The organism is Pseudophaeobacter sp. EL27 (assembly GCF_900313025.1).
Taxonomy (GTDB): domain Bacteria; phylum Pseudomonadota; class Alphaproteobacteria; order Rhodobacterales; family Rhodobacteraceae; genus Pseudophaeobacter.
In genome coordinates, this window is sequence record NZ_OMPQ01000008.1 from 227,599 (window position 1) to 283,697 (window position 56,099).

59 protein-coding genes, 1 tRNA gene and 4 pseudogenes (2 of these 64 only partly in view) are annotated in these 56,099 nt (G+C 54.8%); 32 read left to right on the plus strand and 32 right to left on the minus strand.

Annotation, left to right across the window (positions count from 1 at the left end):
- The 7 genes from ED661_RS22395 to ED661_RS05630 all read right to left on the minus strand — a co-directional run.
- Positions 1-66 carry the 5' portion of a DNA cytosine methyltransferase gene (locus ED661_RS22395; protein WP_122072948.1) on the minus strand. 1,032 nt of this gene lie to the left of the window's left edge, so only the first 66 of its 1,098 coding nucleotides appear in the window; the start codon lies at positions 64-66; its stop codon lies off the left edge, out of view.
- Between the two features lie 169 nt (positions 67-235).
- On the minus strand, positions 236-565 hold the full coding sequence (locus ED661_RS05610; protein WP_122072949.1) for a hypothetical protein: 330 nt from the start codon (positions 563-565) through the stop codon (positions 236-238).
- Between the two features lie 11 nt (positions 566-576).
- Positions 577-717, minus strand: coding sequence for a hypothetical protein (locus ED661_RS21855; protein ID WP_162930045.1), 141 nt, complete (start codon positions 715-717; stop codon positions 577-579).
- The gene (locus ED661_RS05615; RefSeq protein ID WP_122072950.1) at positions 710-1,015 is read right to left on the minus strand and encodes a hypothetical protein; all 306 of its coding nucleotides are present in this window, start codon (positions 1,013-1,015) and stop codon (positions 710-712) included. The genes ED661_RS21855 and ED661_RS05615 overlap by 8 nt, the downstream gene beginning before the upstream one ends.
- The gene (locus ED661_RS05620; protein ID WP_122072951.1) at positions 1,012-1,350 is read right to left on the minus strand and encodes a hypothetical protein; all 339 of its coding nucleotides are present in this window, start codon (positions 1,348-1,350) and stop codon (positions 1,012-1,014) included. Before ED661_RS05620 ends, ED661_RS05615 begins: the two co-directional genes overlap by 4 nt.
- Positions 1,347-1,916, minus strand: a complete 570-nt coding sequence (locus tag ED661_RS05625; RefSeq protein WP_254054775.1) for a hypothetical protein — start codon at positions 1,914-1,916, stop codon at positions 1,347-1,349. Before ED661_RS05625 ends, ED661_RS05620 begins: the two co-directional genes overlap by 4 nt.
- Positions 1,917-2,446: 530 nt before the next feature.
- Positions 2,447-3,205 carry a DUF6602 domain-containing protein gene (locus ED661_RS05630; RefSeq protein ID WP_162930046.1) on the minus strand — a complete coding sequence of 253 codons (759 nt, stop codon included), beginning with the start codon at positions 3,203-3,205 and terminating at the stop codon, positions 2,447-2,449.
- Between the two features lie 602 nt (positions 3,206-3,807).
- Between ED661_RS05630 and ED661_RS05635 the strand changes: the two genes are divergently transcribed.
- The gene (locus ED661_RS05635; RefSeq protein ID WP_122072953.1) at positions 3,808-4,269 is read left to right on the plus strand and encodes a hypothetical protein; all 462 of its coding nucleotides are present in this window, start codon (positions 3,808-3,810) and stop codon (positions 4,267-4,269) included.
- Between the two features lie 484 nt (positions 4,270-4,753).
- The gene (locus ED661_RS05640) at positions 4,754-5,224 is read left to right on the plus strand and encodes a hypothetical protein (protein ID WP_162930047.1); all 471 of its coding nucleotides are present in this window, start codon (positions 4,754-4,756) and stop codon (positions 5,222-5,224) included.
- Positions 5,225-5,848: 624 nt separating this feature from the next.
- On the opposite strand, the gene ED661_RS05645 is transcribed toward ED661_RS05640, so the two are convergent.
- Both ED661_RS05645 and ED661_RS05650 read right to left on the minus strand, forming a co-directional pair.
- Positions 5,849-8,155, minus strand: coding sequence for a tetratricopeptide repeat protein (locus ED661_RS05645; RefSeq protein ID WP_216822436.1), 2,307 nt, complete (start codon positions 8,153-8,155; stop codon positions 5,849-5,851).
- 547 nt (positions 8,156-8,702) lie between these two features.
- Entirely contained in the window at positions 8,703-9,134 is a 432-nt protein-coding gene (locus ED661_RS05650; RefSeq protein WP_122072955.1) for a helix-turn-helix domain-containing protein, read from the minus strand.
- A gap of 288 nt (positions 9,135-9,422) precedes the next feature.
- On the opposite strand from ED661_RS05650, the gene ED661_RS05660 reads away from it, so the two are divergent.
- The 10 genes and pseudogenes from ED661_RS05660 (at position 9,423) to ED661_RS05700 (ending at position 14,160) form a co-directional block, all read left to right on the plus strand.
- The gene (locus ED661_RS05660) at positions 9,423-9,848 is read left to right on the plus strand and encodes a hypothetical protein (protein WP_122072957.1); all 426 of its coding nucleotides are present in this window, start codon (positions 9,423-9,425) and stop codon (positions 9,846-9,848) included.
- On the plus strand, positions 9,845-10,435 hold the full coding sequence (locus ED661_RS05665) for a hypothetical protein (protein WP_122072958.1): 591 nt from the start codon (positions 9,845-9,847) through the stop codon (positions 10,433-10,435). The genes ED661_RS05660 and ED661_RS05665 overlap by 4 nt, the downstream gene beginning before the upstream one ends.
- Positions 10,432-10,626: pseudogene (locus ED661_RS22400) on the plus strand (helix-turn-helix domain-containing protein); the annotation flags it as partial. The gene ED661_RS05665 and the pseudogene ED661_RS22400, both read left to right, overlap by 4 nt.
- Positions 10,627-10,974: 348 nt before the next feature.
- On the plus strand, positions 10,975-11,346 hold the full coding sequence (locus ED661_RS22170) for a hypothetical protein (RefSeq protein ID WP_254054776.1): 372 nt from the start codon (positions 10,975-10,977) through the stop codon (positions 11,344-11,346).
- On the plus strand, positions 11,343-11,639 hold the full coding sequence (locus ED661_RS05675) for a hypothetical protein (RefSeq protein ID WP_122072960.1): 297 nt from the start codon (positions 11,343-11,345) through the stop codon (positions 11,637-11,639). Before ED661_RS22170 ends, ED661_RS05675 begins: the two co-directional genes overlap by 4 nt.
- Positions 11,636-12,184 carry a MazG-like family protein gene (locus tag ED661_RS22080; RefSeq protein WP_216822437.1) on the plus strand — a complete coding sequence of 183 codons (549 nt, stop codon included), beginning with the start codon at positions 11,636-11,638 and terminating at the stop codon, positions 12,182-12,184. Before ED661_RS05675 ends, ED661_RS22080 begins: the two co-directional genes overlap by 4 nt.
- Before the next feature lie 62 nt (positions 12,185-12,246).
- A complete protein-coding gene (locus ED661_RS05685; protein WP_122072961.1) occupies positions 12,247-12,525 on the plus strand; it encodes a DUF2312 domain-containing protein in 279 nt (92 codons plus the stop codon).
- Positions 12,525-12,944, plus strand: a complete 420-nt coding sequence (locus ED661_RS05690) for a DUF1064 domain-containing protein (protein WP_122072962.1) — start codon at positions 12,525-12,527, stop codon at positions 12,942-12,944. Before ED661_RS05685 ends, ED661_RS05690 begins: the two co-directional genes overlap by 1 nt.
- A gap of 5 nt (positions 12,945-12,949) precedes the next feature.
- On the plus strand, positions 12,950-13,519 hold the full coding sequence (locus tag ED661_RS05695; protein WP_122072963.1) for a hypothetical protein: 570 nt from the start codon (positions 12,950-12,952) through the stop codon (positions 13,517-13,519).
- An 8-nt stretch (positions 13,520-13,527) separates the two neighbouring features.
- Positions 13,528-14,160: a transcription termination/antitermination NusG family protein gene (locus ED661_RS05700; RefSeq protein ID WP_122072964.1), complete on the plus strand. Its 633-nt coding sequence runs from the start codon at positions 13,528-13,530 to the stop codon at positions 14,158-14,160.
- Between the two features lie 108 nt (positions 14,161-14,268).
- On the opposite strand, the gene ED661_RS05705 is transcribed toward ED661_RS05700, so the two are convergent.
- From ED661_RS05705 to ED661_RS05720, 4 genes are all read right to left on the minus strand, one after another.
- The gene (locus ED661_RS05705) at positions 14,269-15,258 is read right to left on the minus strand and encodes a serine protease (RefSeq protein ID WP_122072965.1); all 990 of its coding nucleotides are present in this window, start codon (positions 15,256-15,258) and stop codon (positions 14,269-14,271) included.
- Between the two features lie 115 nt (positions 15,259-15,373).
- Positions 15,374-15,979: a hypothetical protein gene (locus ED661_RS05710; protein WP_122072966.1), complete on the minus strand. Its 606-nt coding sequence runs from the start codon at positions 15,977-15,979 to the stop codon at positions 15,374-15,376.
- A 4-nt stretch (positions 15,980-15,983) separates the two neighbouring features.
- Positions 15,984-16,394 carry a hypothetical protein gene (locus ED661_RS05715; RefSeq protein WP_122072967.1) on the minus strand — a complete coding sequence of 137 codons (411 nt, stop codon included), beginning with the start codon at positions 16,392-16,394 and terminating at the stop codon, positions 15,984-15,986.
- A 4-nt stretch (positions 16,395-16,398) separates the two neighbouring features.
- On the minus strand, positions 16,399-17,547 hold the full coding sequence (locus ED661_RS05720; protein WP_162930049.1) for a hypothetical protein: 1,149 nt from the start codon (positions 17,545-17,547) through the stop codon (positions 16,399-16,401).
- A 340-nt stretch (positions 17,548-17,887) separates the two neighbouring features.
- On the opposite strand from ED661_RS05720, the gene ED661_RS05725 reads away from it, so the two are divergent.
- The 4 genes from ED661_RS05725 to ED661_RS05740 all read left to right on the plus strand — a co-directional run bounded on the left by ED661_RS05725 (position 17,888) and on the right by ED661_RS05740 (position 21,573).
- A complete protein-coding gene (locus ED661_RS05725; RefSeq protein WP_122072969.1) occupies positions 17,888-18,241 on the plus strand; it encodes an HNH endonuclease in 354 nt (117 codons plus the stop codon).
- Between the two features lie 142 nt (positions 18,242-18,383).
- On the plus strand, positions 18,384-18,782 hold the full coding sequence (locus ED661_RS05730) for a hypothetical protein (RefSeq protein WP_122072970.1): 399 nt from the start codon (positions 18,384-18,386) through the stop codon (positions 18,780-18,782).
- Positions 18,760-20,406, plus strand: coding sequence for a terminase large subunit (locus tag ED661_RS05735; protein WP_122072971.1), 1,647 nt, complete (start codon positions 18,760-18,762; stop codon positions 20,404-20,406). Before ED661_RS05730 ends, ED661_RS05735 begins: the two co-directional genes overlap by 23 nt.
- A gap of 40 nt (positions 20,407-20,446) precedes the next feature.
- A protein-coding gene (locus ED661_RS05740; protein WP_122072972.1) for an IS3 family transposase occupies positions 20,447-21,573 on the plus strand; the annotation gives its coding sequence in 2 pieces (ribosomal slippage) (positions 20,447-20,711 and positions 20,711-21,573; 1,128 coding nt in all).
- Positions 21,574-22,007: 434 nt separating this feature from the next.
- Here ED661_RS05740 and ED661_RS05745 read toward each other — a convergent pair.
- From ED661_RS05745 to ED661_RS05760, 4 genes are all read right to left on the minus strand, one after another.
- A complete protein-coding gene (locus tag ED661_RS05745; RefSeq protein ID WP_122072973.1) occupies positions 22,008-22,709 on the minus strand; it encodes an SDR family NAD(P)-dependent oxidoreductase in 702 nt (233 codons plus the stop codon).
- A 2-nt stretch (positions 22,710-22,711) separates the two neighbouring features.
- Complete coding sequence (locus ED661_RS05750; RefSeq protein WP_122072974.1) at positions 22,712-22,975, minus strand: hypothetical protein; 264 nt, start codon at positions 22,973-22,975, stop codon at positions 22,712-22,714.
- Between the two features lie 328 nt (positions 22,976-23,303).
- Positions 23,304-24,005, minus strand: a complete 702-nt coding sequence (locus ED661_RS05755) for a recombinase family protein (RefSeq protein ID WP_254054777.1) — start codon at positions 24,003-24,005, stop codon at positions 23,304-23,306.
- Between the two features lie 362 nt (positions 24,006-24,367).
- Positions 24,368-24,868 (minus strand): antirestriction protein ArdA, encoded by a 501-nt coding sequence (locus ED661_RS05760; RefSeq protein WP_122072975.1) that lies wholly within the window; start codon positions 24,866-24,868, stop codon positions 24,368-24,370.
- Between the two features lie 373 nt (positions 24,869-25,241).
- Here ED661_RS05760 and ED661_RS05765 point away from each other — a divergent pair, with 373 nt between their 5' ends.
- The 3 genes from ED661_RS05765 to ED661_RS05775 are packed head-to-tail and all read left to right on the plus strand — an operon-like array spanning position 25,242 to position 26,394.
- Positions 25,242-25,568 carry a hypothetical protein gene (locus ED661_RS05765; RefSeq protein ID WP_162930050.1) on the plus strand — a complete coding sequence of 109 codons (327 nt, stop codon included), beginning with the start codon at positions 25,242-25,244 and terminating at the stop codon, positions 25,566-25,568.
- A 14-nt stretch (positions 25,569-25,582) separates the two neighbouring features.
- Positions 25,583-26,191, plus strand: a complete 609-nt coding sequence (locus ED661_RS21860; RefSeq protein WP_162930051.1) for a hypothetical protein — start codon at positions 25,583-25,585, stop codon at positions 26,189-26,191.
- The gene (locus tag ED661_RS05775) at positions 26,188-26,394 is read left to right on the plus strand and encodes a hypothetical protein (protein WP_122072978.1); all 207 of its coding nucleotides are present in this window, start codon (positions 26,188-26,190) and stop codon (positions 26,392-26,394) included. Before ED661_RS21860 ends, ED661_RS05775 begins: the two co-directional genes overlap by 4 nt.
- Before the next feature lie 483 nt (positions 26,395-26,877).
- Here ED661_RS05775 and ED661_RS05785 read toward each other — a convergent pair whose 3' ends face one another.
- Positions 26,878-27,723: a TRAP transporter large permease subunit gene (locus ED661_RS05785; protein WP_254054778.1), complete on the minus strand. Its 846-nt coding sequence runs from the start codon at positions 27,721-27,723 to the stop codon at positions 26,878-26,880.
- 198 nt (positions 27,724-27,921) lie between these two features.
- Between ED661_RS05785 and ED661_RS05790 the strand changes: the two genes are divergently transcribed.
- Positions 27,922-29,184 carry a glycosyltransferase family 2 protein gene (locus ED661_RS05790; RefSeq protein ID WP_122072979.1) on the plus strand — a complete coding sequence of 421 codons (1,263 nt, stop codon included), beginning with the start codon at positions 27,922-27,924 and terminating at the stop codon, positions 29,182-29,184.
- Here ED661_RS05790 and ED661_RS05795 read toward each other — a convergent pair whose 3' ends face one another.
- The 8 genes and pseudogenes from ED661_RS05795 to ED661_RS05835 form a co-directional block, all read right to left on the minus strand.
- A complete protein-coding gene (locus ED661_RS05795) occupies positions 29,185-29,955 on the minus strand; it encodes a cephalosporin hydroxylase family protein (RefSeq protein ID WP_122072980.1) in 771 nt (256 codons plus the stop codon).
- Positions 29,948-31,015 carry a class I SAM-dependent methyltransferase gene (locus ED661_RS05800; RefSeq protein WP_122072981.1) on the minus strand — a complete coding sequence of 356 codons (1,068 nt, stop codon included), beginning with the start codon at positions 31,013-31,015 and terminating at the stop codon, positions 29,948-29,950. The genes ED661_RS05795 and ED661_RS05800 overlap by 8 nt, the downstream gene beginning before the upstream one ends.
- Positions 31,012-31,845, minus strand: a complete 834-nt coding sequence (locus ED661_RS05805; RefSeq protein WP_122072982.1) for an NAD(P)-dependent oxidoreductase — start codon at positions 31,843-31,845, stop codon at positions 31,012-31,014. Before ED661_RS05805 ends, ED661_RS05800 begins: the two co-directional genes overlap by 4 nt.
- A complete protein-coding gene (locus ED661_RS05810) occupies positions 31,842-33,062 on the minus strand; it encodes a class I SAM-dependent methyltransferase (RefSeq protein WP_122072983.1) in 1,221 nt (406 codons plus the stop codon). Before ED661_RS05810 ends, ED661_RS05805 begins: the two co-directional genes overlap by 4 nt.
- A complete protein-coding gene (rfbC, locus tag ED661_RS05815; RefSeq protein WP_122072984.1) occupies positions 33,059-33,601 on the minus strand; it encodes a dTDP-4-dehydrorhamnose 3,5-epimerase in 543 nt (180 codons plus the stop codon). The genes ED661_RS05810 and rfbC overlap by 4 nt, the downstream gene beginning before the upstream one ends.
- A complete protein-coding gene (gene rfbG, locus ED661_RS05820) occupies positions 33,598-34,647 on the minus strand; it encodes a CDP-glucose 4,6-dehydratase (RefSeq protein ID WP_122072985.1) in 1,050 nt (349 codons plus the stop codon). Before rfbG ends, rfbC begins: the two co-directional genes overlap by 4 nt.
- Positions 34,644-35,411, minus strand: coding sequence for a glucose-1-phosphate cytidylyltransferase (gene rfbF, locus ED661_RS05825; protein ID WP_122072986.1), 768 nt, complete (start codon positions 35,409-35,411; stop codon positions 34,644-34,646). Before rfbF ends, rfbG begins: the two co-directional genes overlap by 4 nt.
- A gap of 548 nt (positions 35,412-35,959) precedes the next feature.
- Positions 35,960-36,412, minus strand: a pseudogene (locus ED661_RS05835) (IS5 family transposase); the annotation flags it as partial.
- A 505-nt stretch (positions 36,413-36,917) separates the two neighbouring features.
- Here ED661_RS05835 and ED661_RS05840 point away from each other — a divergent pair.
- The 4 genes from ED661_RS05840 to ED661_RS05855 all read left to right on the plus strand — a co-directional run bounded on the left by ED661_RS05840 (position 36,918) and on the right by ED661_RS05855 (position 40,546).
- Positions 36,918-37,391 carry an Lrp/AsnC family transcriptional regulator gene (locus ED661_RS05840; protein ID WP_122072988.1) on the plus strand — a complete coding sequence of 158 codons (474 nt, stop codon included), beginning with the start codon at positions 36,918-36,920 and terminating at the stop codon, positions 37,389-37,391.
- Complete coding sequence (locus tag ED661_RS05845) at positions 37,384-38,007, plus strand: LysE family translocator (RefSeq protein ID WP_122073350.1); 624 nt, start codon at positions 37,384-37,386, stop codon at positions 38,005-38,007. The genes ED661_RS05840 and ED661_RS05845 overlap by 8 nt, the downstream gene beginning before the upstream one ends.
- Positions 38,007-39,593: an FAD/NAD(P)-binding protein gene (locus tag ED661_RS05850; protein WP_162930052.1), complete on the plus strand. Its 1,587-nt coding sequence runs from the start codon at positions 38,007-38,009 to the stop codon at positions 39,591-39,593. Before ED661_RS05845 ends, ED661_RS05850 begins: the two co-directional genes overlap by 1 nt.
- A gap of 113 nt (positions 39,594-39,706) precedes the next feature.
- Positions 39,707-40,546 (plus strand): PhzF family phenazine biosynthesis protein, encoded by an 840-nt coding sequence (locus ED661_RS05855; protein WP_162930053.1) that lies wholly within the window; start codon positions 39,707-39,709, stop codon positions 40,544-40,546.
- 291 nt (positions 40,547-40,837) lie between these two features.
- Here the strand turns inward: ED661_RS05855 and ED661_RS05860 are convergent.
- Positions 40,838-41,290: pseudogene (locus ED661_RS05860) on the minus strand (IS5 family transposase); the annotation flags it as partial.
- A gap of 72 nt (positions 41,291-41,362) precedes the next feature.
- Here ED661_RS05860 and ED661_RS22085 point away from each other — a divergent pair.
- Positions 41,363-41,566, plus strand: coding sequence for a calcium-binding protein (locus tag ED661_RS22085; protein ID WP_216822439.1), 204 nt, complete (start codon positions 41,363-41,365; stop codon positions 41,564-41,566).
- Between the two features lie 177 nt (positions 41,567-41,743).
- Here the strand turns inward: ED661_RS22085 and ED661_RS05870 are convergent, their stop codons facing one another.
- From ED661_RS05870 to ED661_RS05885, 4 genes are all read right to left on the minus strand, one after another.
- Entirely contained in the window at positions 41,744-44,665 is a 2,922-nt protein-coding gene (locus tag ED661_RS05870) for a DUF2339 domain-containing protein (protein WP_122072991.1), read from the minus strand.
- A 297-nt stretch (positions 44,666-44,962) separates the two neighbouring features.
- The gene (locus tag ED661_RS05875; protein WP_122072992.1) at positions 44,963-45,334 is read right to left on the minus strand and encodes a VOC family protein; all 372 of its coding nucleotides are present in this window, start codon (positions 45,332-45,334) and stop codon (positions 44,963-44,965) included.
- Positions 45,335-45,529: 195 nt separating this feature from the next.
- Positions 45,530-47,896, minus strand: a complete 2,367-nt coding sequence (locus tag ED661_RS05880) for a bifunctional diguanylate cyclase/phosphodiesterase (RefSeq protein ID WP_162930054.1) — start codon at positions 47,894-47,896, stop codon at positions 45,530-45,532.
- A gap of 351 nt (positions 47,897-48,247) precedes the next feature.
- On the minus strand, positions 48,248-48,670 hold the full coding sequence (locus ED661_RS05885; RefSeq protein ID WP_122072994.1) for a response regulator: 423 nt from the start codon (positions 48,668-48,670) through the stop codon (positions 48,248-48,250).
- A 926-nt stretch (positions 48,671-49,596) separates the two neighbouring features.
- On the opposite strand from ED661_RS05885, the pseudogene ED661_RS22325 reads away from it, so the two are divergent.
- Positions 49,597-50,256: pseudogene (locus ED661_RS22325) on the plus strand (tyrosine-type recombinase/integrase).
- Between the two features lie 83 nt (positions 50,257-50,339).
- Here ED661_RS22325 and ED661_RS05895 read toward each other — a convergent pair.
- A tRNA-Ser gene (locus tag ED661_RS05895) sits at positions 50,340-50,429 on the minus strand.
- 277 nt (positions 50,430-50,706) lie between these two features.
- Here ED661_RS05895 and ED661_RS05900 point away from each other — a divergent pair.
- The 6 genes from ED661_RS05900 to ED661_RS05925 form a co-directional block, all read left to right on the plus strand.
- The gene (locus ED661_RS05900) at positions 50,707-51,588 is read left to right on the plus strand and encodes an SPOR domain-containing protein (RefSeq protein WP_122072995.1); all 882 of its coding nucleotides are present in this window, start codon (positions 50,707-50,709) and stop codon (positions 51,586-51,588) included.
- Between the two features lie 87 nt (positions 51,589-51,675).
- Positions 51,676-52,824 carry a D-alanyl-D-alanine carboxypeptidase family protein gene (locus tag ED661_RS05905; RefSeq protein ID WP_254054792.1) on the plus strand — a complete coding sequence of 383 codons (1,149 nt, stop codon included), beginning with the start codon at positions 51,676-51,678 and terminating at the stop codon, positions 52,822-52,824.
- An 8-nt stretch (positions 52,825-52,832) separates the two neighbouring features.
- Positions 52,833-53,489: a dTMP kinase gene (gene tmk, locus ED661_RS05910; RefSeq protein WP_122073352.1), complete on the plus strand. Its 657-nt coding sequence runs from the start codon at positions 52,833-52,835 to the stop codon at positions 53,487-53,489.
- Complete coding sequence (locus ED661_RS05915) at positions 53,486-54,622, plus strand: DNA polymerase III subunit delta' (RefSeq protein ID WP_122072996.1); 1,137 nt, start codon at positions 53,486-53,488, stop codon at positions 54,620-54,622. The genes tmk and ED661_RS05915 overlap by 4 nt, the downstream gene beginning before the upstream one ends.
- Positions 54,623-54,671: 49 nt before the next feature.
- Complete coding sequence (locus ED661_RS05920; protein WP_122072997.1) at positions 54,672-55,481, plus strand: TatD family hydrolase; 810 nt, start codon at positions 54,672-54,674, stop codon at positions 55,479-55,481.
- A protein-coding gene (locus tag ED661_RS05925; RefSeq protein WP_122072998.1) for an MBL fold metallo-hydrolase crosses the window boundary here: on the plus strand, positions 55,481-56,099 show its 5' portion. 179 nt of this gene lie beyond the right edge of the window; the window shows 619 of its 798 coding nt (coding positions 1-619); its start codon is at positions 55,481-55,483; the stop codon falls past the right edge of the window. The genes ED661_RS05920 and ED661_RS05925 overlap by 1 nt, the downstream gene beginning before the upstream one ends.

Here is a 56,099-nt window from a genome sequence, read left to right on the forward strand (position 1 = left end):
GGCTCTGATTAGTTCTCGCAGCCATGCGGCGGCGCCCTTGTCGAGCTCATTGTAGTAGGCGGCCATTTGGAATCTTTCAGAGGTGCGCGTTTCTGTTTTTGGGTTAAGGTTTTGGATACAAATGCACGCTAAGGTGTTGTCAGGCACTCGGGTCGTCCGCCCATTAGGGTGCCGCAAAGCTTGTTGTCACAGGCATAGAGATCGGGTGTGCGTGCTGCGCCCGATCTTTTACGTTTCAGCCTTTTCCAATTTCATTCTCCATCAGTTTGGTAGGGGCGAGGCCCTGGCCGCTGTAAGGGCACTCTGGGTGGCCATCTGTTCCCTGCAGCGGAACGTTGGCCTTTGCCGCGTGCGCCCATGCCAGGATCGCAGCATCGCAACTGCCTCCGGTGCGCAGGATGCCAAACAGATCGGCCTGCCAGTAGTTTTCCTCTGGATAGCCCTGAACTGGTTCAGGAGCTCGCAGTGTCCCGCCAAGGGAGCGAAACAGAACAACTCTGCCATAGGTCCATTTGTGGCCCAGCAAGTCTTGAGATGCACTGTAGATGCGGACTGTCTCGGTCATGGCCTGCGCTTTCATAAGAGCGAGATGAAAAGGGTGGCGATGGCTACAGTGGTGGCCATTGCAATGATCACCCAAGGCATGATGGGGCGCGCTGGGCGCAATAGGTCGCCATTGCGCAGGCCAGCAAAGCGGGGCAGGTCGGGTTTACGCATTAGAACATCCCTCCACTGAGCAGCAAACCTGTGCGGGTACGACCATCGGGAGCCGGGCAAACAGTGCCTGGGCGTCGGTGCGCTCCTGTGGTTCCGAGTGATCGGTATCCAATACAATCCGGCAGGCGCGCGCTATCTGGAGGTCTGTGTGGTTTGAGACCTGCGCCAGGACAGCGCGCGCCGCGGTTAATCCCCCATCACCTTTGCCGTGAGTGGTGGAAAAGACCCCAGCAGCACTTGGGCCGCTGGGGAAGGTGCCCGCATCAATGCGGGACCGGGGGAAATAGGATGTGGTCATTGGACGGCCTGTCCAAGTCCAAGCTTTTCAGCATAACTGCGCAGTTTGTCTGTGAACTCGGTCACAAGTTCCGTTTCACCGTCCTTGTCATCAGAAGCATCGATACGACGACGCAGGTTGCCGAGCTTGCGAACAAGGGTGACCGGGAACTTGGCCTTTTCAGCATCGGCCGCGATTGCGTTCTGCAAGGATGTCGGCTTGGAAACGGCGCCGGGATCTGCTGCGTCGGCATATTGGGTGACGAATTTCAGCAGCTCGCGCTTGTTCCAAATCCAGGCCTTGCGCTTCACTTCCAGATCTTCCGGAGTTTCAACCAGGTGGCTCGACAGGCTCATGCTGCTACTCCCTGGCGAACCAACCGATTGCGAGCAGGGAGCTCGGCTAAGGCGGCCATGTGCCAGCTGTCTGTTGCAGCTGTTGGGCTATCGCCGCGGCCAAGGACGCCAAACATCTCGATCTCGTAGAAATGTGAGGTGACGCGCTGGGCGGGCAGGGTAGGATCTACCCACGAGCCCGCGCCCAGCTTGGCTGTGGCCATAGTGATAGCGTGGAACTTGTCACGCGCACCAAAGTGGAAGGCCTGCAGGAAGGTGACCAGAGGGTCGGTGCCTCCCATGGCGCCAAGGTAGCGCAGAACCTGGCCACACCAGAGGCGCAGGGCTGTGCCCAGATCCTTGTCGATGGCGTCTACACCATAGAGGTGGATATGAGCGGCGTCCTGACTGTGAGCGATTGTCGCGTCAAAGCAGGATCTGGCTAGGTCAGCAGCTTGGGTGGGGGTAGTGAGCTCCAGCCACTCAAGGATACCAGCTGCGGCCCGGGCTGCGAGGATCACATCTGTAGTTCGCATACCTGTGTCGGAGACAGTCAATTCTGTGCGTATCTTGGCAAAGGCATTCATCGCTACTTCTCCTCATAATCTCCCCGCGATCAGCAACCTGTCAGCGCGTCGGCTGGTTCGGTCATGCGCCTCTTCGACGGGGTGCCCGGTGTGGGCTGATGAGAATGAGGATAAAGTGGACAAATATCCACGTCAATCGAAATATGGATAAATATCCACTTTCGGTCAATCCTAACGAAAAGAAAGGGCAGTTTTGAGCCTGGTAGCGCTCCTTGTGCACAAAGAAACCCCCGCCGGAGAGGGGAGCTTGCGTAGGTAACGCTGGAATGACTTCTCTCAGCCCAAACCAGACATCGACAATTCAAGTCAGCTCGACAATGCCACAGTTTCAAGAATTAAAAATCTGCTTTCTAAACCATTCATTGCTCACTCTTTGCGACCAGATCGCAACGGCTTCAAGCCACATTGTGACGGCTTTGCAAACTTCATGACATTTTTCGAGTTTTTGAAGCTCCCCATTCGAATACCTTCGTTCGAAATGAGCCCAGCTTGACCAGCATCACTCTTTAAGTAAACTAAAACGCGTTATCCTAAACCGGCTGGTACTTTAGAAGCGGCGTTCGTGGCTTAGCATAGTCCCATGCTTGGAGAACCTTCATATAGTAATCAAACACAATGAGAAGAGGCGCGGCACCTTTAAAAATCCCGTCATGGCTTGAGATATAAAGATCATCTCCGTCTTTCTGTGCCAGCCATCCGTTGTTCCTGACGAGTGTAAAATCTAGTTCCAAGCACGTAATGGTGTCTGGCAGCTCACCTCCATTGTCTGCATGCTCCTTCAGTTTTTTTAGCAGGTGCTTTTCGGTGCAACTTTTAAACGAAATAATTGAATTTGGAATATCCTGTATCCACAATTCCTTACCGCTATTTGTCTCTGCGCTCCAAGGCCAAGGATATAAGTCTCCTTTTGAAATCGACAATCTCTTTACTTTATTAGTGGATTGCAGAGCTTCCTTAAGATGTTTTGTGTTCAAATCGGACTTCACTTCGAAAGTCGCGGCAACTCCATGGGCTAGGCTGATCGCGTACCGTTCTCCCAAGCTGAGGCGTGGCGCATTGTTTGGCACAATGAGAATGTCTATTTGTCCAGATCGCACATCCTTTGGGTCAACGATTTCGCCTGTGTTGTAGTCGAACCCCTTGGGCAAATTACCTTCAAAGAACTCAGTAATTACAAGTTCTCGCACGGACCCAATCAAAGTTGAATTTCGCCCAGAGTGTGCCAGTCCAGATTTCGATAGTAGGTTTTGTCTGAGGGCCTTAAAATGATTATTCAAAAAATCTGGCATTGCTGCATCCGAGCTACAAGTTCGTCGTGTAGTTAAATACACCTCTCCTTCACTCGGTCAAGTTTTCTCATAGAAAGTAGGCCAAACTTTGGTCTTAAAAGTGGTTTCCTACCATACCCTTGCATCATTGTGCTCAACAAAGGCCCACCGAAAGTCTACGGCATGGTCTTTGCAAAGTTCGGTATCTGCGCATAGCTGCCGTCAACGCCGAGCCAAGGCGGGCCGCTTGGTCAGTGATCAACTCTAGAAGTGCCGGAAGGTCGGCTCTCAGCCTAAACACGACCTTCACACCAAATGCCGCAAAGCGCATCCTGCGAGTTCGAAGTGTTTGCCCGCTTTTCCGCTAGCCGCCATTCAGCGAGTGGTCGGGGCCTCGGCTGGTGCTGTGCTCTAGGCGAACGGCAGCGAAGCGCAGATAGCCACGTTTTCAAAGTTTGGAGCAATTCACGTCTTTACGAAGTACGATTGAGCTTCGAAGACAAAAAAGTTGACAACTTAACTAGATAAATCAAGAAGATCCAACAGCTGCAGTAAGCCTTTTGGGGTGCGCGCACTGCAGCATTTGCCTAGACTATATGTAGCACAGTAGGATCCAATGAAATATGCCTTTCTCCTCTTCTAAAAAGACCTGCTTCGTAGATATGGACGATGTGATGTGTGACTTTCTGGGAGCATACCAGAAAGCGATTGAGCACAATCCCGCCATGACCTTCCCACAAGCTGAGCATGGGTTCTTTCGGCGTTTGCCTGAGGTCGAAGGAGCTGTTGATGCGGTGAAAACGCTAGCTCAAACATTTGATCTATGGATCCTCAGCGCACCTTCTGTGTTCAACCCAATGTCCTATACCGAAAAACGGGTCTGGGTTGAAGAACATCTCGGGTTTGATTTCTGTGAGCGGTTAATTTTGTCCTGCAATAAGGGCTTCATGAAGGGTGATTTTCTCGTGGATGACCGAGTTAGAGGGCATGGACAAGAGTTATTTGAAGGTGAGATCGTGCAGTTTGGAAGCGCTAGCTTTCCGAGCTGGGACGAAGTTTTGCGCTATTTGCTACCCAGAGCATAGTTTGCAGAAGGTGCAGAATTTCACGTTTCAAATCATAAGCGTCCAACAAGTGCAGCAAGCCTCTTAGGCAGCTCCACTTGTAGGCAGCCCCACTTGCGTGGTCCAAGTTAAAACTTAGCCGTTCGTATGACGCAGTTGCTGTGAAGGGCGGCTTCGAGCCAACAGCCGCCCTCGGTACCTGGCATGGATACTGCATACGCATTGGCCAGTTCGCAGCCCAAAGCAGACATGGCCTATCGACGAATTGGTTGGCAATAAGTTGTACATGATGGACGCGGCGAAAGCGAAGTTCTAAAATCGGGGATTGATCGTCTGTATTGCTCGATGCTAACACATTGTGCGCGGGACATTACATCTTGCATATTTGATGTTCGCAACGATTCAACACGAAGATTTCTACCAGATAGCGAGCCCTCGTAACTAAGTTTGGGGGCTTGGGTTAGCTAACACCCATTCAATAAGCGAATTTACAAAGGTGCGCGCCTTGAACTTTGATCCTGATCGACACAAAAAATCTCGTTGGAGGAATTTCGAGTTCTTTGACGGATCGGTGCTCGGCATGTTAGTCGGTGTCGTGTTCGCGTTGTTATTGGTGTGGGCTCTAGATTCAGACCTCACTCAAGAAATAGAAAACAAGATTTTTGATATCGTTGCATTTTTGGTGGCAATTTTTGCGGCATTTGTCGCTTTGGGGGGCGTACTAATGCAACTGCGCGCACAGTCAGATTTGGAAGAGAAAAGGCGCAAAGATGAGCTTGAGGGGGAAGCAGCGGCGCTATCCTTTACTCTAGTTCATGTGATGAAAATGTCCCAAAAGGGAATTCAAGAGCTAGTTGGAAAAGATTTTCTCGACCTGAATTTATGGGTTTCAGTCGAAATGGAAGTCTCTGAGACGCAGCTCTCCAGCATCAAATCAGCAATACGTTTGACACACGGAAAGGAACGACATGGTTGAAATTAATATTGCAGTTGTTGCAGCCAGCGCTCGAAATGCAGATGTCCAATTTGTTTCAAGAATATCTTTCGCTCGCAGGCATATCTCCGACGAACCTAGATCGGACGAAAATTGCACAAATTGAGAGGTGGGTATCCATTTACTGCCTGTCTGCAAGCTTGTTAGATTTCTCACGCGGCCGTTCCTTGAAAATAAACCTACCAATCCAAAGTGATGCGATTGATAATTGCTTCACGAAATCAGGCGTTAACGCGTCTGAATTTGTAGGACTCACGGGAGTTAAACTAGTTCACCCAGTCAGAGAGATGAATTCGCATGGCTGAGAGCTAACAGTAGATAGGTCTACTAGAAAGTACCTGCTTCCACTCATTTACAGCTTTTGATCAGGCAAATGGAACTAACTGTTCCCGGACTTTGCAAAGCTCGATATCTGCGCATAGCCGCCGTTGCCCATGCGCAGCGATTGTCACGCGAACCTTCAAGAACCGTAGATGACTGCTCTCAGCCCAAAACAGCCGTTGGAACGCGCTGCTGCAAGGAGCAACTGTTAAGCTCACAATCCTGTTGCTGCGCTTCGCACGAATGTCGGGTTTGACGGTTCAAAGAAAGGCAATCGCATTTGGCTTAGTCAGGCGAGGTGAGGCGAGCAAGGAGTGCCTCTGCCTGGGGGATCTGATTGGCTAAGGCTTTTGCCGATGCCGGGTGCCCGCACTCACGCAGAACCGTTTCAGCATCGGCTAGCTTATCGAGCACGAGGACGACGAGGGTAGAATCCTTGGTTCGATCTGCCAGGATAAGCAGGGCCAAGGCTTCGTTGCCAACGGTATTGGCCCAGTCGAGGGGCGCCTGGTCGCGGGTAAATTCCTTTAGCGCAGTGCGGTAGGCGGTGACGGCTTCCTCCAGCCGCGTGGTGCCTCTCTCCCGCCCCCCGAGGGTCTGCAACGCATTACCGAGGTTCATCTGGGCCTTCGCCCAGTCAGCGGGCACCCGGTCGCGGGTCCTTTCCTCCAGCGCAGCGCGACAGGCGGTGACGGCCTCCTCCAGCCGCGCGGTGCCGCTCTCCTGCAACCCGAGGATCTGGAGCGCATTACCGAGGTTCATCTGAGCCTTCGCCCAGTGGAGGGGCACCCGGTCCCGGGTAAATTCCTTGAGCGCGGCGCGCAAGGCGGTGACGGCCTCCTCCAACCGCGCGGTGTCGCGCTCCCGCTCCCCGAGGGTCTGAAGCACAGCCCCGAGGTTCATCTGGGCGGTCGCCCAGTCGAGGGGCGCCTGGTCCCGGGTAAGTTCCTTGAGCGCAGCGCGCAAGGCGGTGACGGCCTCCTCCAGCCGCGCGGTGCCGCTCTCCCGCGCCCCGAGGATCTGGAGCACAGCCCCAAGGTTCAACTGGGTCACCGCCCAGACGAGGGGCTCCCGGTCGCGGGTCTTTTTCTCCAGCGCAGCACGGTAAGCGGCGACGGCCTCCTCCAGTCGCACGGTGCCGCTCTCCCGCGCCCCGAGGGTCTGTAGCGCATTCCCTAAGTTGATTTGGGCGGTCGCCCAGTCGAGGGGCGCCCGGTCGCGGGTAAGTTCCTTGAGCGCAGCGCGGAAGGCGGTGACGGCCTCCTCCAGCCGCGTTGTTCCGCTCTCCCGCCCCCCGAGGGTCTGCAACGCAACCCCGAGATTCATCTGGGCGGTCGCCCAGTGGAGGGGCGCCCGGTCGCGGGTAAGTTCCTTGAGCGCAGCGCGCAAGGCGGTGACGGCCTCCTCCAACCGCGCGGTGCCGCTCTCCCGCGCCCCGAGGGTCTGCAGCGCAACTCCCAGGTTGCCTAGGCACACGCCTTTCTTGTCTTGATCTTCGCGAAAGCGGGTGACCATATGTTGCATAAGCGCAATCGCCACTTCGACATCGAAGTTCAGGCCTTTCTGAGCACCCCGCGTGTACCATTCGTTGTAAACGTCACAATGATTCCTATAAGAGTCTTCCGGCTCCGATGACTCCATCGGCAGTTTCTTCAGCTCATAAGTAACGGCTGCCTGAACATCGCGTGTCAGAACCGCCTGAGAGATGCCTTTGTCATACAGTCGAATCAGACCGGCTTGTGCGCGCAGCTCCTCCTCCGCCAGCAAAGCGGCGGCGGTTTCGATCTGACCTGACTCGTTCAGGGCATCGACCTGAACGATGATAGCGTTGACAGCGTCATCGGTATTGGTAGGAAGTTTCCCCCTCTCCCGTTCTTCAGCTGCGATCTCCAGAGCGTGTTCAAGACCGCGGAGCGCAGCGGCGAAATCCTGCTGACTACCTTCAGCATAACGGAAAGCGAGGGCGACGACAAAACTCTCATTATCCAACAGTGTCTGCGCCGTGGCGGACAATTGTGGTCGATGGTCTGCCAGTTGGCGGATCAGATTTGCGACCAACCCTTTTAGGTCGTCAATGTCGGTGGCGAGACGTTCTTCCAACGCATCAAACCGGGTATCGAACTGATTTTCTAGGTGCGATAGGCTTTCCTGGGTGAAGAGTTTGTGTACGTCATCTTCCAAGCGCAGAACCTCCCAGGCCCCCTCAACAATAGCGAAAAGAGCTTCTGGGACGCGGTCATCGGCGGGAATCGTTTTGGGGTCAAAAAGCGTATCGTAAAGGGTTTGCGGGAAAGCGCCGCGTGTGCGGGAGTCTTTTAAAGAGGCAGGGTTCACCTCGAGATGGATCTTGTAGTCCTTGAGATAGTTCAGCGCCACCTCTGCCTGCCGGTCGGTGATGCCGAGGGAAGCAAGCCTGGCCATGCCAGCTTCTCGCGCGGCTTTGCGTTTTGCGTGACGACAACTGCGCCAAACGTCAAAGAGTGCGACGCCGATGAGAGCGACTGAAGAAAGTGGCGCTGCGACAGTAGAGAACCCGAGACCTAGGATGCAGATCCCGACGCCGTGTTCAGCCAGAACTTGTTGGTTAGACATTTTGTTCTCCTCAAGTCGGGAGAAAACGAAACAGCTTAAGTAGAGTCAACCAAAACTAAGCGGAACAGGGCGTGGCTGTTTTTTTACAGCTTCACTAGCGGTTTTCAGCGTGGATTTTGGCCAACAACCGAGACCACAACCCTACGATTGCCATGTATCAAAGCAACGTCTGAAGTACGCTAACGAACGTACGCATTTGCCACTGAACCTTAAGGCGAGGTCGTACTTTGCAAAGGTAGCTATCTGCGCAGAGTTGCCTTTGAGCTGTTGCCGTTTTCCTCTGAAAGCCCAGTCTGTCCAGACAAAAGTTGGCGCTCTCTATGCGGTAGCTTGAAATTTACTGGGTGTCGATAGGGTTGTATCTTGCCACTTGATTTGTTCTCTGTTTGTCCCTATCAGGGGGCTGCAACGTGCAGAATGAGACTCGGTCCCTGACCTCGCAGTCTCTGCACTCCCCATGCCGCCATAGGCGGTTCGCTTAGCCACAGAAAATTGGTGGCGTGGCCATTATTTGCAAACCATGGGGGACGTATGGGTAGAGAAGAGGTTATTGGGTTTCTTCGTCAGGCACTGGAGACGAGTGATTTCGAGCGTCGATCTGAGCTTTTGCAGCGTTTAGCAGGAACTGACGCTCTGTCGGTTCTAGCTGCATCAAGAGAGAGGCTATCTCAGCGTCTTTCTGAGTAGAGGAGTCCTCAAGGAACTCATCTAGGGACTGCCCGAAGTAGTTCGCAATTTTCAGAGCATCATCCACATTGGTGGATCTGCTCTTCCCTTGCTTCACTTTATGGATCTGATCCTTGGAAACACCCGTCGCTCTTGCCAGTTCTGCGACTGACACTCCGCTTGAGGCTATCCCTTCGATCAGCGCGTCTCTGAATGATTTGGCCATAGTCATTTTATTATGGATAACTGTCCATTTTGCTAGGGGATAAAAGTCCATTGACATGGGTGGATAAATGTCCACATGTTGATGCATGACTTACCCCGACATCATATCCGAACTTGAAGACTACTGCGGTGCTACGGGCCTCAAACCGTCTACCGTTTGCGTTCGAGCGCTTGAGAACTCTCGCTTCTATGAGAGGGAAAAGCGCCGCGCAGAAATGTTGGCTGAAAAAGCTCGACTGATCAGAGCATACATGACTGCCAACCCAGTTGAGAGTGGCGGACCCGGCCAGCAGTAGCCCCCTTCCTATGCAAATATCCTCCTCCATGTATCCACCATGGGGCAGGGCCAGAGAAACACCAAGGAAATGGCCTTTCCATGTATGAGAGCTACGAAACACCGGCCCTTCGCCAAACCTTTGCCAGCCTCGTCAAGAAAGCGGGGGGAGGCGCAGCTGTGGTGATGGTCATCAAAGAGATGACCGGGCGCTGCATGTCAGAGGGAACCCTGACCAAGATCAAAAGCGGCGATATGCGCTTTGATTGGGAACTGGGCTTCATCCTGGAAGATGTGGTTGGGGAATACCCTATCCGGGCTCACCTGGACGCCCGGCGCCAGGAAGCCTGCGGCAAGAGTGATTTGCAGATCATAGCCGAGGCGGCGCTGCGTGAGATTGGCGAAGTGCCTGCTGCCGTCCTGCATGGGGTCACCACTGGCAACTTTGATCCGCTTCTCAAAGAAGGTCCTGAAGGCATGGCGGCACTGCAGGATCTGCTGAACCGCGTGAAGATGGTGCAGAGATGAGCCACAAAGCTTCAAAGCCCATTGATAGGCTCACTGCGCAAAAATCCAAAGTCCGTTTCGCATTCGGAGCAAGCAAGGTGATAACTTCCCAAGCCTTTATACTTGGGTTGAAGAATTATGTGCTTACCGCGATCTGCACAATTGGGGCATATGCTGTGCGCTGGCTCGTCCCCGCAGTGTTCCTCGCGGAGCGAGTACACGAGGCTTCCGGTGTCCCGCTCGTGAAGCGCGTAGCGCGCAAGTTTATCATCACGTGCTTTCTGCTGATTGATTTCCAGAAGCAGCTCACTCAGCTGAACCTTGAGCTTAGCATTCGCCAGTGCCGCATCGCCTATTTGCGAAGCAAGCTCGGCAACGGCGGCATCCAGATCACTGTCTGTAGCCGCCTCAGATTTCTCGAAAAGACTCTTGATGGATCGGGCAAGGGACACCCCTCGTTCCGTCGAGGAAAACGCCTGGCCAGCGACTTTTGTCAGCTCGCTCAAAGTCTGGAGGTCAAGATCGCCCATGGAGCACCTATGAAACATCGCGGAACTCCCCCGAAGGTTGCAGTGGATGGTGTTGCTGTCAATGAGGGAAAGCCATGAGCCACAAAGCAACTCACTGGCTGGCGGACCTTGACCCGACCCGGTTGAACAACGCCGAGTTTCGGATCCTGTTTGTGCTGTGCGACTGTCACAACCCATCTCAGGGGTGCTTCCCTAAGCAGGAGTACCTGATGACCAAAACCGGGCGCGGTAGCAGCTCAGTCAACGCGGCTCTGAATGGCCTGGAGGAAAAGGGGCTAATTCGCCGTGATCGGCGTAAAAGCGCAAAGACCGGCCGACGGGAAGCTACCCACTACATCTTGGGGTTCGAAATGGAGCGCCCACAAAAGCCAACTCCAAATAGTGGAGATGGAAAGCGGAAGACAAAAGTGGAACAAACCGCAAGTCCAACTCCAAATAGTGGAGATGGGTCCATCTCCGGTTTTCAGGCCGATCCATCTCCGGTTTTCGGGCCATTCCATCTCCTGAAAACCGGAGTTGGCCATATAAAGGAAGAACCAGTAAAGGAACCTGTAAAGGAACCTTGCGCTGCTGACGCCGCGCATCAGGATTTTGATTTTGGATCTTTCTTTGATCGGGTGTGGCGAGCCTCACCGCGTCCCGACAGCTGGCCAGAGACCGAAGCGGCCGTGCAGGCCCTGATCGAGGCTGGTGAGCGCCCGGAGGATATCATCGCAGCAACCGAGGCGTACGGCGCCAGGGTGGCTGGCTATGACGCTCAGCGGGTCCACTATAGCCAGAACTTCTTTGCTCAGGGGGCCTGGAAGCGCCATGTGCCCAAGGTCACCCCAAAGCCGAGCCAGGACGCAGTGCTGCAGGCCAGAGCGCAAAACATCCGTGAGGGCAAACCCTTCGTCTGCCGGTCCATCACGATCCACGCGGCTGGTGAGTGCATCACGGCAGGGCTGGTGAGCATTGATGACTGCCACGCCGCGGGGATCCGGGTATGAGCTCGCCGCACTCCAGCCCCGATCTGCACGGCACCCGCTTTGGCCAGGTTGTGGTTACCGTCGATCTTGCGCTGGGTGACTGCGTGGTGATTGCACCGCAGAGGGCAGGGGTCACCACCGCGCCGCGCAAGATGCGCCTCAACTCCCTGGATGAGATGCGGGGCGCCTATGCAGTCCAACACCGCCTCGCCAGGAACGCCGCTGTCAAACACCCCCATGCCGCCGAAATCGCCAGCGCCTTGAAATTCGCCGGTGAACAGATCGCAGACCACGAAAGGAAGAAACGCACATGAGCATTGATTTTCATAAGCTGCGCGCCGCCAATATCGCCCGTCAGGCCGAGTGGGCGGGCAATGAGCAGGCAGACCTTGCCTTTCGGGCGGTGGAGGTGGCTGACGAGGCAGGAGAGCTGCTGGGGGCCATCAAGAAGGTTGCCCGGGCCCAGCGCGGTATTGCTGGCTCCACGCTCTCCCTGCAGGACGTAGCAGACGAGATGGGCGATACCGTGATCTCACTGGATCTGCTGGGGATAGAGTTGGGCTTTGAGCTGGGGGCGCCCGTAAGCAATCCTATGAGCTCGCTGCCGCTTCTGTCTCAGGCCCTGATGCTGGATTCAGTCGTGGGGGACTTGTCTGCCTCGGTAGTAGAGCTGCTGGCTGTCCGGAGCATGGTGAAGCCTCAGGACAAGGAAGAAGCCCAGCGGGTCTATGAGAACCTGCATAGGGCAATCTTCTGGGTCATGTGCCTGGCGGCCGCGCTGGGCATTGGGCTCGAGACTGCTGTCACGGCGAAGTTCAACAAGACCTCTGTGAAGTACGAGATGGCCACGCGCCTCTGATCTCTCTTTCTGCCCCTTCACTGTGAGGGGGTAGCGACGGACATCAGAAAAGGATCACCCCCATGACAGCTCCAGAGACAACATCAGACGAAGCCACCAACGACAGCTACAAGGTCACTGCAGGCGAGCTGCGCCAGTTCGTCGAGCGCATTGAGCGGCTGGACCAGGAAAAGGCAGATATCGCGGAGCAGCAGAAAGAGGTTTTCGCCGAGCTCAAAGGCCGCGGGTATGACGTGAAGGTGGTGCGCTCCATTGTAAGGCTCCGCAAGAGGGACAAAGACGACATCGCTGAAGAAGAGGCGGTGCTGGAGATGTACAAAGAAGCGCTGGGCATGGTGTGATGACAGAGCGCCTGACAGCTGAGCAGTACAGGGATGCCCATGCCCCCAGAGGGAAGGGCAAAGAAGATCGTCGCCGTGTGCGTGGCGCTCAGCGCACCACAACCGCTGACGGCATCACCCATGACAGCAAGACAGAAGCGGATCGCTGGGAAGAGCTGAAGCTACTCCAGAGGGCAGGAGAGATCTGTGGGCTGCGTCGTCAGGTCGATATCGTGCTCCAGGGGCGTGACGGTCCTATCATGACAGACGGGGGAGAGCAGGAGCGTGTTTACCGCGCGGACTTTGTCTACGTCGATAACGCGCTGGGCATCACAGTCGTGGAAGACCGCAAGGGGCATGAGACCGATGTGTTCAGGCTCAAGCAGGCAATCCTTGCAGCACAGGGGCAAGAGCTCCTGATTACCAGAGCAAAGGGGTAGGGAGCATGGGAAGGCGCTCTAACTTCAAACGCATTGGTAAAGATGCCTATGACACTATCGACCAGCGCGCCTTTCCGCCTCTCCTGCGGCAGCTGAAGCGTCCTGTGCGGTACTGGGAGCCCTGTGCTGGTGAAGGGCGTCTTGTACGCGCGCTGGGCGCCGAGGGGCATGCCTGTGCCGTGGCTACCGACATCAGGCCGCGGGAAGAGGGGATCTATCGTCTGGATGCATTGCAGGCGACTGCTGAGGATGTGGACACCACCGGCGCGGAAATGATCATCACCAACCCGGTTTGGTCGCGCCCCTTGATGCATGCCATGATCGACCACTTTTCCCGGATCCGGCCAACGTGGCTGCTGTTCGATGCTGCCTGGATGTACACGGTCCAGGAGAAAGTAGCGCGCAAGCACGGCGTGAAGACCACTCCGGAGCTGCTGAACTACTGCCACAAGATCGTGAGTGTTGGCCGGCTGATCTGGATCCCCGGCACCACCATGGCCGGGAAGGATGATGTTTGCTGGTATCTGTTCGATCAGAGCAGACCCAGCGGACCTATCGAGTTTATTGGAAGTTGAGGCAAGGCATGAGCTACAAGATCGGGCAGCAGGTGCGCCCAAACCTTCACCGCAGGCTAACAGGTGATCCTATTCAGACCGCGCTGGGCGAACCTTGCACGCATTGGTACGTGCTGAAGGTGGCAGCCCTGCAGGAGTTCGTTGTGCAGGAATGGTTGAAAAGTGAGCCGGGTGTACTGGATGCCTGGCTGCCGACTGAGAAGGCGTGGCGCAACCAGGCCCAGGGTCGTCGGCGCAGGATCCCTTACAGGAAGAAGATCGCCCCCGGCTATGTCTTTGTCTGTGTAGATCACCAGATCGCATGGGATGTGTTACGCCACCAGTCAAACGGTAAGGTGCTTGGTGTCGTTGGGCGCGATGGCAGGCCCATGCCTGTGCCTGAAGACCAAATGCGCGCCATGAAGAGGTTGCCCAAGACCATCCAGAAGATCTACGCCGAGCAGGAAGCAGCCTCGGCCATCGTGCCTGGTATGAAGGCTCGCATCAAGGATGACAGCGGTGTCATGGCTGGCTGGGTCGTTGACGTGTCAGAGGTCAACCGCGGCATCGCCAAGGTCTTGGTTCCATTGTTTGGAGGTAGATCTGCCGACTTGGATGCAACGTGCTTGGAAAAGCACTCCCAGATGGGGAGGGACACATAAGTTCGAGTCTTACCCACGTTAGCGACACAGCTAACTGCAGGTTTGCGTCAAGCCCTATCTTGTCAATTCGATGAAGCGAATGTCCGTGTTGGTCAGCCCTAGTACTCGCTATCCTACTGTTCTGATTTCGCCTTTGTTGCCAAATTCCTCGAAGCCAGAATCGACCGTCATTTCTTTGTCGAGTATGTCGTCTAGATAACTTGCGGGAGTTATGATGCCGTAGCCTAGCCCATTTAACTTGTCAGAAGAAGTAGGAGAAATTGCTGTGCTTGCGACCACTCCCACAACACAACCGTCGCGATTCAATACTGGTGCTCCACTGCTTCCGCCCTTTACGCGAGCATTGACCAGAAAATACTCGGTAGTCTCCTGGTAGGGAATACCACCACCAACGATCTCTCCGTTCATGACCTTAATCTCAGATCCGATTTCGCCATGCTCAAGCACTGTCAATCGATCAAACCCGGGAACAGGCGGAAAACCAATACTCAGGATGCTTTCACCCAGAACGTGCGCAGATTTTCGAAATGGTAGAAATGTTGGTGTCGATTCTTCTTCTAGCAAGAAGACCGCCAGGTCAACGTCAGATGCAACGTGATATGAGAGACTTCGTATTCTACGAGGATTTTCATTTGCACCTAACACCTTAACACTCTGCATATTCTCCACAACATGGCGAGCGGTTACAAAGGTATTTGCGTTACCGAGAAAGAACCCCGTACCGATATCATAGTCATTATCGCGGTCTTTAACTATTACTGGGGCAACGGCTCCGGAGTGCCGCCGAAAAATCTCAATGGGACCACCAACCCGGTTTTCGTAGACACCATATTCGGCTTTGGTTTCCGAAAATTCGCGTCCCAAATATAGTCGCTCCAGTCCAACTCCTCCCAAATCGACCAAAAGGCCTTGGTGTACGAGTTGGTTAACTACGTGAAAAAGGTAACCAACATCTAAGGTTTCATTCCAACGTGGGTCTGAGTTCACGAAATCAACTAGTTTCAATGAGGAAGGTTGACCTGTTGCTAACTGACCAGCGGCATGGAAGTGGCGCATTAAAAGTGTGGCAAGGTTTTGGGGTCGTTCCATTTTTTCCATTTTTCTCTGGAGGATAGCTCTTGTACCCAGTTTTTGGATCGAGCTTCTGGCAGTCTCAAAACCGGTTGAAAGGCTTGGGGTTAGAGTTTTCGCCTAAGAATTGAAGCCTAGAGATTTATTTTAGAGGGTCATGCGTCATTGGCACGATTGTGTGTCGGACATGGTAAGGCAGTCCAGAGCCCTTGCAGTCGTGTTCGGTGCGGAAAAAGAGATGTGGATTTATCTCATCTTCGACGATGTCAACATATTGATGGTTAGCTTTGATATGATGCATCCAGTCTGTAAGAACCGCAGCTGAAGGCTTTTGTCCCTCAGTATGATAGATCAGTATTTCAGCGTGATCTCTCTCGGACATCGATCTTCCATAACGCGTAGAAAGTTGCAAGAATCCAGCATCCGTCCAACTGGCCCCTCGATGAATCTTTGCCTCTGCTACCCAAAGAAAACCAGTTGAGTGGTCTTCAACGGTGAGATCAACATGACCACCACGTTTAACGTCATGGTTTGCTACAATGCCAAGCGTTGAGAGAATCCCGCATATAATGTTTGTTAATCCATCCTCACCGAGACCCGCGTAATCTTTTCGTCCATCCACTAAGTGCCGGTATGCACGCTTCAAAAGACTCTCTAGGGCTTGGACACGCTTTTCCGTAGTCGTAGCGAAAAAGTACAAGTCTGCTTCAGGCAACCTCTCGGCAATGCCAAACTGCTGATTATGCACGCTATTATTTCCCCTTTGCCCGATCAGATTCGCGAGGCATCCAAAAGAATGGATGAACCCACTTCAAAAAATCTGAGTGTTCGGTGCCGAAATCAGGGTGAGCTAGTTTTCCTGTCTCTAAAGCTTCTGCGTAGAGTTCAGCCTCAAGCTCTCGAATATTTCCATCATCATCGGTCCAGTAGATTCCACGTGACAATGCAGGCTTCGAGAGCTGCGTAAGTACATATAGAGCCGAAAGGACGTGAGTATGCTCGGTGGTAAGATCCAGGCGGTCAATTACCCTGCGAACAGTAATGAACTGTGCACTATCTTCAGTAAGTTTTTCAAGCCATTCCACAACTTTGAACGCCATTGCACGAACATCGTCGTCCAGTGGCGTTGCAGTCAACTCTTCTCGTATGTGGTCAAGCTCCATTATATCACTCTACCACAGCAACCTCGTTAAGGCTCGCGTGTTCTGCTAGTACTTCAACCAGACTTTCGAAATCAACGCTTGTAAGGCAGCCCTCAAGCATTGCCGCGTTAACTTCCGGGTTCCCGCCTGCCCCGTTTCCGGACGGACCGCTTCCACGCAATGATAAGCTGATAGGATAAGACTTCCTCTCAGACAACCTTGCTTGCCATTCTACGCAGATGTGAAAAACGGAAATATCTTCATCAACCCCGACTTTCCCTGCTAGGTGGTAGGCTTGAGTTCTGCTGTCACCCTCTTCTTTCCTTAACATGCGTTCATTGTGAAGGCCATTTGTGGAAGTCGAGAATGATATTTCAGTTGCTCGTCCGACCTTAATATCAGAGTACAGTGAGGTGATCGCTGGGAAAAGATCGTGTGGGGGCTCAAATTTCACCTCAAGCAATTCAGCACAGAAGCGTCGCAACAATGAGTGTATTGTGAATGCATTTCTGGTTCCTGCTCCCAATGTGCAGTCTAGTCTAAACTCAATAAAGTCGCGCTCGTGAGGTACCCACATCACGTGGAAAAGAGGCACTGGTTGGAGTTTCACACCTACCAATTCATCATACTTCGTAAGAAATTTCGGTGCATGGGCGAACTCACTTCTTTCGACCGCCTCACGCGTTTTCTGAACCACAACTTGCGATAAAACGAGCCCAACACCATCGGGGGTCACTTCTACAGAGACTGGCGTTAGTTTTCCGCTGGCCTTTGCTAAGTTTTCCTCATCCAGAGGCAAGGGGTACGCAGATCTCTCATCTGTCTCTTCAAGTGTCAGCCCGAGAAGCTTGCTTTGCACGGCCTTACGCATAGACGGCTGCATAGGGTGCAACTTAACGTGTTTATCAGAATACAATGTGTGCTGGATCAGTAAGTCGATCAAGCGCCCATGTAAATTTTCATCTTCCGAAGATTCATACTTGGTTCTTGAAGCTTGCCAGCCATTGCCCGGCAACATGCCCGCCATCCACATTAGCCGCCTCCCTGTGGTGTAAGACATGCGGCGTTCCATACGCGAAATAACGTCAGATATCATAGATAAAATTCCAAAGTACAGAAAGTAAGGTCTCTGCGGAGATCCAAGAAGGCGAATCCCTTCAAGATGAAGTGTCATTGCAATTACTACTCAGGGGCGTTCTGGTCAAAGCTTGATTAGGTTGTTCAGCAAGGTGGCGTCATCTTGTCGCAAATGTCACCTTAAAAGCCCACAGCGTCATCTTTTTCGGTGTGAAATACCCAAATTTTATAAAAGTTTACCTCCTGCACAGTGCGAGTGTGTCGGCGGGGTGGATCGGTGGATGTCCCAAATACTTGCGCACTTCAGAATGGTTTGATAGCTACTAGGTAAGGTGAGTAGCGCTCGGATGCGTAGAGAAGCCAAGACCCAGCCCGGCTCCAACCTGACAGCAGGTGCGGCCGGTGCAACTGCGTAAGCAATTCCCGATAACTTTGATATGGCCTCAGTCCACGAAACCACAGAGTGGCGCAAGCTACGCCCGGTAATCCTGCAGCGTGACTTATGGACCTGCCAGATGTGCGGCGCCTTGCTGCGCTCTGGGCGGCGTCACAAGGCGGCTGCAGTGATCGACCACAAGAGGCCATACGACCTGCGTCCGGATCTGGCCTATGATCCAGCGAACCTATGGGCGCTGTGCCGTGACTGCCATGACCGAGAATGCCGACGCATTGAGGATAAGGCGCGCGGCATGCGCCAATGGACCTTCCGTGGTGCTGACTGGATTGCCTCGGAGAAGGCCAAGTGCCGCTTTGTCGGGCTGGATGGCGCAACCGTCATTCCAACCGCCTAGAACACCCCAGCTTGGCCTGAGCGCTCAAGGGGAGGGGGTGGCAAAAGTGCCACATCCTCCGGGCCTGTTCACCCGCTGCTGAGGATCATTCTCACAGAGACCAAATTTCAAAGGGGGGTGGGGGTCAGCCACTTTTAGGAAGATGAAGAAACCCGTCTACAAGAATATTTACAGTGACTTAGAGGATGGTGGTGAGCGCGCAAAGGTCGCAGAAAGGGAGTGGAAAGCGCTCTGTTTGGACCTGGAAACGCGTGATTTGATGACAGATCAGCGCAAACGGATCGTGGATCGTCTGGTACGTGAGCGGGTTGAATACGAGTTTCTGTTCCCCATCGCCATCAAGGCAGGACATGTGAACAAAGGCCCGAAGGGTGGGGAATTCGTCAATTTGCACTGGTCTGCCCTACAGAGAACCAAGGACCAGATTTTGAAGTTGGAAGAGGCCCTGAGATTGACCGTTGATCGGGTGGCCGCTCCAACTGGAAAGACTGAGAAGAAAACAAAAGCGAGCAAGTATCTTGGCAGGCTTGGACCCAACTAGCGAGTATGCGCGCCGGGTTCTGGATGGGGAGATCATTGCGGGCAAGTACGTGCGCCTGGCATGTGGACGCCACTTCGCTGATCTGGAAGCCGGCGCAGCGCGCGGTATCTATTTCGATGCGGAGGCAGCCCAGGAGGCGATAGAGTTTTTCCCGGCGATGTTCACCATCACGGATGGGCCGAAGGCTGGTGAGCCCTTTGATTTGTTGGATTGGCATACCTTCGTGGTTGGGTCGCTGTTTGGCTGGCACAAGGCTGGGCGCCTTCGGTTCCGCAATCTCTGGCTGGAGACAGGCAAGGGACAGGCTAAATCTCCGCTGATGGGCGGCATTTCCATCTATGTTTGTGGATTTCTGGGGATCCAGCGGGCGCAGTGTTATGCCATTGCCTCGAAGTTGGACCAGGCAAAGATCCCGTTCAAAGATGGAGCGGCACTCTGCAGGGCAGACATTCCCGATCTGGGCGAAAGCCTGGAAGAGCGGGGCGACGTTTTCATTTCCGGCAAAGGCGAGAATGCATGGCGGATTGAGTTCACGGAAAGCTCTTCGTTCTTTGAGGCAAAGGCCACCACGGACAGCCTGTCGGGGCCGAGGCCGGACTGTGTGATTGCCGATGAGGTTCACGAGTTCACAACGGACAAGCCGATTGAGCTCTGGGCAGCTGGGGTCGCCAAGAAATCCGGATCTGCCTTTATGATCCTGGGCACCAATACCCCGGCGATTGACCAGATCGTCGGCACCGAGCAATCAGAATACTACCAGCGCCTGCTGGAGGGCATCTTTGAAGATGACGAGGCCTTTGCCTATATCGCGAGGGTGGATGATGACGACGACCCATTTGCAGATGAAAGCTGCTGGATCAAAGCGATGCCTGCTCTGGGCGTCACTTTCGACTATGAAAACGTGCGCGGCGTCGTCAATCGCGGCAAGAACGATGAGGGGAAACGGCTCACAGTCTCGCGCCTGTACTTTGGCATTCCGGTTGGCTCAAGTGGGTTCTGGGTTGATGAGGCCGCCTGGCGCGACTGTATCAAGGATATCGAAGAGGAAGCCCTTGAGGGCAAGAAGTGCTTCCTGTCCCTTGATCTGTCGGAGAAAAACGACCTCACGGCCCTGGGCGCGGTCTGGAAAGGGCAGGATGATCAGTTGCTGGCCAGGGTCGACTATTGGACCACACCGGCCGGGCTGGAGCGCCGGTCTGCTTTGGATCGCATTCCTTACAAGGTCTATGTTGCAAAGCAGGAATTGAAGGTCACCCTGTCTGCGGTGGTGGACTATGAATTTGTTGCGCTGCGCATTGCTGAGATGGTTGCGCAATATGACGTGGACAGCCTGACAATTGACCCCTCATTCTGGGAGAAGTTCCGGGACGCCTGCGAAAAGGTGGGCTTGGCAGTATGGGTCTATGAGGGGCCGGAAGAGCCAGAGGGCGATGGGCTGAAGGTTGTCAGGCATTCGCAGGGCACCAAGGTAGCATTTGGGGAGCGCAATCTCTGCATGCCGCACTCAATCACCCGGCTCACCGATAAGGTTTTGACCAAGGAAATCGTCATCCAGACCAACCGGCTGACGCAATACTGCGCGGCCAATACGGTTATCAAGACGGACGTGAGCCTCCCCCAATGAAGTGGTCCGCCCCTATGTTTAGAAAAGCGGAGGACCATAGATGGCTATTAAGAGACCGAAGCCCGAAGAGATTGTCGTGAAGTTACGGCAGGTTGAAGTGTTGATGGGGCAAGGGATGCCCCGGATTGATGCAATCCGTCAGATCGGCGTGACGGAGCAAACCTATTACCGCTGGAAGAAGAAGTACAGCGGAATGGGCACAGAGCAGCTTAAGGAACTGAAGCGGCTCCAGAAGGAAAACGAGCGCCTGCGCAGGGCGGTAACGGACCTGACGCTGGACAAATTGATCCTGTCCGAGGCCGCAAAGGGAAACTTCTGAGCCCCTCGCGCCGCCGTGCCTGCATCGACCTCATTCGCAGCAAGATGAAGGTTTCCGAGCGTCGCGTTTGCCGTGTCCTGGGCCAACACCGGTCCACACAACGGCGATTGCCACAGGGGCGTGCCGACGAGGAACACCTGGTAGCTGATATGATCGAGCTGACGCGTCAGTACGGGCGATATGGCTATCGCCGGATTGCTGCCTTACTGCGAGACGCTGGCTGGCAGGTGAATGACAAACGTGTCGAACGTTTGTGGAAACGCGAGGGGCTCAAAGTGCCTGTGAAACAGCAAAAGAAAGGACGGCTCTGGCTCAACGACGGTTCGTGTGTCCGGCTTCGTCCCGAATATCGTAATCACGTCTGGTCGTACGATTTCGTGCATCACCGAACAGATGATGGCAGGGCTTTCAGGACATTGAACATTCTGGACGAACACAGCCGGGAATGTCTTGCGATCCGGGTGAAGCGGAAGCTGAACGCGAACGAAGTCATTGATGCTCTGACGGATCTGTTCATTCTGCGAGGCGTGCCCTCTTACATCCGATCAGATAATGGCCCTGAGTTCATTGCTGAGGCCGTCAGAGGCTGGATCAAGGCTGTCGGGGCCAAGGCCGCATACATCGAGCCTGGATCGCCATGGGAGAACGGATACTGCGAAAGCTTCAATGGGCGAATGAGGGATGAATTGCTGAACGGTGAAATCTTCTATTCGTTACGAGAGGCCCAGATCATTATCGAAAGCTGGAGAAAACACTACAACACCAAACGACCCCACAGTGCTCTGGGCTACCGCCCACCTGCGCCAGAGACCATCGTCCCGATGGACCAAAGGCCAACCATGCACTAACTTTCAATTTGGACCACTCAAGTGGGGCTGCTCACTGACTGAATCGAAATGTCTTAAAAGCGGCCATTCATGCCTATTGCAGCATCGGTCAAAAAGGGCTCACATACCGCCTTGCGGCGGTGCGGCATCACATTGCAGCTAGATCAGGTGAGACCCTAGATTGACGATGACTGGGGCCAGCCATTTCAACCATTTGTTCTGTCGACAAGACGTAAAGAGGATGCGGGTCATGGGCTTCCAGCGTAGGTGCGAAGTTTCTTATGAAAGCGGATCTTTAACCCTAGCAAGATTGTAGAGCAGTGGCGAAAATCCGTCTGACGCTCCTTCCACATCTCAACCAGTTTGGAATGTTGTATGTGCAACTGACTGCGCTAAGCCCAACGCGGAACTGGCATTGGTTAGTTTTCCAGCAAGCATCAAGGAATTCTGAGACTTCACCATGGAACTGTTTTTCCCGCCCAGTCAACAAAGCTACCGGTGCTGGAGGAATTAAGCCCTTCCAAGACCGAAAGAAGTTTGGCTGCTGCCTCAGTTGGCGCAGTCTTTGAGTGACCGGGAAAGTGCGCAGTAAATGGTGTTTCAACCGTTCCTGGATGCAAAGCTACTACGATTGCATTTTTTCGCTTTCTAGAGATCTCTATAGCGGCAGTATGCACAATCTGATTTGCCGCAGCCTTGGAGGCGCGATAGCTGTACCAACCGCCCAGATGATTGTCACCGACCGAACCGACTCGGGCAGATATTACACCCACAACGGAGCGATCACTCAATGGCAGGAGACGTGGCAAATGCCGCAAGATCAGCGCTGGTCCTATCGCGTTCACAGCCAGAACCCGCATCATGTGATCAGCATCGATCTCTTTTAGTGACTTTTCAGGTCTCTTCCCCACAGGGGCGAGAATACCGCTGGCTACTATGACAGTTTGGAACGTTCCACTGAGGTGGTCCATATGAAGTTTCACTTTGTCTGGATCCGTAATATCAAAACCATCACTGGATCGAGACAAGTTCGTCACATTCGCGCCTTTGGATACGAGGGCGCGAGACAAAGCAGCACCTATTCCACCAGAGCCCCCCACAATCAGTGCGCGATGCTCTCCCACATTTTTGCGAGAGACATCATGAGTGCTGTCCATGGTTATTGCTTTTGCAACAAATCGGGATTTTGAGCGCTCTGAAACACGACCAGAGTCGTAAAAACCGCACTCAAAATCAAGACATGTGCGATAGACGAAATACCGAATGCCAAATAGCTACCAATCGATATTGAAAAGACTGCACTCCACATCCAGGCTAGGAGTTGCATCAGCATATATGCTGCAGGGAGTGGAATGTTCTGTAACGGGTTCTCCCGATCATCCATCAGAGACGCCCAGGTGGTTTTAAAAGTTCTGATCAACATTTTTCTTCCTCCTACTCACTATACGGCCCAAAAATGACTTTGGATCATTCAGAAATGTTTCAAGCGGGCGGAATGGGATGGGCGGTCTCTTCACAGAGCTGATTTTTCCGAGATTTGTAACGCCTGATCAACCCATAATGCACGCGGCGCGCTGTCATGACTGGCCGGAGAACCCGGAATACCTCTTGGCAGATCTTGAAATTGCATAGTTCTAATCCACAAGAAAATAGAAATCAGGGTTGATCCCACTTTGGAAAAATAAACCCTAAGAGACTGTGGCAGAGTGCCTGCGAAATTCAATTCATCTCTGAGCTGTGAAGCTACAACTTTAGTGTTTTGTCTTAACATCATCACGTGGCAACACTGAAGAACTGCCTTGCTCTACGCGCCGTTCGATTTCATCATCTGGTGCAGTGTATGTGACTTCCATATCGCTCAGGTCATCAAGGGCAGTTTCCATCGTCTTCGACAAACGTGGTCGACCAACATGCACACCTCTGGCCTTGGCCGCAGCCATGCCAGCTTTCGTGCGCTCAGAAATTAGACTGCGTTCATATTCGGCAAACACAGCGAGTTGCCCATAGATCATGTGCCCCACGGCAGTACGCGTATCAATCCCTTGCGTGATGGCGTGGAACTCAACACCGCGCTCTTGTAGGTCGTTGAGGATCTGCAACAGGTGAATAGCTGACCGGCCAAGCCGATCCAGCTTCCACACCGTGAGAGTGTCGCCAGCTCTAAGTTCACGCATCAGCGCATTCAATGCGGGGCGGTCAACCTTGCCGCCCGACACGCCATGATCCGTGTATATCTTCCTGCAACCTTCTGCTTGCAGGGCATCGACTTGTAGAGCTTCGGTTTGATCCTTGTCCGACACGCGGACATATCCCATCTTTCTCCCTGCCTTTGCCTGTGTTCCCATCCCCTGATTGTGCGGGGTTTCATGATCAAAACAATCTCCAAACATGGCGATTTTCCTCTTTGCAAAAGGGGTCCCTTTCAAAGCGGCGGAGGAAGTGGTTTTGGCCAACAAGACTCCGTCAAAAAACCTGTGGAAAACAGCGATGACGGACTCCGATGGTGGTGATGTGATACCCCTATCAAAAGGGACCCTTTTTGAGCGGCCATAGCTCAAACGAGGATTTAATGCTTTTTCTTAAATCACACGCGTTCCGCCAAGCGGAGGGCAACGCATGACGATGCAAGATGCAACACAGTACATTGTGGGTAGTAGCATGGGTTTGATCATTGCCCTCGTTATCTGCCATGTGTGGCTTGGGGACACTTGGGGATTCCAAGTAGTAGGTTTTTTATTGTTGTTATTGGCTCTCAGGGGATGTGCTACGCCATTTCTCCATTCTGTTCACTAAGCTTGCTGCGTGCCAAGAACCTTTAGCCAGCCCTATAAATTAGCACTTCGCCTGCGATTTCTGTGTAGTCATAGGTCAGATCGCGGGCGATGGCGTCCATGTCGATGTAGCGCTCTAAATGCTCGGGAATATCACCGAATAGGCCTTCACCGACCATTTGTTCCGCCAGTTCTTTCATGCCGTCCACGTGGTACAGATCCACGTCAAATTCTTCTGGTTGAACATCCTCTGGATCGAAACCGAACCCAACTTCACCAACGGCGATGATGAAGACTTTCTTCTGGTAGTCCTCCCATTCATCGCAGGCTGCAAAGTACCCGCCAATATTGGCCTGATTGATGCCCCACGCCTTGGCCAAGGTGCAGTCGATATCGTCGCCATCGATGAACTGGATTTCGCACTCTTCGACGGGTTCCCAGTGGGCATTCATGTGGCGCTTGGAAATGGCCGGATATTCCTCAAGACTCTCAAAGTAAAATCCGATTGCGTCTAGATCGTATGGTTGTGCGTGTAGTTGCGGCATGTCTTTTCTCCACTGTTATCTGACTGGTTGCGCATGCAACCGTCTGGCTTCCGCCGAGGAGCTGGGGTGCAAGGATCAAGGGCGTGGGAACCACGGGACCAGAGCCACGCGGAGCTGCAATGCTATTGAAGCGAGCATGGTGAGGACCCACCTTTTGAACTGCGCGGGGGCGGCAGCCCTAGTCAGTCATGGGGGTATTCGGGGAGCAGACAAGTTCCCCTGATTGTGGATCAAACGCGCAGATCGTTTTGTCGGGTTTAGCTTCGACAATCTGGCGGTATTCAATCGGCGGACGGTAAAGCAATTGGAAATTGGGAAGAGAAGAATTGTTGACTAACCAACCGACAGTGCGCAACTTGTGGAGGCAAAGAAGGTGATTGCAAACATGATAGTTTCAAAAATATCGAGCTTCAACAAATGGCTTAACGCCCAAGCAGGCTGGTTCAGAGCAGTTTTTATACCATTCATACTCAGCGCCCTGAACTTACTCATCCTTCTGTTTTGGCGAGATCTACCTGCTGTAACCGGATTTATTCTGTTAGGGGTTTATGTCATTGGCTTGTTCTTCCTAATTCTTGTGAATTATGAAAATACAGGTTTCATTGACCGAACAAATAGTGAGCGCAAACTTGAAAAGTTGAAACTGGAGAAGTTAAATGCGATAGTTTCCGAAAAAACAGAAGACTATCAATCGCTCTAGGTCAATCTGATAATGTGCAGGGATTGCAATTAGCAAAAAAAATAAAATCCACTCTAGAACTCTCTAAGACAACTGACACATTAAACAGGATTCTCTTCGAGCTGGTCGAAACTTACATCACTGAAACGCTACATCACCCATCTGGAAATTTGTACCTTTCCTTTCTTCGTCCTATTGATGGTCAGTTCACTCCGGTAGGGAAGGCCTACTGTGGACCAGAATCAAAGAGACAAATGTCATCTACCAACATTGAAGTTGACGACACGCGAACTATGATCGGAAAACTTCATTCAGACTCTATGGTCATATACACTGGTTCAAGTAATACTTATGAATCGGCGGAGTTTGGAAAGTTTTACTTTTTTTCTGAAGATCAAAAAACATCACTTAAGTCAATCTTCATCTACAAGGTCGTAAATGAGACATCGAGAGAACCTGTAGGCTACTGGTGCCTTGAGTCCGACCAAGAAGGTGACCTGCCATCAGAAAGCAATATATTGGAAATTCGGAGACTTGCTGGAATTTTTTCTGGCTTTGATTCCCGAATGCAATTAGAGTTTCTTTACGGAGATGCGCTTAATGCGACAGAGTATCTCTTTGAAGAGAAAGAAGAAAAGATATGAGTAAAATGCAAGAAAGTTCAAAGTTTGCAAAATTCAACATACAGGCGGTGGAAGTCATCGACGGAGATGCGTTAAGGCGGAAATTCAATGAATCCTTTATGCAGAACGATGATGTAATTCGAGCACAAGTTGCTGACAGGATGAGGCAAGATATTTTTAAATTTCTGCAAGGACCGCTCAAATTTTTGAGACCCATTTTCTGATTTAGTTTTTCATACCTATGTAAATTTCATGGCACATAAATTCGATCAATCTTAATTGATCAATCTTTTTGTAGAATTTGCTGCAGATTTTTTTGGGAACCCTCTCATCTTGCAACCCGTTCTCCTACAAGCTCCAAGAGTGACACGGAGGCAAGGAAACGTACAATAGTCGGGTTCAGGTTGACAAGTTGACGACATTCAATCGGCGTACGGTTGATCAGGGTTCCAAGGGGCAGGAACACCCCTAGGTCAATGGGTGCAGGGAGAGTGAAATCTCACCTGCAAGGGGTCAAACACCGATATGTTTGCATGGTCATCACCAGGTTCGAGGTAGTGCCCGGGCCCAGTGTGGACATCCGTAGCAGTTCTTTGGCCATTGCTGCACGGGGCAGAACGCTCAGTGTCGCGAGCGCGGCAGGGCCAGCCAACAGGTTGTGGAGGTTAAGGTGTTGTGTCTTCATGATATCTCTCTCCCTAGTGTGATTAAGTAGTCTGGTGGTTATTGGTCAGATCCAGTCGATCAAAATACATCACCCCGATGCCTGCGATGGCGGCAATCCAGGATACGATTGGTCCAAAGAAGATAAGTGCAAGGGCCAAACCAAGCCCCACAGGCACCATGTAGCTCTTGCCGCGTCGTGGATAGCACGCCCGCGAAATCAAAATGGTTGCAAGCAAGACGAACAGGATGGCCTGCAGTGACTCTGTCCAGTGGAACCCGGTTCCGAGCAAAAGGGCCGGTTGATAGACAAAGGCGAACGGGATCACAAAGCCCGGAAGCGCAAGCCTTGACGCTTCAAGGGCGGTTGGCATCGGGCTGGAACCCGCAATCGGGGCCGCTGCAAAGGCTGCAAGCGCAACCGGCGGGGTGATTGCCGAAAGCACACCGAAATAGAGCACAAACATGTGGGTGTGGACGATTGGCACGCCAAGTTTCTGAAGCGATGGCCCCATCACCAAAACGATGATCAGATAGGCCGGTACAGTAGGCATCCCCATCCCAAGCAAAAGGCAAGCAACAGCCATCAAGATCAACGACAGGATCATCTGGTCTTCTGCAAGGCCTGACAGAAGCGATGCAAAGCGCAGCCCCACGCCGGTGAGGTTCAGCACGCCGATAACGATCCCCACAGCGCCCACGATGACCACCAGTTGTGCCGAGATCAGACCCACCGAGCGAATGAATTTCAACCACGCCTGTCCGTTGGTCAGCAGATCCGGACGGACAGCGAAACCAAACACAAAAGCCAAAGCGACGCCAACGAAGCCTGCATAGGCTGGAGAAGACCCGCCGACCATAGTCACAACGATACCCGCAAGAGCCGTCACAGCATTTTGCCAATGTCACTTCATTCGTCAGGTGACTTCGATCCAAAATGGCTTTGAATTGGCCTTGCTTGGATCATGAACGTGATTTCAAGGTGGTTGTGTTACTTGCACTTTATAGAATACGGGTGGACCTTAGAGCTTGGCTTCATCGCAACCCAGAGAATTTGCTCTCGAAAATACAACTCGACTTGACCTCAAATGACGCAGAAAGAGTTCAGCAAAGTGAAAATCAGCATTGTCATTCCGACCCGAGAACGGAGCCGGTATTTGCGGCATTCTCTTCAGACTGCTTTGGAAATTGAAGATGCCAACATTGAGATCGTAGTAAGCGACAATGCCAGCTCCGACGGGACCAAGGAGCTGGTGCGAAAGTTTGACGACCGCCGACTAGTTTATGTGAATACCGATGCGCGGTTGTCGATGCGGCAAAACTTTGAATTCGCTTTTGAAGCGACGACTGGCGACTACTTGATTTTCTTTGGCGATGACGACGGGATACTGCCAAAGCAGTTCCCCTACTTACGGCAGCTGTTGGAGGCAAATAGGCCTGATGGTCTGAGTTGGGTCAAGGCAACCTATGGCTGGCCCATCGACGGGTATGGCAAGAAGACTGGCGGTGTCAGATTCTACCACGGCAACTGTTTCGGCCCCCCGAAGCCATTTCAGGGCGCGGAAAATCTGCAGAAGCTAATGACAGCAGAGGTCTCCAACCTGCGCCCAGTTCCGGATATCTATCATGGCTGCCTTTCACGTCCATATATGCTCAAGACCTCGATGGACGGGAACAGGGTTTTCGACAGCGCCATACCTGACGTCAACCTCACCTATAGATCCATCTTGAAAGACGGCAGCTTCATAGGAGTTGACCACCCGTTTTCGATCAACGGATACAGTCCGGCAAGCACCGGGGGTGGCCATGGAGCGGAACAAAACAACCGCGCAGATACAGATACCAGCAAGGTATTTGCAAAAGAAAACCTGACCGACACCATGAGTGATGTACTTGCCCATGCGGGATCAGCCCCCTTGGCGCTCTTCTCAACTTTGGAAACGTTACGACGCAACCACTCGCTTGAGAATTTCCAGCCCGACTACCTTTGCTGGTATCGATTTGTTCTGGGGTCGGCGCACAAGAATCCTGAACTAGCAGAAAATATACGCGGCATTCTCGGGGACCACGCAAAGGCGACGGACGCGCAATCTTCCCTAACCGCTGCTCTGGACAGCCCCTCTCAGGCCAAACGAACCCCAAGGGAGCGCCTTGCCCGTGCGTGGGGGCAGTTGCATAGTTTCAGGGTATCCGCCGCTGAGGGCTCCGAAAATACCATTCTTACTGCAGCACGCACTATGGACTCGATCCTTGGGAACGATTTTGGTGACGTTCTGTCAGGCGAGATGGAGCCACGCTTGGCCTGGAAAGGGGCCAAGCGTCGGTCTAAGGGCTTTCAGCGTCAGCTTTGATTATCGGACCCGTTTGAGGAACCCGTCATGGGCCACGGTGATCAGCAGCTTTGCGGGAATACTCTTATCGATCTCGAACTCGGGATGGGTATTAAGGTAGTCCCAAACCGCAGTTTTGGGGTTGTTGCCCGGTCCCCAAGATCGGTCGGGATATTCATCTGCTGGCATGTCCTCAATCAACGTATCGAAAACGACGCAATAGCTTCCGACCGACGTGAGCGGCGCATATAACTCCAACTCGCCTCGGACATGATCATGGGTGTGGTTCGAATCCAGACATACAAGCACCCGCTCATATCCTTCTGCGGCCTTCTGAACCTTAGCAAAGATATCTGCGTCGATACTGGACCCCTCGATCATCTCAATGCGCGAGGCCATCGGATGGTCTTGAATCCCGGTGAGATTATGCTCGCGAATGTCGATGTCTATGCCCAAAACTTTGCGGGACGATTTGGACGGGTCCATCACAGTACCAGCCTCGATTGCGTCACACATGTCTAGTAGCGCCAACATGGATGCGCTGAAAATCAGCGAGCCACCATGTGCGATACCCGTTTCAATGATCAGATCGGGTTTGATGCTCCAGATCAGTTCCTGCATCGCCATGATATCCTGCGGGTACTGGATAATCGGGCGATCTTGCCAATGATAATTATAAGAGTATTTCGGCTGGGTCGTGGCCTGCAAAAATGCCATCGCCAGGTCGTTCAGCGGCTTGTTGTCCATCATGTCCGAGATGCGGCCTGCGATCTCTTGCTTAAATTCAGTCATTTCCCACCTCAACATATGTAAATGCGTCGTTCGATATCTTTCGGATCTCCTCGCAGTAATTCGGGTTCATCACAAGGATCCTTGATGACCAAGGCAGGCTTGGCAAAACCTCCTCGGGTGCGCTGACACGTAATCCGGTTCCCGCCAGAAAGCGGCCCTGCTTACTTGGGTTGATGTCAATCACGGCCTCAACCGGCGCGCCGGCTCGTTCGCGTAGCAACGAATATATTACCCCTTTGGAAGCGCCCCCCCAAACAACATCCGATTTAGGTGACGCCGCCGTACTATCCTGCAAGGTCGCCATGAAGTTGTCGGGAAAAATCACGGGATCTTGCGAGTCATACTTCGGCGCGCGCAATCTGGATAAATCACCAATGACATAAAGGTACTGCCCGCCAAAGGAGCGGCCCATCGCAGGCGCTTTGCCAAACATTTTGCGAAAGTCGGACAGACGGAAATAATTGACATGCTCGTAGAAAATATCGAACCACGACCGCCCGTCGCAAATCCAATCGAAGCATGGGACTTCGATGTATATCAGGCCGCCACCGCCATTCGCATCGCGTAACTGACATAGAAAAGCGTAAGGGTCCGGAATGTGCTCCAGCACATGGCGCAGTACGAGCCCCTTCGCCGAAAATCCCAAATCGGGCCCAAAATAATGCTTCTGGATATGCGGGCTGTCTCCTTCGTAAGTTGGATCAAATCCGGTGATCGACGCGCCGCGCCCCGCAAGCATTTCAAGAAACGTCCCCTTGCCACACCCAACCTCAACCAGATCATCAAGACCGATCTTGTCGGCAATCAGGTCGGCGGCCCAATTCAGATGCTCACGAAACGGCGCGCTGTTCGCTTGCTCGTTTTGATAGGCGGAATCGTAATCAACAAGAGCCGGATCGAAGGCGTCATTGCGTACCAAACCAGAGGTCAGATCTTCGACTATGCGGATGTTGCCCCTCGGACAATTCCGCGCCTCATCAACGCTGCCATACATGCGGTTCTGAAAAGCCGGAAAATCATCTTGCGAATAGAGCAAACGGGTATCTGCAGGCTGTGTCATTTCGGGGCCCCCGTTCTTAAACCGATGACAACCGGCGGGTCTGTCAAATTGTCTGGACGAGCGCCAAATTCGAGCAAATCGCGGCGGTTATATTGATCAGCTATTTCTTCTGCAAGGGCACGAATAGTGACGCCCCTGCCGCTACAAATGTTGGTCGGACCAACGCGATTGCCGGTTACGTCCTTTACCAGCAGATCTGCAGCCGCATCGACATCCGAATAATCGCGCACGGCTTTCCCATGGCTCAGCTCAGCCACCTTACCGTTACGCAGTTGGTTGTGTAGATAAGGAACAAGGCGGCGATCATCTTCGCGCGCTCCGTATAGATAAAACAATCGTGCCCAAAGAAACTCTATCTCGGTGGTCGCGAACCATGACTTCAACATCGTAAAGGCAGCCACTTTGGAAGCTGCATAAGGCGTATCAGGCGCGAGCGCGGTATCGACCGACAGCTCACCCACCGACAGGTCGTATTCAAAGCAGGTGCCTACACCCACAAACCGGCGCAGCTTGGCCGCTACAGCGCCCTTTGCCATAGACAGAGTTCCGACAAGGCAATCCAAATTGCGTTCCGAAGTCAGGTATTTTCCCGGCTCCGCATACCACGCCAGATGCACGACAGTGTCGACGCCTGTCAGTGTGTCGTTCCACCAGTCGGACGGCTGCGCGAAAACGTCGTCACAAAGGATGGTTCGGACTTTCAGGCCTTCCAGTTTCTCCTCGGAGCCTGGACGGATGATGCAGGTCAGATCATGTCCGGTGGCAACCAGCTTCTGCGCAACCGGCAAACCGACGAACCCCGTGGCGCCGGTCAACAGAATGCGGCTCACTTCGACACCTCTAACCTTGGCACCGCAGTGACAAACTTTGTGCCGAGGGCGGCAAGGTCGCTGCATTGGGCTTTCACCTCAGCCGCGATGTTCCATGGCAGAATGATCAGGTAATCTGGACGATCTTCGCGCAACGCCGAGGGGGCAAGTATGGAGATATGGCTCCCGGGCATCAGCTTACCGATTTTTGCCGCCGCTGCGTCGCAGATGAACGGGATCAGATCAGCGCGCACGCCAGCATAATTCATGATGGTGTTGCCCTTTGCCGCCGCGCCATAGCCCGCGACGGATTTGCCTTCAGCTTTCGCCTGCAATAAAAAACTTAGAAAGTCGTTCTTGACGTCATCTGCCTGCGACTGAAACGCCAGATAGTAATCGTCGCGGTCCATTCCGCGAACCTTCTCCTGATCCAACAACGCAGCAACCGAGCTGTCTTGCGGGTGGTCCGACCCGTCATGGCAGCCGAAAATACGAAGGCTCCCACCATGCGTCGGCAACTCCTCGACATCAAAAATACGCAGTCCTGCTGCGGCAAAAATCCGGTCAACCGCCAACAACGAAAGGTAGGAGAAATGTTCGTGATAGACGGTATCGAATTGGGCGAATTCTACCAGTCTCATCAGATGGGGAAATTCCAGCGTGATGACACCTTCCGGTTTCAAAGACGCCGATAGTCCTTCAGTGAAATCGTTGATGTCGGGCACGTGCGCATAGACGTTGTTACCCACGATCAGGTCGGCCTGTTTAAGTGAGACCGCAAGTTTGGTGCCAAAGAAGTCCTGCACCACCGGTATGCCCAGCACGCGCGCGGCGTCAGCTGTGCTTTGTGTCGGCTCCACACCTAGGCACGGGACGCCCTTCGCCATGAAGTTTTTCAGCAGGTAACCGTCATTCGATGCAACTTCCATCACGTGGCTGTCAGGCCCAAGGCCAAACCGGTTGGTCACCATATCTGCATAGCGGGCCGCATGATCCAACCAACCTTGAGAGGTCGATGAAAAGTAAGCGTAGTCATCCGTAAACAATGCATCAGCCTCTGGAAAATCCTCGGTCTGCACGAGGCGGCAATTTCCACATGCCAACAGACGCAGCGGAAAGGTCAATTCGGGCTTCTGAAGATCTGCTGGGTTTAGATAGGCATTGGACGGCGGGGCGAATCCAAGATCTAGAAACCGGATGCTCAAAGGGGTAGCGCAATGGCGACACAACTGCGTCATAATGGTGAAACCTCCTCAAGAGCCGGTAGATTTTTGTCCCGCTCCGACATTTGGGCCGGTGGTAAAGGCCAGTCGATTGCCAAGTGGCTATCCATCAAGTTAACTCCGCCCTCTTGTGTCGGGGAATAGGGTTGCGAATGGAGGTATTGCAGTTCGGTCTCTTCTTCCAACACCTGAAAGCCATGGGCAAACCCCTCGGGAATATAGATCGAGTTTCGGCGTTCCGCATCCAGTTCAATCCCGACATGCTGGCCAAAGCTGTCAGACCCTTCGCGCAGGTCAACAATGACGTCATAGACCCGTCCACGCAGGCAGCGCAGCAGCTTGACCTCGGCGGCGGAACCGCGCTGAAAATGCAGGCCGCGCAAAGTTCCTACGCCCCGGGTATACGACAGGTTCATCTGAGGCCACCGCGAGTTCAAACCATGTTCTCCAAACTCTTCGTCGCAATAAAACCGCGAGAAAAATCCACGCGCGTCGCCGTTCGGCTCCAGCAGCACTTCGAATGCGCCGTCAAGTTGAAGCGGCCTGAAGATCATAAGCCACCGAACTCTAAAAGCTGCGCCTTGGAGACATCCACCGCCGACTGCCCCTCGCCGACTGCGCGATACCAGCTTACGGTTTTCTCGATCGTCTGCTCGAAGGACCAGCGTGGTTTGACACCCAAAAGGGCTTCGCTTTTGGCGAGGTCAAGGCTGAGAAATCCAGCCTCATGAACAGCATCCTCAGAAGACGCATCCACCCAGCGCCCCGGCCAATTGCGCAACGCCTCCGTCACCACGTCGCGTACCGGTCGTGCATCTTTAGGATCTGGTCCAAAATTGAAGCCCGACTGATAGACAGGATTATCTGAAACCCAAAGCCGCTCAGCCAGCGCAAGGTATCCAGCCAACGGCTCTAGCACATGTTGCCACGGACGCACGGCGTTGGGGTTACGCACTTCAATTGGCTTTCCAAGCCTCAACGCCCTGACGATGTCCGGCAAGATGCGGTTGCTGGCCCAGTCGCCACCACCGATCACGTTTCCAGCCCGTGCCGACGCCATCCTGATATCTGTCCCACTTAGAAAAGATCGCCGCCAACTCGATACCGCGATCTCCATTGCCGCCTTGCTGGCGCTGTAAGGGTCATGGCCGCCAAGCGGGTGTTGCTCGTCATAAGGCTTGCCGTCTTCAAGGTTCTCGTAAACCTTGTCAGTCGTCACCATCACCACGGCGCATCGATCGGGCAATTGGCGGATAGCCTGCATAACATGAGCCGATCCCATGACATTCGTCTGCCAGGTTTCCAACGGCGTTTCATAAGACTCGATGACAAGCGGTTGTGCCGCAAGGTGGAACACAACATCAGGCTGAACTTCGGCCACACAACGGGCAACCAGATCCGCGTCGCGAATATCGCCAATCATATGATCAACCAGGGCCTCGACCCCCAGTTGGTCAAACAGCGCAGGGTCTGTGTCAGGCGTCAGCGCTATACCCGCTACATCGGCCCCAAGCCTGTTCAACCAAATAGACAACCAGCTTCCCTTGAATCCGGTATGCCCCGTCACCAGAACGCGCTTGCCGTTCCAGAAATCGCTCATTCCCAAGTTTTCCATGGGGCCTTATCCGCCGCCCAGAGTTCTTCCAGTGCATTGCGGTCGCGCAATGTGTCCATGGACTGCCAGTAGCCGCCATGCTTCCAGACCGATAACTGACCTTCAGCAGCAAGGCTCTCCAACGGCTCCTTTTCAAAGACCGTTAAGTCATCTGAAATCCGGTCAAGAACTGCAGGCTCGCAAACAAAGAACCCGCCATTGATCCAACGCCCGTCTCCCTCGGGTTTTTCTTCGAACCGAGAGACCAGACCACCGTCGATAACAAGCCCTCCAAAGCGTCCAGCCGGTTGAATGGCGGTCACCGTCGCCTCGTGCCCGTGCTCGCGGTGGTGCTTAAACAATGCAGTCAGATCAACGTCACTCACCCCGTCCCCGTATGTCAGACAGAACGTGCCATCCAGATGATCTACGACACGCTTGATGCGACCTCCAGTTTGAGTCGTCTCTCCCGTATCAACCAGAGTGATTTTCCATGTCTCTGCCCGCTGAGAATGAATTTCCATTCCGTTGGTTTCCAGATCAATTGTGACATCGGACATGTGCAGGAAATAATTCGCAAAATACTCCTTGATCATGTACCCCTTGTAGCCACAGCAAATCACAAATTCATTGATCCCATGCTCGCTGTAATGCTTCATGATATGCCAAATGATCGGACGCCCGCCGATTTCAATCATCGGTTTGGGTCTGAGATGCGACTCTTCGCTGATGCGTGTCCCAAAACCGCCCGCCAGTATAACCAATTTCATCGCCCGCAAACCTGCTATTCAACGCTTCAATATGATGGGCTACAAAAAAGCAGTCATGGTCTCGACTTCGCTTCTCAAATGCGCCTGATCGTTCGTGCAATCGGCTCCCAATAATCCGCCGAGCTCTACCTCTTGGGGCAAAGGTAGTCCAGAAAAATTTGACCAGATGATTATCTGGGCGAGGATAGTATGGAATTGAAGGACGTGCTGGCTAAAATAGAAAACGCCTGCAAATTTATGCGGCTCGATTGTAAACATTTACGCTACCGGAGGGCTTTGTTGCGCAAATCGCGTGAAGGCCAGACTTCCCCTTACCCCGGACGGACTTATCCTACGGGCTCTGTGACAGGTATGCCGATTGCCGTGTAGCGGTTGAGGAATGAGACCTTTTCCGTCATTAGTCCGAGGACAATGGTCGAATGATGCGGATTTGGATCTCCGCAACCGTCCTTTCGCAGTCCCTTGCCATGAGCGATTGACCGAGAAGTTTCACACGATGCATCCGCCGCCCGGCAGGGTTATGCATTGCATGATCCTGCCGGGCAGTGAATTTGTATCTTGCACCAGATACGCCGTTTCGAACCTCCGTGCTTGCGCGCGCTCCATTTCCATTCACCTTCGGCCTTGATGCCGGTGCTATCGATAAGGAGGTTCTGTGGGCCTTTGCCGCCTAGATACCGTAGACGCAGGCTCAGCGTCTATTGTCGGCGGCACAGCGTGCAGTAATCCGGCATCGCCCAGTCCAACCCTGCCAGCCGTAACAGGCTTTCGATAAAGCCAGAGGTCTGGCGGAGCGGTATGCCAAACAACACTTTCAGCGTCAGGCAGGTCTGGATCGCGGCATCGCTGAAACTCTGCTGCCGACCGCGTTTGCCGTTCGGCGGCGGCACCCAGACCATCTCGGGATCAAACCAGATTGCCTGCGATCCACGACGCTTCAATGCCGTGTTGTAGGTCGACCAGTTCGTGGTCTTGTACTTCGTAGGTGTCCAACTGCTCATGGCCTCCAGCTATCATGCTGGATTCACAGCGTGAATCCTCTAAACCCATTTGCGCAACAAAGCCTCTTTGCGTAGCGCAGACCGAGTATGAGCCCCTAGCCGCCTTTCTCGTCTGTCCTAAATACTGCGAGTGGTGGGCCGCCGACAGCCCAAAGCGATCTGTGCGAAGCGAGGTTGGTTCTCCTTGCCGCACTTGCACAAATCGAGCCGCGACTTTCCGGAACCGGACGGTCAAGCTGTCAAACGCATTTTTTCCCTCAATGTCGACTGTGACCCCCAACTTACCCGATGCTGCAACGCTTTCAGGTGTCTGCTATTGGTCGTTTTCCACATTCTCGACGGGCCGATTAGGTATTCTGGCTGCCGCTTCGGTACGACCACACTCACCTGCCCCACCTCGGATGCTGGACGGTCACTTGAGGTAGGTGGCATTTTCCATCCGGTATTGACGTAAATTTTCGCAATTGATACGAAAACTAGAAACATTATCGCATGGGATTCGAAAATGGACATCACAGATCGGTTAATTTGTGAAACCGTACAGCGAGACGGGCGCGCATCGAGCGCGGCGATTGCCGAAGCAGCGGGCATCCCAACCTCGACAGCGAACGACCGATTGCGACGTCTTTCAGCAACGGGCGCGATCAAGGGGTGGCACGCCACGCTAGACGCCAAACGCGTGGGTGCTGGCTTGGCCTGTTTTGTCCTGATCGATATGCAGCACGAGGGCGAAGATGAGGCCGTGGAAACCCTATGTGATCGCCCCGAAGTACAGGAAATGCACCACATTTCGGGCGCGCATTCCTATCTCGTCAAACTGCGTTTGAAAGATATGGATGCCATGCAAAGTTTCTTGGCCGAAGTCGTTAAGCCCCTTCGCGCGGTTCAGCGCACCGAAACAACATTTGCGCTCAAGACACATAAAGAAACAGCCCAGGTGCATGTCGCGCATCCATCCGGTGGAGAAGAAAATGATTGACGTACTTATCAAGGGTATTGGTGTTGGCGTCGCGGTGGCCGCCCCTGTTGGGCCGATTGGGCTGCTTTGCATCAAACGAACATTGGCTGATGGTCGCAGCGCCGGCTTGGCCTCGGGTCTTGGTGCTGCTAGCGCCGATGCCGTCTATGGGTTCATGGTTGCTGCCGGTCTTGCCGCTACCGGTTTACTGGTCAGCTATGCCGGAGCGATGGCCTTGTTTGGCGGCACTCTGATCGCGGTCCTCGGTGTCCTGTCCATTCGAGCCTTTTTGACGGGTGCAGGCGACGATGCAAAACCTGCAGGCGCGCGAGTTTCCCGTGGCTTGCTATCCGCCTTCGCGACAACTTTTGCACTGACCATTTCCAACCCCATGACAATCCTGGCCTTTGTTGCTTTGGTCTCTGGGCTTGGGGCCTCGGCAGCTTCCCATCCGGGTGCAGCCTACATCCTGGTGGCCGGTGTCTTTGCCGGATCAGCCCTCTGGTGGTTGTTTCTGGTCATGGTTGCTTCAACCGCTCGCTCCCGGATCACGCCACGCGAAACACGATGGCTCGATCTGGTGTCTGGAGCTGTGCTGGTGATCTGGGGGCTGTGGATTGTCTGGGGTGCCTTGTGATGGCGCCGAAACATGTTGCAATTGTCGGCTGCGGCTTTGCCGGCACCAGTGCCTTCTATCAGATCGTTGACCAGTATCCGGTGGAGGAGTTGACGATCTTTGAACGCAGCGGCGTATTTGGGCCGGGCTATCCCTACCGGCCGGAGGACTGCCCTGACTACCTGCTCAACAATACGACGGACAGCTTGTGCCTGACGCCGCGCAATCGGCGCGCATTCTACACTTGGCTACAAAGCAGGCCGGAATATGGGCCTGATCTGGACCCACGTGGTAACCTGCCGCGCAGGGTGTTCGGCGAGTTTTTGTCAGAAGCCTTTGAGGCCGCACGTCTGATGGCCGCCGTCAAAGGTATCAAGGTCACGCTGGTGCCGAAAGAGGCGACCGTGATGGAAGAGCACCCGGATGGCCGCGTACGGATTGGCTGGGACGGCGGTGAGACAACAGTTGATGCAGCACTTTTGACCACGGGCCGCTGTACGGATGTGGACCCCTTTCCCGCGCCTCCTGAGGATGCAAACGCGACCTATATCGCGAACCACATATGCACGGATGCCTTTGACACCGTTGGGCTGGACGCCACCGTGCATATCCTTGGCGCATCGCTTTCCTCCTATGACGTGATCAATAGGCTGTTTTCTGCAGAGACCGGTTGCAGGTTCACAGAAGCCGAAGATGGCAATCTGACCTTCGAGCCGGGACCGAACAACCGCCATGTGGTGCTTTGTTCCCGCTCCGGGCGGCTGAAAGCCCTGCAAAGCCAGAAGCCGATGGATATCCAGCGCACACACTTCACGCCGGAAGGTCTTACGCCTGCCTCAGGAACAGAACAGGCGTCACTGGCGGATGTCGCGGCGGCCATTCTGCAAGAGGCAGAGGATCATGGTGTCACCTTGTCTGCATCCGCGCTTACCGATCCCTATGCCGGATGCGCCGATGCTGAGGCTGTGAATTCCCGAGCGGGGCAATTGCTTGATCAGGCGATTGCGGCATCCACAGAAGAAGGCAGGCCAAACTTTCTGGTGGATTTGTTCTCAGATGCGCAGATTGACCTATGGGATGGTTGGGCATCCGACCTGCTTCGGACGGACTCAAAGGCACAGTATCGCAGCAAGTTCGAAACGGCCTTTCTCAGCTACTCTGCGCCTTGTCCGCTGTCGACCGCCCGACGGCTGCAAGCCCTGCATAAAGCGGGGCGGCTGACGGTGCGAAACGGGACAAAAGAGGTCTACTGGTCCGAGGCAGAGCATGCCTATCATTTGGGTCACGCGCATGGCGTTGATATCGTCCAGACCTTGGTCAACACCACCGGCAGTCTGGTGCGCGACCTGACCAGCAATCAGCAACCGCCGCTCGTTCAATCCCTCGTATCAGCGGGCCTTCTTGGCGCACCAGCCGGGGAGAACGCCCCAGGTGCAGCGGTAGATATGGAGACCTTCCGCTCAAAACTAGCGCGCAACATATATGTTGCCAATATGATGCTGTGGGGCCCTGGGTTCTTTACAAGCTCGGCCTTCATGATGGCCCTGGTCGTGGAGCGAGTGCTAACCGGCCTATTTGCTTTGGAACCGGTCACAGCATCAAGCTGACATCCCTGTTCAGGTGTTGATGGGCGGCTTACCCTGCCCGTCCGAACCACATGGGATTATCATTTGTCAACTCGAGGCGGGGGCAGGCCCAGGCCTCACGATTAGGAAGTATCATGAAATACGGTGTTGTAGATGTTTTTTCAGACAAGGCCTTTATGGGAAATCCAGTCGCTGTGGTTTTCCCAGACCGCGAAATGAGTGTCGACGAGATGCTTGCCGTAACGGCCTGGTTCAATCTGTCGGAGACCACTTTCGTTACGAATTACGACCCAGAGGCGGCCTCCTACGACGTTCGCATTTTCACCCTCGGTCAAGAGCTGCCCTTTGCTGGTCATCCGACGCTTGGAACGGCAGCAGCCGTGCGTAAGAATTTTGCACCAGAGGCTAAAAATTTGACCCAGAACTGCGGCGCAGGTGCGGTATCTCTCAGGTTCGATGCGCAGGCGGGCACCGTACATCTGATTGCACCCGGGGTTTCTCTTCAGCCGCTGAAAGCTGAGGATCAAGAAGAAATAGCGCAGGTCTTTGGTGACGATGTCCCCGTGCAGGCATCCGCGCGCGTTGATGCAGGCCCCATCTGGGTGACTTTGATAACCGACAGCCCGGAAACAGTCATGGCGACCCAACCTGATCTGACACTTTTGAATGAATACTCTCAAAAGCATGGAGCCACCGGCATTCAACTGGCAGCAGGAAACCCAACTGGTGACATCTGGAAGGTCCGAACCTTTGCACCCGCAGTTGGGGTTCCGGAGGATCCTGTCTGTGGAAGCGGAAACATCGCTGTCGCGGGCTTGCGACGCAGTGCCGGATTGGGAACATCCGACTACGTTGCGAAACAAGGCCAAGAAGTTGGACGGGACGGTGAGATCGTCGTTCGGTATATCGAACAGGACAAGATAGAAGTTGGCGGGGCAACGCGGATAACAGCCAGCGGGGAGCTTTTAGTGTAAAGTACTCCGCGGTACGGCTTTGTTGCGCAAATCGCGTGAGAGCCAGACTTCCCCTTACCCCGGACGGACTTATCCTACGGGCTCTGTGACAGGTATGCCGATTGCCGTGTAGCGGTTGAGGAATGAGACCTTTTCCGCCACTGGTCCGAGGACAATGGTCGAATGATGCGGATTTGGATCTCCGCAACCTGCGTTTCGAAGTCCCTTGCCATGAGCGATTGACCGAGAAGTTTCACACGATGCATCCGCTGCCCGGCAGGGTTATGCATTGCATGACCCTGCCGGGCAGTGAATGTGTATCTTACGCCAGATACGCCGTTTCGAACCTCCGTGCTTGCGCGCGTTCCATTCCCCTTCACCTTCGGCCTTGATGCCGGTGCTATCGATAAGGAGGTTCAGTGGGCCTTTGCCGCCTCGATACGGTAGGCGCATGTTCAGCGTCTTTTGTCGGCGGCACAGCGTGCTGTAATCCGGCATCGCCCAGTCCAACCCTGCCAGCCGTAACAGGCTTTCGACAAAGCCAGAGGTCTGGTGGAGCGGCATGCCAAACAACACTTTCAGCGTCAGGCAGATCTGGATCGCGGCATCGCTGAAACTCTGATGCCGACCGCGTTTGCCGTTCGGCGGCGGCACCCAGACCATCTCGGGATCAAACCAGATTGTCAGCGGTCCACGACGCTTCAATGCCGTGTTGTAGGTCGACCAGTTCATGGTCTTGTACTTCGTAGGCGTCCAACTGCTCATGATCTCCAGCTATCATGCTGGATTCACAGCGTGAATCCTCTCAATCCATTTGCGCAACAAAGCCCGCGGCACGTGGAAAACCTGACACTCACTGGCACCGCAGACATCAATGGCACCGGCAACTGGCACGACAATATCATTACTGGAAATGATGGCGACAATGTCCTGGCTGGCGGCTGGGGCAATGACACCATGATTGGCGGGGTCGGCAACGACACGATCAATGGGAACGGCGACAATGATCAGATGTCGGGGGGCGCGGATCAGCGATGGTAACGGCAATAGCATCGCTCTGACCGGTGTTACAATTGCCGACCTCACGGCGGATGATTTCCTGTTCTAAAACCAGGGCATCAAATCAAGGGAGGAGCCCCCTCCCCGACCACAATTCCAAAGCAAAAGGCGGACCACTATGGTCCGCCTTTTGTGTTCTCAGATCTTGCGAAACCGGTATTAAGGTTCTTCAATCTCGCTGTCGCGGAGGCCTTTTGCCCACTGAGCATTCATCACTCGATTGAGCCAAGCAAGCGCCACCAAAGCCAGCCCCAGCCCCATGAAGGAAAACACCCGCGTCAGTCCCGACAGCCCGCTCATATCCACCAGGAAGACCTTGGCAATGGTCAGAACAACCCCAGCCATAGCCAGACGGCGCAGCAGGTCAGAGCGGCGCCAGAAGGCCAGTATCACCCCGCCAGCCGAAATCAGCAACAAAGCCACGGTATAGGAATACAGCTCGGCATCGATCACCCCCGGCAGGCTCAGATCATCCCCGCGCCAGAACCGGCGGATCTCAAGTGTGAGGTAGAGGGCCGCGAACACGCTGGCTGCGAGGGTAAACCCAACTCGCCCCCAACGCCGCAGATGATCCAGGCGCGCCGCCGCAAAGGCAAGCACCGCCGCCAAGGGCAGATAGGCCGCAGCCAGACTGTCGAGGATCAGCGGGCCAAGGACCATCTCATCGCTGGACAAAAGCGGGTTTGCAAAGACCAACAAGCCAACAAGGCTGGACAAAGCTGCCAGCCCATAGCCCAGCATCAGCAACCCGCGCAGTGCTACTGTTAGCGTGCCGCTCATCTGCATGCGCTGCAGCTGATTGATCAGCGAGGCGGTCCAGACCGTGGCCATCAGCCCCATGCCGACATGTCCATAGCGCATCTGCTCTGGCAACAAGCGCAGGATCAAGACGCTCAGGAAAACCGCACCGATCAGGGTCGCGGCGCTTTCCAGGATCAACGCAGTTTTTGCGCGCCGCTGCCGCGCCCAAAACCAGCCCAGCCCCAGCAGGACCAAGCTCCCAAGGTAGCCGAGGATAATCTGTAAAAGCGGTGTCACATATTGCCAGCGCTCATCCAGATAGTCCCGATCAAGCGCCCAGTCCACGCCAGGATCCAGCACCAGCCGATAGGTGATCACGGCCACGGCAATCTGCACGAACAGCACCAGCTCCGCCAGGTCGTATTTGCGGTCGAGCAAGACCACCAAAACCACCATCACAGACAGGGCCAGCGTGAGCGCGGTTTTTGCCAGCACCAAAAACAGCGCAAAGGCAATGAGGGTCAGCGCTGAGATGGCAAACAGCGCCACCCGCAGATCTTTCTGCCTGATGTCTTGCCCACGGGCGCAGCGCTCTGTCAAAAACGTCATAGCAGCAGCCAGGTTCAGCACCACCAGCGCCCAGGTATAGACGCCGTGCACCCGGGTCGGCATCCAGGTGAACTCCAGGATCAACAGCATCGCCGGGGCAAAGCATGCGGCTGCAAGCGCCCAGAACAAGGAGCGATCTCTGGCCTCTCCCTCCACCTCTTCCAGGCTCCAGCGCATACGCAGATAGGCCAGACCCGAGCCCAGCGCGCCGATCGCCACCAGGGCCCAGATGGTCTGCGGCGCTGCGGTTTCCGGCGGGCGTCCAACAGCGGCCTGGAATTCTCGAAACAGCGGGCCAAAACTGATCCCCTCAAGCAGGACCACCACCAGGATTGCGACTCCCGGCACCAACACATGGTCAAACAACGCCGGTGCCTGCCGCATCCAAAGCAGGCTGGCCAGTAACAGCGCCACCAGAGCAGCCAAGGCAAAGGTCACCACCGCCGCTTGATCCGCCTGCACAGCTACAAACACCGCAGCGGCCGCGACTGCGCAGCTGGTAGCCGCCGAAACCCGGGTTGGGAACTCAGGATAGCGCCGTCTGCCTTGAGACGGCAGCAAGAGGTCCACAACTGCTGGTCCGGCATGGCGCGGCCAGAGGCGGCGTTCTGGCAGGATCACGGCAGCTGCAGCAACAAGCAACAGGCCGGTCAGGAAATGTACCTCCCCCGCTCCGGAGAGGTAGAGCAACAGACTGGCGCTGAGCGGAGCTGCCAAGGCAAGCCCTGAAATCCAGGCCCAACGTTTGACCGTATCAACCCCCAGCCCAACTGTCGCGATCAGGGCAAAATAGTAATAAAGCATCCATGTGTCCTGCGACTGCCCGCCAACCAGGAAGGGCACCGCACAGGCTCCCACCAGCCCCAAAGCGGTGAGGAAGGCGCCATAGTACCAGCCCAGGACAAGGGCCAGCAGTGAAACCAGACCGAGGGCCGCAAAGCTGGGACTCGGTTCGATCAACTGATACATGACGCGCGCTGACAACAGCCCGGCAAAAAGCGTTATCAATCCCGCCCCTGCCAGAGCAGAGGGGAGATGCTGCGCCGCCCCCTCGGTTGCATCTCCCAGGCGCCGCCGGATCACCTCGGCTCCGGCAATAAGCGCAGTGCCAAATCCCAAGGAGGCCATGACGCGCCAGAAGGGCGTCAACAGGCCGTTTTCAACGCCGTATTGCACCATAAACAGACCTGCCAGCGCCAAGGACGCGGCCCCTGCCAGCAGAACCCAGTTTTCACGGAGCCATAGGCTGAGAGCCGCCACAAGATCCCCCCGCAAGACAAATGCACGTGGGGGCTGATCCTCGTCGGTTTTGGACCGTGCTGCCCTCTGTGGGGACGTCGAAATTCCCGGTTGTGCGGCCTGCGTTGCCGTTACCGGCTCGCCAGATGTTTGGTCCGTTTCCGCCGGGGTCGCCATGGGCTGCGACGTGGACTGATCTGCGTTGCCCTGCCCCGTTACAGCTTCTCGCTCAGCGGCTTGGGAACGATCAACCTGGGTATCACGTTGCTGTTTTTCTCCCCATGGAGGAGCAGATTTGGCAGTTTCTTGTCCAGGGCCTTCAGTGGTCACAGAGGACTGAACCTTAGGAGAGGTTTCTTGTAAGGCACGTATTTTTGCTTCCAAATCACGCACCTGCGATTTGAGGCGAGTATGCGACACCAAGAGATAGGGGACACCAAGCAGAAAAACCAAGCCAAGAAGCCCCAGCAGAGCCAGACTAAAATCAAACATAAATAGATCATTTCAAAGAGACAGAGTTAGCCCCAAAGCTAAGCAAGATCCCTGTTGCAGGCAAGCGCCTGTCGAAGGTCTGACACGCAATGAGTGTACAGCTAGACGCCCCGTCGCTGAGTTTTGCTCTAGTAGGTGCAGTTCGCCCGCAGATACCGCCATCAGCAGAACCGCTGGTCTTCCTGTCACCGCTCGCCCCACAGGGAACCGGGGGCAGGATGGCCTGCGCTGGGTCAGGCGCTGTTAAATACCGAAAAAACGGTCCGGCAAGATGACGAGCCGGACCAGAACAGGTCTTTATCCAAAGACGTAAAAGGTCATTTTGTTGCCATCGGGATCACGGACATAGGCCCCATAGAACCGATCAGGAATGCGCTGGCCCGGCGCGCCTTCGCAAGTCGCGCCAAGCGAAATCGCCTTGGCATAAAGCGCATCTGCCTCTTCTTTGCTCTTGGCAGCAAAGGCAACCATATTACCGTTACCCGGCTGCGGGTCCTTTTTGTCATAGGGCACACAGACCGAAATCATCGGCTCTTTGGGGGTGGCGCCAATCATCGCAATGCGGCCCGCGTCAATAATTACCTTTGCACCGCGATCTGCAAAAAGACCGCAGTAGAAGGTCTTGGCTTTCTCGATGTCCGAGACGCCAACAGTTACATATCCAATCATCAGATTTCCCTTAGTTTTTTGAAAGGTAACCTCAGAAAGGTATAGGTCAAGCGCACAAAAACGTTACCCCCCGTCCGCAATCAAGAGGACGTTACGGGATCTCGGCCTCAACTGAGGCGCTGGCCATGTCGTCTCTGGAGAACAATTTCACAGCTTCCAGAGGAGCCATTGGGCCGCCACTTTATCAGATTAACCTCAGCCGCCAGCCCCCTGGACAGCAATGTCAGTGACATAGCTCTGTGTCGCGTCTCTGGTCATCGGACTGCTATAGAGATAGCCCTGTCCATCGTCACAGCCCAGTTCAGCCAGAAGCTCCACATCGGCTTGCGTTTCCACCCCTTCGGCAATCACGGACAGTCCCAGATTGTGCCCCAGCTGCACAATCGTACTGACAATCGGGTTCGAGGCTGCCTGGGAAAGGTCCCTCACAAAGGACTGATCAATCTTGAGCCTGTTGAGTGGCAATTCCTTCAGATAGCTCAACGAAGAATAGCCGGTGCCAAAGTCATCAAGGGCAATGGAGACGCCAATTTCTGACAGCTCCTGAAGTGTTGCGGCGATCTTTTCCTTGGAAGCAATCAAAACCCCCTCTGTGACCTCGACCTCGAGAAGTTCGGGCGGCAAGCCGGTTTCGTGCAGAACCCGAGAGACCAGGCCGGTCACGTCAGTTCTGGCAAATTGAATGGGTGAAAAATTCACAGAAACGACCGGAGGCGCCTCTGGCATTTGTTTGGCCCATTGCGTCGCGTCTTCGCAGGCGCGCCGTAGCAAATGTTCGCCCAGCTCAACAATCAGCCCGGTCTGCTCGGCAATTGGAATGAAGACATCCGGCCCCACATAGCCCAGCGTCTCATCGTTCCAACGCGCTAGCGCCTCAAAGCCGATCAGACGGCCAGTGCTCAAAACATGTTGGGATTGGTAATAGGGCTCAATGTCACCATTGCGCACGGCTCGCTTTAAACGCTCAATAACAGTAACTCGTTCGTTCAGCCTATTTTGCATCTCCACGTCAAAAAACGTGATGCGATCGCGGCCGGCATTTTTCGCTTCATAGAGTGCGATATCCGAGAGGGAGAGCAGTTCAGGGCCTTTTTCAGTATCTTCAGGGAACCTGGAAATTCCTATCGAAGCAGTGACTTGCACAATAAACTCTTCCACTTTTATTGGCTGAGCCAGCTGCTCGCAGATGGATTGAGCGACCCAAGAGATTTCGGCGGTGCTCATCGGTTGATCACGGTTCATCATGACGAGGAATTCATCCCCGCCAAGCCGCGCAACCCAGCTTTTGCCGTCAACGGCCTGCAAAAGCAGTTCCGCAACCTTTTTCAGCAACAAATCCCCAATATGATGGCCATAGCTGTCATTGACCTGTTTGAAACCATCCAGATCGACCAAGAGGGCTGCTGAAAACTGGCCTTCCACCTGCATTTCAGAGAGTTTCTTTTTGACAGAGTGTCGGTTCAACAGGGAGGTCAACCCGTCAAAAGACGCCAGAAACTGCACCTTTCGCTCGGCTATTACGGCCGCTGTTGCATCCGCAAAGATCCCGCGAAACCCTTTGAACTCCCCCTGTTCAAACTGCGGACGGCCTTTCATCAAAATCCATCGCAATTCTCCGTCCAACGGGCTTTTAATCGACAGGCGCACGTCATGGAACTCGACTCTTTCCTGCACCGCCTGTTGCAGTTTTTGCCTATCGCCCAGCGCAGCCTCTGTACAGTTAGCCGCCAAAAGCTGGAACAGGTCGGGGGTCTCGCCTTCCCCTGGCAACGGTTGGCACATCTCCAACACCTGCACCGGAGCGCTCAGGAGCTGGCCGTTTTTATCCGTCTGCCATAACCACTCGGTGGCCTGCTCTTCATAGTCTTTAAGCAAAAGCTCAACGACTTCGCTTTTTTCGCTCAGTCTTTCATGGTCGTTGAACGCCGCCCTGGCTGCCTTGGCCCCTTCCAAGGTGGCATTGAACAGGCTGATCCCAGCAGCAACCATCAAGATACACAGGATGTAATCCGTCGAAGATCCCGTCATCAGCCCACAGATCAAGGCGACCAGGGCATTGCCGATGGTCTGCACGGCAAGATAGGTAATTCCGGCCAAAGGCGCATGCGAGAAACCTGTTGTTCCCAGGGCCAGGGATCCTGCCATGATCGCAGAGATGATGGCTTTCTGGTCGCCCTCCACGATCGGATAGAACAAGGCCATCCCGATGGTCCAGGACAGCGAGTTAAAGAAGGTTTGGATTACAAACCCACGCATGTCCTCGGCCGTGCCTGCGGTTTGATATGTCTTTGTCCAGGAATAAAAAATCCACCACGAGAACAGGATGAAACAGACCGTCCATAACACAACCAAGCCATCACGCCCCTGCCCCCAGGCGTTCATAGACAGTGCCGGGGCAAAAAGCGTATTGCCCAGCAGCATGACACGCATCTGTTCGATCGTCCCGCGCAACTGACCCCGACGCAGTCGGTTCGCAACATCTGGTGCCAGCCCCCGCGTCCCCAGAACTCCAAAGCCCAGGCTGGAAAACACCCTACTGGTAAACTGTATTGCTTTTGTCAAAATGCGTACTCGTTTTGCACGTAACCCGTTACGTGGGTAAAACCACCATAAAAATCACTGGTAAACATGCCGTTATTGAGATCTGACTCTACAAGTTTCCACAAGGAGCCCGGCCGTCCACTTGCATAGAATTACCCTTAGACATTTGCTGAGTGCACCAGTAGAAACAGCCTTTCTTTTCAAGATACTGCACTTAGGTTTGCGGTGATTTCTATTTTGATACTGGATGGCTTGAGGAAGCTGACATTTCTGGATCACAAAAATCCATGAGATTGCGAGCACAACGCCTCCCTGCAGAAAGGCCATCATCGCAATCTGGCTGCAAACAAGCGATGGCTTGAGATAGGTTGCTCATTCAGCGGGAAGATTTGGAGCCTTTTCCATCTGCAAAAGCGCCTCCCATTCCTCAACCAACACCCGTTTCAAAGTATCCATTGGAATGGGTTTATAGAGGTTACGCCCGACCGAGAGATTACGGGCGCGCGCCATCAATTTGGCTGCCAGCATCGGTGCATCAGCCCCTCCCGTCATAAAGCGAAACCGAAGCGGGCGAGAAATCCCCGACAAGCCTTCGATCACCTCGATGCCATCTTTTTCCGGCATGTTGATATCGACCAAAACCACTGCAGGCCCATCGCCAGAGAACAACAACTCAAGCAGTTCATTACCATTGGAACAGGTCTGAACTGTCCATCCCAAACGCCCGGCAACCGTCGTAAGGTACTCAGCGAATTCAATATTATCATCCGCTATATAGAGCCTTTGCTCAGACATTTCCGGAAACCAGCTCCACTAGACATTGCTTCGACCCACTCTACAGGCACTCGCCGAGCTACAACAAGCCACTTTTTTACAGTGGTTTTCAGAGCCTTAACTAGAGTGTTCCTTTGATCACAGCAACGCTTCCAAGAGATCGCCTGTTGCAGACCCTTGCTCAGATCTGGGCAAAGCTTCAGAACATCAAGTCATTGCGGCCCTAGCGCCGCGAAATCACCTGACTGCGAAACGCGGAAATCCTTGTCAAAAACCCCAAGACCCGCATCTTTTGCAGTGACAGAGACGATAGTTTGTGTACGCCAGATTGAGTAGCGAAGGGAAGCCGCCTCCGGTCGCCCCCTCACCATCTCTCTAGCTATTGTGATCATTCATGGCTTTGTAACGCAAATGGGTTGAGAGGATTCACGCTGTGAATCCAGCATGATAGCTGGAGGCCATGAGCAGTTGGACACCTACGAAATACAAGGCCATGAACTGGTCGACCTACTACACGGCAGTGAATCCCTCAACCGATTTGTGCAACAAAGCCGCCGCGCTACGTAAACGCCACGCCGCAGGACACCTAGGCCAGCGCCCGGAGGACGGCGCCGGTCACTCTCTCCCAGAAATCCGCGTTTTCATCCCGGTTGCACGGATCAGCTTGGGCGGTTCAGTCCTCCTCCCAAATGCACCGCCCGCGCGTCCAACCCTTCGAGGTCAAATCATGTCAGCACAAGCACGCGCCGCCGCCGCGGCAGAAATCAACACCGCCCAGGGCCTCTGCAAAACTCTGGCGTTTCACAATCTCGGTGGCACAGTGACCCCGCCCAGCGATGATCCCTCCGATTGGTGGGAACCTGAGATGATGACCCACCGCGCCGAGCTGTTGGGCATCCGGGCATCGGGCGAGAACACATTCGTCGCGGTGAGAGCCTTGGGTGCGGGTGGCGAAAGTCGCCAGACGCAACAAAGGCTGCCGTGCCACCGACCTACGCCCCGATTGCCCCTACAACGGCCAGGGCCTCGCCCCTGCCAACCCGGCAAAAGAAATAGAGAAGATCAAAACCGAAGAAGGGCACAAACCCTGGTCGCAATCGGCTATTGCGACTTATCGCAATTACGCCCAAGGGCTTGCTTTGCTTGCCTTTGAACTGGCGCTTGGCACCGGCCAGCGAGCATCTGATCTGGCCCGTATGGAATGGCAGGATATCGAAGATGGAGGCAACTGGGTGACGCCAGGCAAAACCAAGGCTCGCCTTTGGATCCCTTTCCCCCAGCGCCTCGCGACTGCTCTGAACCACACATAGCGGACAAGCTTGCGGCACATCCTGGCTGACCAGCACGGACGCGCCCTGAACTATGATCAGGTTCAGAAAAAGATGATGGTAGTTCGCGAAAAACTAGGTCTCAAAGAGTTTTCCCTGCATGGCCCACGCAACAGCGCCGCCAGCGAACTGGCAGAGGCTGGCTGCACCGATCAGCAAATCGCAGCCATCACCGGGCACAAAAGTCTGTCGATGATCAGGAAGTACCCAAAAGGCGCGAGTCAAAAACGTCTCGCCAAAGAGGCTCAAAGCGTTCGAGAACGGAACGTGAAGGGATAGGGAGCGCGGGAAACTTTTTGGGAAACAGCCCAGACCGCCCTTGGGAGGCGAGACGCCAAACAACCGGTAAGTAATTGATTTAGTGGCGGGGAGACAGGGATTCGAACCCTGGGAACGCTCTCACGTTCAACGGTTTTCAAGACCGCCGCATTCGACCACTCTGCCACCTCCCCAGTCTTGGGGCGGTTTAAGGCGAGGAATGGCAACACGCAAGAGGAAATTCACCTCTTTGCCATTGCGACCTAAAACTCTTTCACACCTCTCACCTAACCGGCCCCCTCCCCGACAGAGGACGCGCGGGAAAATGCCCATCACTGAGCTTTTACAAGCCTTGCTCGGGCATAGGGTTTTCATGACTGCCGCCGCAGGCTATCATCCGCCAAATCATAAGGATGACCGGGAAATCCGGCGGCGCGCATAGGCCCAGTGAGAACAGGCAAGGAAACCATCATGACACCACCCATGCCGAAATGGAAATCAGGACCTGGCCTGGCCTTTATGCTGGTCTCAATGCTGGCACTTTCTGCCTGCGAAGAGGGCGCCAATCTTGGTTTTTTGAAACCCAAGCCAGCAGAGACTGCGGTGGCGGGGTCCAGCAGGACACAATTGGTTGAACGCGACGTTGAGGCCCCTGATGTGTTTCAGGTCAATGAGGCCGGACTTTGGGATGGTCGCCCCTCACTGGGCGGTGTTTGGGTGGCCCATCCAGATGCCAAAGATCCAGAGCGCGTGATCATCCGCAACACCGCCAATGGCAAGTTTGTAATCGGCGCCTTGTTCCGCCGTGAGCGCGAAATCCCCGGCCCCCGCTTGCAGACCTCCTCGGATGCGGCTGCGGCCCTGGGCATGCTGGCAGGCGCCCCGGTTGCTTTGAATGTCACCGCCCTGCGCCGCGAGGCTGAAGAGCTGCCCGAAGAGGGGCTGACGGATGCCACCCTGGAAGAAAGCCCCTTAGAGGAGAGTGCAGCTACGGCGCTCAATGCGGATGAGATCGAAGCCACGCCGCTGGATCCGATTGCAGGCGCAGCCGCCGCAATTGATGCGACACCCGCGCCCAGTCCACAGGCCCCCGTAGCCCCGGCACCGCGCCTGTCTTCACTGAACAAACCTTTCATTCAGATCGGCATCTTTAGCGTCGAAAGCAATGCACAGAACACCGCCGCGCAGATGCGCAATGCCGGTCTGATCCCAACAGTTCTGGCGCAAACTGGTAACGGGAAACCCTTCTGGCGAGTTGTTGTCGGCCCCGCCCAGTCCAAGACTGAGCGCAGCCAGCTGCTGAAACAGATCAAGGATACGGGCTTTTCCGATGCCTATGCTGTCACCAACTAGAACTGTCCCCACCCCATCCTCAAGGAGGCCACAGGCGTGAACTCAGCAGGTGTAAAATCAAAGATCAGCCCCTTTGCCAAACTTGCCCTGGCGGTCGGCTTTGGGCTCTGCCTGACAGCGCTGCCGCTTGCCGCCTATGACACCCGGGCGCGGGCGGCCTTTGTGCTGGATCAGGGTACCGATACGGTGCTCCTGTCCAAAAATGCCGAAGTGCCGCTGCCGCCGGCCTCCATGTCCAAACTGATGACCCTCTATGTTGCCTTTGAGGCGCTGCGCGATGGTCGCCTATCCCTGGATGAGCGCCTGCCCGTCAGCGCCCATGCCATGAGCTATGGTGGCTCAACCATGTTTCTGGACACCACTGATCGGATCCGTGTCGAAGACCTGTTGCGCGGCATTATCGTGCTCTCGGGCAATGATGCCTGCGCCGTCATTGCCGAGGCGCTCAGCCCTGATGGAACCGAAGCCGGCTTTGCCCGCTACATGACAAAACGCGCCCATGAGCTGGGCATGACAAATGCCAGCTTTGCCAATTCCAACGGCTGGCCGGCCATTGGCCACCGCATGTCGATGCGCGACCTTGGCATTCTTGCGGAACATCTAATCGAAGACTTCCCGCAGTATTACCCTCTGTTTTCAGAGAAAAGCTTTGCCTTCGATGGTCGCGCGCCTTCGAATACCCGCAATCGCAACCCTTTGTTGGGGCTCGGCATAGGCGCGGATGGGCTCAAGACTGGCCATACCTCCGAGGCTGGTTATGGCCTGGTTGGCTCCGCTGTGCAGGGTGATCGGCGTGTTATCTTTGTTGTGTCCGGATTGGACAGCGACAAGGCCCGCGCAGAGGAGGCCGAGGCCATTGTTAATTGGTCGTTTCGCCAATTTGCCAAAAAGATCGTCGCCAAGGCCGGTGTCTCGGTTGCCAGCGCCGAAGTCTGGCGTGGAGCGGAACGATCGGTAGGGCTGGTGCCCGAAACTGATCTGGAAATTCTGCTGCCAGCCCTCGCGGGTAAGGAAATCCCGGCCGAAGTCGTCTATGATGGCCCAATCAATGCCCCAATCACCAAAGGACAACAATTGGCAGAGCTGGTTATCCAGCCGGAGGGGCTGCCCGAAATTCGCCTGCCGCTGGTGGCAGAAACTGACGTCGCCAACGCCGGATTCTTTCTGCATGTCCAAACCGCAGCGCAGGTTCTGTCCAGACGCCTGCTTGATGGACCCGAGGCACAACAACAGTGACCCAAGACATGACGACGCCCTCTTCCGGCCTGTTCCTGACCTTTGAAGGTATTGATGGTTCCGGCAAATCAACCCAGTGTAAACGGCTGGCAGAAAACCTGCGCGCAGCGGGCCATGATGTGGTGCTGACCCGCGAGCCGGGCGGCTCTCAGGGGGCCGAAGAAATCCGCCGCATGGTGCTGGAGGGCGACCCCGACAAATGGTCCGCCGAGACCGAGATCCTGTTGTTCACCGCAGCCCGACGCGATCACCTGGAGCGCACCATCCAGCCTGCATTGGCTGCGGGCAAAGTGGTGATCTGTGATCGTTTTGCCGATAGCACCCGAATGTATCAGGGCCTGTCGCGGGGCGATCTGCGCGCTACGGTGGATCAGCTGCACAGCCTCATGATTGGGCGGGAACCAGACCTGACCCTGCTGATCGATATGGATCCCGCCACCGGATTGTCCCGCGCCAAGGGACGCCAGGGCACCGAAGAACGGTTTGAGGATTTTGGCATCGGATTGCAGGAACAAATGCGCGCAGGCTTTTTGTCTCTCGCCAAGGAGTTCTCCGCGCGTTTTCGGGTCGTCGATGGCGCGCAGCCGATCGATGCTGTCGCCGCTGATGTCTTGCATCACACCAAACAGGCGCTGGCAGGAGATACCGGAGCGTCAGAGAAATGAGCCGTGCGCCCAAGGCAAAATCTGACGAGGAACTGCCCCGTGCTGATCAGGCTCCGGGGGCACCGCATCCGCGTGAAACCGCGCAGCTCTTTGGTCAGGATCAGGCGGAACAGGATTTCCTCACCGCCTTCAATTCCAACCGGCTGCACCACGGCTGGCTGCTGACCGGCCCACAGGGCATCGGCAAGGCCACCCTGGCCTGGCGCATCGCCCGTTTCCTGCTGGCCACGCCCCCTTCTGAGGAGGGGCTATTTGGCGCGCCGCCCCCTGCGACCTCACTGTCGATTGACCCGGACCACCCGGTTTCCCACCGTATTCAGGCACTGGCAGAGCCGGGCCTCGCCGCCATCAGCCGCAGCTACAATGACAAGGGCAAGCTGCGTGATCAAATTGTGGTGGATGATATCCGCAAACTGAACCGCTTTTTTGGCCTGTCTTCCGCCGAGGGTGGTCGCCGTGTGGTGATTGTGGACGCTGCTGACGACATGAACACAAGTGCGGCAAACGCGCTTTTGAAAATGCTGGAAGAGCCCCCTGCCCGCACCACGCTTTTGCTGATCTCGCATCAGCCCTCGCGGCTGTTGCCGACAATCCGGTCGCGCTGCCGCACCCTGCGGCTGGGGCCGCTTTTGCCGGATGACATGCAATCTGCCTTGGCGCAGGCCGGGGCAGAGCTCCCTGATAACACAGCCCATCTCACGGCCCTGGCCGCAGGGTCGGTTGGGGCCGCGCTGCGATTGTTGAACCTTGATGGGCTGAAGATCTACGCCGAGCTGGTGCAGATCCTTAATACCATGCCCCGGCTGGATCGCCAGCGCGCCCTAGCCCTTGCCGAGGCTTCGGCCCAGCGCGGCGCGGCGGAAAAATTTGAACTATTGCTGACCCTGGTTGAGGTGGCCCTGTCGCGACTGGCCCGCACCGGTGCCATGGGCCAGCCGCCCGCGCCTGAGGCCGCCCTCGGCGAGGCCGCGATGCTGACCCGACTGGCTGCCACCCCACAACAGGGGCGCGCCTGGGCTGATCTCTCGACTGAGGCCACGGCGCGGGCACGCCATGGTCAGGCGGTGAACCTTGACCCGGCTTCACTTGTCCTAGATACGGTTTTTAAGATGCAGGAGACCGCGTCCCGGTGACCTGAATACGAGGCATCCCGGATGCGGCCCAAGACAGGACGAGGCAGGCATGAGCAGCACAATTCCACAGATCACCGATAGCCATTGCCATCTGGATTTCCCCGATTTTGAAGGCGAATTGGACGCCGTGATCGCCCGCGCCGCAGAGGCAGGGGTCACCCGTATGGTGACCATCTGTACCAAGCTCAAGAACGAACCTGCCGTGCGCGCCATCGCCGAGGCCCATGCACCGGTGTTCTACGCCGCTGGCACCCATCCGATGAGTGTCGCCTCAGAGCCCATGGCAACCTATGACGAGCTAGTCGCACTGGCGCACCATCCAAAATTTGTCGGCATTGGTGAAACCGGGCTGGATTATCACTATACCGCTGAAAGCGCCGGGATTCAGCAACAAAGCCTGCGCACTCATATTGCTGCTGCCCGCGACACCAAGCTGCCGCTGATCATCCATGCCCGCGCCGCTGACGACGATATGGCCCGCATCCTGCGCGAAGAGATGCAGAACGGCGCCTTTAGCTGTGTGATGCATTGCTTCTCCTCCTCGGTTGAGCTGGGCCGTGCGGCACTGGATCTTGGGTTTTACCTGTCGATGTCAGGCATCGCCGCCTTCCCCAAAAGCCAAGAGCTGCGCGATATCTTTGCCGAGGCACCGCTGGACCGCGTTCTGGTGGAAACCGACGCGCCCTATCTGGCGCCGCCCCCCCATCGCGGCAAACGTAATGAGCCCGCCTATTCAGCCCTGACCGCTCAGGTCGGTGCCAAGGTCTTTGATCTGGACTACGTGGATTTTGCCGCCCAGACCCAGGCCAATTTTGACCGCCTGTTCTGGAAGGCTGCCCAGGTGGAGGCCGCCGCCTGATGGCTGAGATACGCTATACAATCCTGGGCTGCGGCTCTTCGGGCGGGGTTCCGCGTCTGGGCGGTCACTGGGGTGACTGCGATCCGGACAACCCCCGCAACCGTCGGCGCCGCTGCTCCATGTTGGTGGAACGCGACGGGCCGGGTGGCACCACCTCGGTGCTGATCGACACCTCGCCCGATATGCGCAGCCAGCTGTTGGATGCCGAGGTCGGACGGCTGGACGCGGTGGTCTATACACATTCTCATGCGGATCACGTGCATGGCATGGATGACCTGCGGATGATTGTCTTCAACATGCGCGCCCGTGTGCCCGTCTATGCCGATGGCGCCACCCAGAATGCGCTGCTGTCGCGCTTTGGCTATGCCTTTGTGCAGCCCGAGGGCTCGCCCTATCCGCCGATCCTGGATTTGCGCACCATTGACGGTGCCTTTAGCATCGACGGCCCCGGTGGCGAGATCCCGTTCCTGCCCTTTGAGGTCAATCACGGCGCCATGGATGCGCTAGGATTTCGCATTGGAAATCTTGCCTATCTGCCGGATGTGGCCGAGATTTCTGAGGAAGCCACGCAGGCGCTGGAAGGGTTGGATTACTGGGTGTTGGATTCCCTGCGTCGTA

Excerpts from the sequence above, each read along its gene's own strand:
- ED661_RS05610 (WP_122072949.1), bottom strand. The coding sequence starts at position 565 with ATGACCGAGACAGTCCGCATCTACAGTGCATCTCAAGACTTGCTGGGC.
- ED661_RS21855 (WP_162930045.1), bottom strand. The coding sequence starts at position 717 with ATGCGTAAACCCGACCTGCCCCGCTTTGCTGGCCTGCGCAATGGCGAC.
- ED661_RS05615 (WP_122072950.1), bottom strand. The coding sequence starts at position 1,015 with ATGACCACATCCTATTTCCCCCGGTCCCGCATTGATGCGGGCACCTTC.
- ED661_RS05620 (WP_122072951.1), bottom strand. The coding sequence starts at position 1,350 with ATGAGCCTGTCGAGCCACCTGGTTGAAACTCCGGAAGATCTGGAAGTG.
- ED661_RS05625 (WP_254054775.1), bottom strand. The coding sequence starts at position 1,916 with ATGAATGCCTTTGCCAAGATACGCACAGAATTGACTGTCTCCGACACA.
- ED661_RS05630 (WP_162930046.1), bottom strand. The coding sequence starts at position 3,205 with ATGCCAGATTTTTTGAATAATCATTTTAAGGCCCTCAGACAAAACCTA.
- ED661_RS05635 (WP_122072953.1), top strand. The coding sequence starts at position 3,808 with ATGCCTTTCTCCTCTTCTAAAAAGACCTGCTTCGTAGATATGGACGAT.
- ED661_RS05645 (WP_216822436.1), bottom strand. The coding sequence starts at position 8,155 with ATGTCTAACCAACAAGTTCTGGCTGAACACGGCGTCGGGATCTGCATC.
- ED661_RS05650 (WP_122072955.1), bottom strand. The coding sequence starts at position 9,134 with ATGCATCAACATGTGGACATTTATCCACCCATGTCAATGGACTTTTAT.
- ED661_RS05660 (WP_122072957.1), top strand. The coding sequence starts at position 9,423 with ATGTATGAGAGCTACGAAACACCGGCCCTTCGCCAAACCTTTGCCAGC.
- ED661_RS05665 (WP_122072958.1), top strand. The coding sequence starts at position 9,845 with ATGAGCCACAAAGCTTCAAAGCCCATTGATAGGCTCACTGCGCAAAAA.
- ED661_RS05675 (WP_122072960.1), top strand. The coding sequence starts at position 11,343 with ATGAGCTCGCCGCACTCCAGCCCCGATCTGCACGGCACCCGCTTTGGC.
- ED661_RS22080 (WP_216822437.1), top strand. The coding sequence starts at position 11,636 with ATGAGCATTGATTTTCATAAGCTGCGCGCCGCCAATATCGCCCGTCAG.
- ED661_RS05685 (WP_122072961.1), top strand. The coding sequence starts at position 12,247 with ATGACAGCTCCAGAGACAACATCAGACGAAGCCACCAACGACAGCTAC.
- ED661_RS05690 (WP_122072962.1), top strand. The coding sequence starts at position 12,525 with ATGACAGAGCGCCTGACAGCTGAGCAGTACAGGGATGCCCATGCCCCC.
- ED661_RS05695 (WP_122072963.1), top strand. The coding sequence starts at position 12,950 with ATGGGAAGGCGCTCTAACTTCAAACGCATTGGTAAAGATGCCTATGAC.
- ED661_RS05700 (WP_122072964.1), top strand. The coding sequence starts at position 13,528 with ATGAGCTACAAGATCGGGCAGCAGGTGCGCCCAAACCTTCACCGCAGG.
- ED661_RS05705 (WP_122072965.1), bottom strand. The coding sequence starts at position 15,258 with ATGGAAAAAATGGAACGACCCCAAAACCTTGCCACACTTTTAATGCGC.
- ED661_RS05715 (WP_122072967.1), bottom strand. The coding sequence starts at position 16,394 with ATGGAGCTTGACCACATACGAGAAGAGTTGACTGCAACGCCACTGGAC.
- ED661_RS05720 (WP_162930049.1), bottom strand. The coding sequence starts at position 17,547 with ATGACACTTCATCTTGAAGGGATTCGCCTTCTTGGATCTCCGCAGAGA.
- ED661_RS05725 (WP_122072969.1), top strand. The coding sequence starts at position 17,888 with ATGGCCTCAGTCCACGAAACCACAGAGTGGCGCAAGCTACGCCCGGTA.
- ED661_RS05730 (WP_122072970.1), top strand. The coding sequence starts at position 18,384 with ATGAAGAAACCCGTCTACAAGAATATTTACAGTGACTTAGAGGATGGT.
- ED661_RS05745 (WP_122072973.1), bottom strand. The coding sequence starts at position 22,709 with ATGGACAGCACTCATGATGTCTCTCGCAAAAATGTGGGAGAGCATCGC.
- ED661_RS05750 (WP_122072974.1), bottom strand. The coding sequence starts at position 22,975 with ATGTTGATCAGAACTTTTAAAACCACCTGGGCGTCTCTGATGGATGAT.
- ED661_RS05760 (WP_122072975.1), bottom strand. The coding sequence starts at position 24,868 with ATGCCGCAACTACACGCACAACCATACGATCTAGACGCAATCGGATTT.
- ED661_RS05775 (WP_122072978.1), top strand. The coding sequence starts at position 26,188 with ATGAGTAAAATGCAAGAAAGTTCAAAGTTTGCAAAATTCAACATACAG.
- ED661_RS05790 (WP_122072979.1), top strand. The coding sequence starts at position 27,922 with ATGACGCAGAAAGAGTTCAGCAAAGTGAAAATCAGCATTGTCATTCCG.
- ED661_RS05795 (WP_122072980.1), bottom strand. The coding sequence starts at position 29,955 with ATGACTGAATTTAAGCAAGAGATCGCAGGCCGCATCTCGGACATGATG.
- ED661_RS05800 (WP_122072981.1), bottom strand. The coding sequence starts at position 31,015 with ATGACACAGCCTGCAGATACCCGTTTGCTCTATTCGCAAGATGATTTT.
- ED661_RS05810 (WP_122072983.1), bottom strand. The coding sequence starts at position 33,062 with ATGACGCAGTTGTGTCGCCATTGCGCTACCCCTTTGAGCATCCGGTTT.
- rfbC (WP_122072984.1), bottom strand. The coding sequence starts at position 33,601 with ATGATCTTCAGGCCGCTTCAACTTGACGGCGCATTCGAAGTGCTGCTG.
- rfbG (WP_122072985.1), bottom strand. The coding sequence starts at position 34,647 with ATGAGCGATTTCTGGAACGGCAAGCGCGTTCTGGTGACGGGGCATACC.
- rfbF (WP_122072986.1), bottom strand. The coding sequence starts at position 35,411 with ATGAAATTGGTTATACTGGCGGGCGGTTTTGGGACACGCATCAGCGAA.
- ED661_RS05840 (WP_122072988.1), top strand. The coding sequence starts at position 36,918 with ATGGACATCACAGATCGGTTAATTTGTGAAACCGTACAGCGAGACGGG.
- ED661_RS05845 (WP_122073350.1), top strand. The coding sequence starts at position 37,384 with ATGATTGACGTACTTATCAAGGGTATTGGTGTTGGCGTCGCGGTGGCC.
- ED661_RS05850 (WP_162930052.1), top strand. The coding sequence starts at position 38,007 with ATGGCGCCGAAACATGTTGCAATTGTCGGCTGCGGCTTTGCCGGCACC.
- ED661_RS05855 (WP_162930053.1), top strand. The coding sequence starts at position 39,707 with ATGAAATACGGTGTTGTAGATGTTTTTTCAGACAAGGCCTTTATGGGA.
- ED661_RS05870 (WP_122072991.1), bottom strand. The coding sequence starts at position 44,665 with ATGTTTGATTTTAGTCTGGCTCTGCTGGGGCTTCTTGGCTTGGTTTTT.
- ED661_RS05875 (WP_122072992.1), bottom strand. The coding sequence starts at position 45,334 with ATGATTGGATATGTAACTGTTGGCGTCTCGGACATCGAGAAAGCCAAG.
- ED661_RS05885 (WP_122072994.1), bottom strand. The coding sequence starts at position 48,670 with ATGTCTGAGCAAAGGCTCTATATAGCGGATGATAATATTGAATTCGCT.
- ED661_RS05900 (WP_122072995.1), top strand. The coding sequence starts at position 50,707 with ATGACACCACCCATGCCGAAATGGAAATCAGGACCTGGCCTGGCCTTT.
- tmk (WP_122073352.1), top strand. The coding sequence starts at position 52,833 with ATGACGACGCCCTCTTCCGGCCTGTTCCTGACCTTTGAAGGTATTGAT.
- ED661_RS05915 (WP_122072996.1), top strand. The coding sequence starts at position 53,486 with ATGAGCCGTGCGCCCAAGGCAAAATCTGACGAGGAACTGCCCCGTGCT.
- ED661_RS05920 (WP_122072997.1), top strand. The coding sequence starts at position 54,672 with ATGAGCAGCACAATTCCACAGATCACCGATAGCCATTGCCATCTGGAT.